The following is a 57,671-nucleotide window of genomic DNA, read 5'->3' as shown; positions in this document are numbered from 1 at the left end:
ACCCGCAGCGAGCTGTGCGATGGGCAGACTGTCTGCGATTTCCAGAACCGGCTGAACCGTCCGCCGAATGCCAGCGTCTGTCTGGAGGTGGACGCGCCCGCTTTTCTGGAGTGCTTCATCAATAGCCTGAACCAAGAGCCGAAGAAGGACGGGAGCCGTTAGTATGAACAAAAAAGCAATCTATCTCCTGCTGCCGGGACTGCTGTTCCTGGCGGTGTTCATGCTCATACCCATTACGCTGACCATTGCCTCCACGTTCGTGCAGGACGGGAAGCTGACGCTGGAAGGGTATTTGCATTTTTTCCGCGACGGATACTTTAACCGCATCCTGCTGACCACGCTCCGGGTAAGTGCCGTGACCACGCTGGTCTGCATGGTGCTCGGTTACCCTGCGGCTTATTATATCTCGCGCGCAAGCGCACGCAAGAAGAGCATTCTGCTGGCGCTGTCGATTTTTCCGCTGCTGACAAGTCCGGTTGTACGTTCCTTCAGCTGGATGATTATTCTCGGCAAAAAAGGGCTGATCAACTCCTTTCTGGTGAACACCGGGCTGATCGGGAAGCCGCTGGATATTCTCTATACGCCGACGGCGATGATGATCGGGCTTGTGCATCTGTTTCTGCCGCTGATTATCATCACGCTGCTGGGAGTCATGGAGAATCTGGACCATGAGCTGGTCCGGGCGGCGCGCAGTCTGGGAGCTTCCCCGTTTACGGCGTTCCGCCAAATCACCTTCCCGCTGACTGTCCCGGGACTGATCATCGGAGGGATTCTGGTGTTCGTGGGCAGTCTGACGGCGTATACCACACCGGCGCTGCTCGGGGGCAAGGAACGGGTGGTCTCCACCTTTTTGTATCAGAACGCCATGACGCTGAACGATTGGCAGGCAGCCTCGGTCATCGCCGTGATTATGATTGCTATTACTTTTGTGGTTGTGGGGCTGATGAATGCCTGGGCCAACCGCTTAAATCCGAAGGGGTGAGAATATGAAGGAAGGAAACCGCGCGCTGTCCTTGTACACGCTGGTGGTCTTTATTTTTTTGCTGGGCCCGCTCGTCATTATATCCGTTACTTCCTTTGAGCCGGGCACGGTCCTGAAATTCCCCCCGGAGGGCCTATCCTTGCGGTGGTACCGCAATATCTTCGAGGTCAGCGCGTTCATGGAGACCTTCAAGACCTCGATAATGATCTCGCTGCTCGGCAATCTGCTGGCGCTTATGCTGGGTGTGCCTGCGGCCTACGCGCTGAGCCGTTACCGCTTTCGCGGGCGGGACACGCTGAATGCGATTTTCCTGTCGCCGGTGCTGATTCCCGGGATTGTGCTGGGCTTCACGCTGCTGCGCTACCTGATTGTGGTGTACGGTCTGCCGATTGTGGCGGGACTGCTGATTGGACATACCGTGATCATGCTGCCTTTTATTATCCGGGTAATTGCCTCCAGTCTGGAGAATTTTGATTTTGCCGTGGAAGAGGCCGCGCAGAGCCTGGGAGCTACGAGAGTGTATACCTTCTTCAAAATAGTCCTGCCCAATATACGCTCCGGCATTCTGGCGGCGGTTCTGATCGCTTTTCTGGAATCCTTCAATAATGTGGACATTTCCGTGTTCATGACCGGTCCGGGAATCAGCACGCTGCCGATTCAAATGCTGACCTATGTGCAAAATTACTTCGATCCTACGATTGCCGCCATTTCGGTCATTCTGATGGTGCTGACGGCGGCGCTGATGTTCGTCATCGAGCGGCTGATGGGATTCGCCTATTTTACCAAGAGATAGATTATTTCACCAAAAGATACGGAGGCATAACGCAATGGCGCTCTTAAGTCTGGAACATGTATCGGTTGCTTATGACAACCGCCTGATCCTGGAAGATTTCAACCTGTCGCTGGCCAAAGGGCAGCTTCTCTCCCTGCTCGGACCGAGCGGCTGCGGCAAAACGACCACGCTGCGGCTGATCGCCGGATTCCTGAACGCGGAAGCGGGCAATTTCATGTTCTCGGGGAAGGACTACACCAGGGTTCCGGTGGAAAAGCGGAATTTCGGCTTTGTGTTTCAGAACTATGCGCTGTTCCCGCATCTGTCGGTGTACGACAATGTGGCGTTCGGCCTCAGGCTGCGCAAGCTGAAGGAGGCGGAGGTGCGCAAGCGGGTTACCCGGATGCTGGAAATTGTCAGTCTGGGCGGCTTTGAGAAAAGGCTTCCGGCCGCCTTATCCGGCGGACAACGCCAGCGGGTGGCGATTGCCCGGGCGCTGGTGATTGAGCCGGACCTGCTCCTGTTCGACGAGCCGCTCAGCAATCTGGATGCGAATCTGCGGGTGAATATGCGGGTGGAAATCCGCCGCATCCAGCAGGAGCTGGGCATTACGACCGTGTATGTCTCCCATGACCAGGAGGAATGCTTCTCCATCTCCGACCAGGTGGCCGTCATGAATAACGGCAAGATCGAGCAGCTTAACCAGCCACCGGCGATTTTCAAGTATCCGGCCAGTGAGTTTGTGGCCCGGTTCATCGGGTTCGGGAACTTTATCTCCTTTGACGGCAGGAATGATGAAGGCGCGGATATTGAGCTGAGCCGTGGGGCGCTGAAATTTCTGGGAGTCAAGCGTCCGGACGGCGAAGGCAACACCGGCCTCTTGGGGGCGATCCGCCCGGATGATCTGCAGCTGCTCAGCGGCCCGGCGGATTCCGGGAACACGTTGCCCGGCACAGTGCAGGTCAGCACGTATCTGGGCCGCAGCTATCAGTATCAGGTGGAGACGGAGCTTGGCGTATTTACCGTCAATCAGGAGATGGAGCAGCCCTTCAGCCAAGGGGAGCGGGTAACGGTTTATTTTCCAAAAGAGAAGCTGGTGCTGGTGCAGTAGCGCTCATAAGAGGAGCATACATGATGATTACTGATCAACTTATACTGAACGCTAAGGTGTACAACAGTTACTATAAACGGTTTGAGCACGCGAATGTGGCCGTGAAGGACGGGCGGTTTCTCTATATCGGTCCGCTTGGGGAGGAAACGTTCACCGCACAGGAAGTAATCCGGGCAGAGGGGCTGTATATGGTACCCGGCCTGATTGATATCCATCTGCATATCGAGAGCACGATGATTACCCCGGAGACCTTTTCTTATGGCATTCTGCGCCATGGGGTAACCACGATTGTTCCCGAGCCGCATGAGATGGCCAATGTATTCGGGGTTGAGGGCGTGCATAAGATGATCCGGGCCAGCCGGGATTGCCAGGTAGACATGTTCTACTCTATTCCCAGCTCGGTGCCGGCAACTCCGCTGGAGACGACGGGCGGTTCAATCGAAATCGAGGATATCGATGAGCTGATGGAGACGGAGCGGATGATCTGCCTGGGCGAAGTGATGAATTATGTGGATGTCATCCGTGACCCTGACGGAAAAAGCAACCGCATCCTCCAGCATGTCCGCAGCCGTTATCCGGGTCTTGTAATTGAGGGGCATACGCCTAAGCTGCTCGACCTTGATTTGCACCGCCTGATCTATGCGGGAATCGATTCGGATCATACCCACCAGAGCATTGAAGGCCTTAAGGCGCGGATTGCGGCGGGAATGTTCATCGAGATTCAGGAGAAGTCGATGACTCCGGAGGTGGTGGATTACCTGCTGCGCCATCCGGTCAGCGAGCATTTCTGCTTCGTGACCGATGATGTAATGACGGATTCACTGGTGAAGACGGGGCATCTTGACCATCTTGTGCGCAAAGCGGTAGCCATGGGCATGGCGCCGGAGGATGCGCTCTATGCGGCCACGTTCACCCCGGCCCGGCGGATGAAGCTGGATGACCGCGGAGTCATCGCGCCGAACAAAACCGCCGATTATCTGCTGCTGTCGGATCTTAGCAGCTTCGCGATTGAGGCGGTCTACAAGCGGGGGGGCCGGGTCTATGACCGCAAGCTGCCGCTTCCGCAGCCGGAGACGGGACCGCGCTTCCCGGCGCATTTCTACCGCAGCGTGCAGCTGACCCCTCTGTCCGCAGCTGATTTTGCGGTGCCTTCGGAGCTGCCGGACGGCCGCTGCGGTTCCCGGGTGATGATGGTCAACAGCATCTCCACATTTACCGAGGAAAAGCACGCGGAAGCCGTCGTTAAGGAGGGTCTTCTGGAGTGGCAGAAGAGCGGCTACGGCCTGATCGCCACCTTCGAGCGGTACGGCAAGAACGGCAACCGCGCCTATGGCCTGATCGGCGGCGATACGATTACGCGCGGCGCGATTGCTACAACGTATTCGCACGACAACCACAATCTGCTGGTCGTGGGCCATGACCCGGAGGACATGGCTGCAGCGGCCAATGCGGTGATTGCCGCGCAAGGCGGCTTCTGCGTTGTCGCGGGCGGCGAGGTGCTCGCCCTGCTTGCACTGCCTGTTGGCGGCATCCTGACCGAAGCGCCGCTTGAAGAGACTGCGGAGCGTGTGCAGGAGCTGCGGAAGGCCATGGAATCGCTGGGCTACAATCATTACAATCCGATTATGTCCATCAGCACTCATTCGCTGCCGGTCAGCCCGGCACTCAAAATCACGGACCACGGCCTGATCGATGTAGGCACCGGGCGGGTTGTACCGCTGCTGTTTCCGCTTGGGGAAGAGTGATGGTTGCTGTGCCGGCATTTGTCCGGGTGCATTACATTTTTCCGCTTTCGATGGCAACGGCGTAATCTTCACGTCCGTTTGATCTGGCCAGAGCGGCAGTTGTGAACCAATCATAAGATACTTTGATATGCTCTATGTTCCATCCCCCCTCGGAGTGGCTGAGAAGTGCGTATTTCGCATGAGGAGTGCCTGATTCCATCTGATGGGGGAAAGGGAAGGGATCGTCATATGCAGGAAGCCCCACGCTTCCTGCATTTACAATGATTTTCCCGTCAGGAAGGATTACGGTTCTCTCCATATGGCTGTGGCCGCAAATAACAATGTGCTCTTGATATGCGGACAGCTCTTCCTGCAGACTGGCCGGACTCTTGAGCCGCTTGTTGTGCGGGGTGATTTCTTCGAGAAGATATGTATGGTTAGAACCGGGAGTCCCATGGCAAAAAAGTAGATTTTCATAAGACCAGGTTGGGAGGAAACCGCTGATCCATTCCATTATCTCACCGGTTAAAAGCGGCTTTACAAATTTAAAGGTATCCTCATCAGAGTGCTCCTCCTGCAGAATTTCATCACAGTTCCCCATAATAGTTATGATCTTTTGATCAATTAACAGTGCTGCGGTTCCCAGCGGGTCGAGCGGACCATACAGAACATCGCCTAAGTTAACAATTTGATCAACCCTCCGATGCCTGATATCCTCTAAAACGGCCTCCAGAGCCAATCGGTTGCCATGCACATCAGAAATAACGGCGATCCGGATCATTTTATCCAAGATATAATCATTCCCTCCATTTTTTTGGAAATCCAGTGAAGAAAACATATATAGAATATACAACATAATTATACATAAAAATTGCATATAAACTAGAAATATGAATATATGAATATTTTCTAAAAGCAATTGATTTCATCCAATGGATCAGATAATATTATTTTACATAATAACCTAGTTAATTTAATATTTTTCCTTTTTCTGCTACTGGAGTTTTCTTGAGAAAGAGAGGATGATAATGTTCCATATCGATTCTTCAGAAATAACCCGATTTTTTTCAGCCCTTATACTGCTTTTATTATGTGCCAATACCTTGGGATTCATCGCAGAGCGTCTCTTTATTCCAAGGGTAATTGGTGAAGTGGCCGGAGGATTAATATTAGGGCCAACGTTTATAGGACAGATTTTTCCGGATTTTTATACATCTCTCTTTCTGGGGTTTGAAAGCGAAGGCCAGCTTTTTGGACTCATATACCAGTTGGGACTAATCCTCCTTATGTTTCATACCGGTCTGAAATTTCATACCCGATTAAAGAGGGAAGATGGCAAGATTGCGCTAAGCCTCATCATCGCTTCCACAACTCTCCCATTTCTAGCAGGTTGGTTATTCTCCTCCATGTTTAACATAAATCAATTCCTGGGCTCATCTAATAATCCCATTGCGCTGCAAATTGTTATTTCTATTTCGATTGCAGTTACTTCCATACCGGTTATTTCAAAAATTTTCCTGGATTTGGGCATCGCTCATTCCCGGTTTGCCAAAATCGTTATTTTTGTAGCCGGAATTCATGATGTGATCTTGTGGATTGCCCTGGCTATTGCTTCGGGGATGGTTTCCTCAGAGCAGACAGACAGTTCAGCCTCTCTATTTAATAGCCTGGGTGTGACTGTGGGGTTCATGCTGCTATGTCTTCTGGTTATTCCTTTTTTGCTGAGAGCCATAACCATGAAAAAAGCTAATTTCCTATACAGATCATCGTTTCTTGGATATTTCATCCTGATTCTTCTAATACTATCGGCGGCTTCCGGATATTTGGGCGTTGATATGATGTTTGGAGCTCTGCTCTCCGGAATTGCGATCAAAATGGCCTTTCCGGAGGAATTATGCGAGAAAATTGAAAGCAGTATAAAAGGAATATCCTTTTCTTTTTTCATTCCGCTGTATTTTTCCATAGTGGGTTTGGGTCTAAACCTGGTGAAGGATTTCGATATTTTGTTCTTCTTGATCTACCTGGTATTTACCTTACTGGTTCAAGGGATTGTGGTTTATGCAACCTGCAGGCTTATTCATTGTGACCGGCTTACCAGCATGAATTTTGCCGTAAGCATGAATGCAAGAGGAGGCCCGTGCATTGTCTTGGCCACTGTAACCTATTCGCAAGGCATTATTAATGAAGAATTTTTCTGTATCCTGATAATTTTAGCTCTGGTGACCTCCTGGTTTGCCGGATCATGGCTGAAATATGTTTTGAAGAATGGCTGGAAATTGATGCCCGGCGATGAAACAATCACGATATCGGAGGGGAAGGAACAAATATACTACCAGACGGTTCCACTGGAAAACAAGTAAGAGTCAGGGGGAATGCAAGCATGCGGAGGGGGTTCTTTTTTGAATGATAAAGCAAGCTTAGGCAGGTGGTCTATTTTTAGGTTTCGTCCATATCTGCTCTATTTCATAGGACATACCATTTCAATGCTGGGCACAGGCATGCAATTCATTGCCACCAGTTGGCTAGCTATGGAGCTGACCGGCAATAGCGGTGCGGTTGCATATGTTCTCATAGCGACATCGCTCCCGGGGATTTTGTTATCTCCGCTGATAGGAGTATATATTGACCGGTTTGACCGAAAATGGATTGCGGTGCTGATGGATGTTTTCCGGGCAGCGGTTCTAGTGGGCATACCTGTTCTTTGGTGGCAGGGACTGCTGGAGCCATGGCATTTATATACGGCTTCATTCCTTGTATCGCTGGGGGATGAGGTGTACACACCCGCTGCTATGTCGCTGATCCGTGAAGTGCTGCCACCCAAAGCGCTGCTGTACGCCAATTCCACCAATACGATAGCGATGCAGGCAGGGGCTTTGGTAGGCGCAGCATTGGGCGGGGTTATAATAAGTCTTTCTTCCTCTGTTACCGTAATGCTGATTAATGCGGGAAGCTTTCTTATTTCGGGAATCTTTATCGTTCGAATCCGGAAGGGCCTTGTTATTCCGTCGAAGGCAGGCAGTACGATTAAAGCGGGAGTAAAAACCTACTGGTCCGAGATTAGAGCGGGGCTGGCGTACATTCAAGGTCGCCATCGTCTGGTGATCTTCTATGCGATGATCTTCTTTATACGGATGTCGCTCTATACCATTAATGTGCTGCTTGCCCCGTTCGCTAAAGATGTTCTGGAGGTAGGCTCGATTGGCTTCGGGTATATAGATGCCTGCTTCGCCATTGGGGCCGTGGCAGGGAATTTAATTCTGCCGCAGATCACTCAGGCCAAAGGAACAAATTTTGTAATGGTTCTCGGAATGTCCGGCACAGCATTAGCAATCATGCTCTTTGGATTCAGCGTGAATCTGGGCATGGGAATGTTCATTTATTTCATTCTGGGAATGTTCTTCCAGGTTGGCGTGCTGTATCTGACACGCGCCCAGGAAGAGACGGAGCTTTCCTATCAGGGGCGGGTACATTCTACCTTCAACACGCTATTCTCTATTCTTTCTTTAGGGATCTATTTAGGGATGGCATTTCTAATGCAGCATTATTCTTTCCGGTTAATATATGTAGTTCAAGGCGTTGTAGTTGCCATTGCCGCTATCACCGCCTTTCGCGTACTTTACTCCAAACCAAAGGGGGTTCAGAATAATGTGTCCGGTTAGACGAATTTTAATTATCGGAGGGAGCAAGAAGCTGCTCCGTTCGGCTGTAAAAGCAAATGTTGAAGTGCTCTCAATCCAAAAAAACGAGCAGTTCAAAACAGATTTTTTTGAATACGCCTCTAAAACCTTTTTGGTAGATTATGAAGATATTGATGCTCTAATTCCTTTGGCCAAGGGAATCTATGAGGCTTATCCGTTTCAATATGTCTTGTCTATGACTGAGACGGGGCTGCTTCCGGCAGCTGCGATTAATGACAGCCTGGGTCTTCCGGGCAATTCCGTTGCATCGGTTAAGCTACTCAGGGACAAGGTAGCCATGCGGGAATTCCTCAAGAGGGAGGGGATTAGCCCGGTGGAATCGTCAGCAGGTGTGTCCAAGGAAGATATTTCCGAGTTTGGCGCCAAGGTAGGCTGGCCGATCATTGTCAAGCCTAGAGATGGTTCCGGCAGCTATGGCATTTTCAAGATTGATTCATTAACAAAACTGGATGATAGCTGGAGCTTGATCAGGCAGCTTGGCCTTGAGGCATTTATTATGGAAGAGTTTCTGGATGGCCCGGAGATCAGTGTGGAGGCCTTCAGTTTCAACGGCAGGCATGTTATCGCGGGAATGACTGATAAATGGACTCTCTCGAACTTTGTGGAGATAGGACATTCGGTTCCTTCACAGATAGAATGTACGAGCCGGGATGAGGTGGAAGCATTGGTGGAGCGTTTCCTGACGGCGGTAGGCATTCAAGAGGGCCCGACTCATACAGAGCTTCGCCTTACACAAAAAGGGCCAAGAATAATTGAATCCCACAACCGAGTTGGAGGGGACAAAATTCACGATTTGGTTGAATTGGCGTATGGCCTGGATATGGTTGAACTGGCCTGCAGCCAGCCCTTCGATCCGGTAGATCCTTCGGTAATCCCCGATAAGCCCTCTAGGGCTGCAGCCATCCGTTTTTTTACACCGGATGCAGGAGTTGTCACAGACATACTCGGACTGGAGGAGGCAAGGCAGCTGGAATATGTCGACGAAGTGGCCGTCACTGTCAAGGCCGGGGATGCTGTACCGGTCATTAAGCATTCTCTTGACCGGGTAGGGTATGTGGTCACAGTAGCGGAGGATGCTGCCGAAGCCGTAAGGTTGAGCCGTGAAGTGGAGAGGTCGGTGCAGATAATTACCGAGCTGAAGGCGGGTGAGCCGATGAAGTGAAACATATTGTGCTGCTCAATTCCGATAAGCCGGAGCCGATAGAGATTCTTGCAGCCAGGACTGATCTTCAGGTATCGGTGATTACAAAACCCAAGTATGCGCATTTATATACTTGGGCCGCAAGGGTGCTGGAGGTTAGCGACATTGCTAACGTTCAGGAAGCGGCGGAGGCGGCGCTGGCCGCAGCGCGCATACAACCCATTGATGCGGTCGTCTGTCCTTTTGAGAGAGCGTTGCTTCCAGGCGGCTTTATCCGTTCCAACCTGGCTCTGCCCGGCCTTTCTTATGATCAGAGCACAGGGTTTGCCAACAAGCTTACGATGAAGCAGAGACTGAGGGAGAAGGGCCTTCCGACAGCGGATTACCGGAGAGTGGATTGTGTAGAGGAGCTTTCCGGTTGTTCAGGCGAACTGGGATGGCCATTGATTATCAAACCGGCTATCGGGTCCGGCTCCTATAACACGACAGTAATTAAATCCGAGAGGGATTTCTTGCATAAGCTGGCTGCTGGAGACCTGATGGATTTGAGCAAATCCAATGTTCCGTTGATCGCAGAAAGTTATCTGTCGGTGCATGCGGAATACCATTGCGACGGAGTAATTTATGGTGGAAAGGTACAGTTTGCTGCTGTGTCCAAATATGTAGCTCCTGTATTGCCCAGTCTTGGACAGTTTATCGGTTCTTATATTCTTCCTCAATTGTCACAAGCTGCGATGGATATTGAGACGCTTCATATGCAGGCTGTACAAGCACTGGGTCTGGAGCAAGGAGTTACCCATCTGGAGGTCTATGCCACCGAGAAAGGATATATCATAGGCGAAATTACCTGCAGACCTGCCGGCGGGGGAATTCCCATGAATGTAGAGAAGCACACCGGTGTGTCAATCTGGAGAGCTTTTATACAGACCTCATTGGGGGAAATGCCTGAGCTGAACAGACATTATTGCTCAGGCATCAGCGGCTGGTTGGGACTTCCCGTATCCAATGGGCTGATATTGAACCTTAGCTCGGAGGAAGAGCTTGCGGGAATTCCGGGTGTGAGGGAGGTGCAGCTGGCTGCGGCCCCGGGCCAAATGATCAATGAGCGCCAGACTTCTGTTTTATATGCCGGTAAAGTATTTTTTCAATCCGGTGATGAACTGCAAGCCGAAGAAATCCTCAGCAAAATCAAGCTTGCTTATCATTACGAACAGGTTCCAAGAGGGGAAATCCTATAATGAAAAAAATAGTTGTGTATGGTCTGACAGGATCAGGCAAGTCTACGTCAGCGGCATTGATACAAGACTATTACAAGCTGCAGGGCAAAACAGTAGAAACCATTAAGCTTGCAAAGCCCCTTTATGATTTACAGCTGACGTTCTACCGCACCGCAGGCTTGGATATTCTCTATGATGATCAAGACCAGCATCTGCTGGAGGACATTGCCGTTCAGCTTCGAAGAATTTCTAAGACATGTCTTGCCGATGATTTCTGCCGCCGGTTAAAAGAGGCAAAATCGGATGTTGTCTTGAATGACGACTTAAGAGATCCGTATGTTGATTATCCTGCGCTGTTAAAAGAGAATTTTATATTTATCAGAGTAATATGCCCGGAAGAATTGCGGGTCCGGCATCTGGCATCCAGAGCGGATAAACGAACGATCCTTTACTCCAAAGCTACTCAGGATATAGATTTGATTAAACCTAATTATGTCATTATGAATGATTCAATGCATTTTGAGGATCTGCAAGCCAAGATTCTCGCATTAATGGAGGTTATCAATTAAGCAGGAGTGTGGAACGGATGATCCTTACAGGAACGGAGATTGGCAGTGAAGTCCTCAAGGGCAGAATTGAAATTAAACCATATAATGAAAAGTTTATTGAGCCAAACTCCTATGGATTTCATCTAGCTCCCACCATTATATGCTATGAAGACACAGTGCTTGATCCTGCGCGCAAGCCTGAAGAGCGAAGGCTTGAAATCCCTGAGGAAGGATTATGTCTGTTGCCGAGAGTATTCTACTTGGGCAGCACAATGGAAAAGATGGGCAGCAATTACTACGCCGCTACTTTGTATGCCAATCATTCAACAAGTACTATGGGCATGTGGATTCAGTTCAGTGCTCCTCTTGGGCATACAGGGGCTATTATCCCATGGACGCTTGAAATAAGAGTGAGCCATCCTACGATGGTGTATGCGGGGATGCTTATTGGGAAAATTGCTTTCTGGAGTACTCAGGGAAGCAGAATGATTTATGACGGTAAATATACCGGGTCGGAGGAAGTTGTATCATCCAGGTTGGAAATGGAAGAAAGAGGAGTGCGAGGGGGTGGGGTGGATGATTTTAACGGGTCCACAGATTATTGAAGAGTGTAGAAAAGGGAAAATAGTAATTGATCCCCTCTATCCGGAACAATGCAATCCCAATAGCTATAATTTTCGGCTGGATAAAACGTTCCGGGTATATGACCAGTTCCCGCTTGATCCTAAAGTACCCAACAAAATCCGGGAGTTTGAAATTCCTGAGGAAGGCTATGTACTGGAGCCGGGAAGGCTTTATCTGGGGAATACCATGGAAATATTGGGGGGGACCCATTTTGTTCCAACCTTTGCAGCCCGCTCATCCATTGCCAGACTCGGCCTTTTCATTAATCTTTCAGCCAATCTTGGAGATATTGGTTTCATTGGACAATGGACATTGCAGCTGTATGCCATTCATCCCCTTCGAGTCTATCCCGGAATGAAGATCGGGCAGATGATGTGGTGGAGAACAAAAGGAGAAATCTCTTTGTACGAAGGGAAATATCAAGGCTCCAAAGGTCCGCAATCAACGCTAATCTATAGAGATTATGAAACCAAAGCTGTGGAAGAGGTGATCCTGAAATGAGTTATATCTGTAGTCTGAATCCGTCCCTGGAGCCGGTCCAGACCGGGCATAAGTTTGCGAATCTTGGGCGAATCAGCGGATTAGTACAGGTTCCGGAGGCGATCTGCATCACCCAGGCAGCATTTCAGGATTCCATCAGCGAAGAGCTGACCGATTTCCTGGAGGTTTTCTTTGAAGAGCTGAAAGCAACCGTAGGTTGTTTTTTATTATCCACCTACCCGCAGCTGAAGGAGCGTATAGTAGGACTGGCTCTTGCCCCGTCTATTGAAACAGAACTGAACAGCGTCCTGGTCCAACATTTCGGATCTTTGGAGGGCCGAAAGTTTGCAGTCAGATCATCAGGAGCTACAGAGGATTCAGGCCAATTCAGCTTCGCAGGGGTGTATGAGACGCTGCTCAATGTGGAAGGATTGTCCGGAATTATACAAGCTATTGCAGCATGCTGGTCTTCCTATTACAGCTATGCAGCAGTAGCTGCCCGAATCAGGGCAAATCAATTCTCCGCAAAGCCCGATATGGCGCTAATTATTCAGGAAATGGTCCCTTCTGAGTACTCAGGAGTCGCGTTCACACAGCCTTCTAATGAACGGGTTGTGATTGAGTATGTGAAAGGCCTTGGAGATCAGATGGTATCAGGAACTGTAACGCCTTGGATATATTCGGAAGGTGAGGTTACTGCCGGCTCCAATCAGATGGCTGCAATTTTACAGGATGTGAAGGAGAGTGCCGGAAGGCTGGCCGGCTATTTGAACTACCCGGTTGATATTGAATGGGCATGGGCAAGCAATACGCTGTATATTTTACAGGTCAGACCTATTACTGCCAAGATGGATAACAGTGAACAATCACAGCCGCTGTGTATGGTCGCCGATTTGTACGGCAATGGTCCACTGCCGTTGGGAATGGAACTTGGAGACTGCAGAGAGGTGTATACCTCTTACGTAACCAAAAGAGCCTCATCTTATCGGCTGGCGATTTCCCACGGAGTTCAGGTTGCGGGAGCTTATGTAATGTATTTTAATGGCGCAGGCTTGTTGAAGAATACTGGAATTCTGAAGGACCTTCTCGGGAAGACACCGATTGGCCAGGTTGTGCTTGATATCAGCTCCAACATTCGTCAGGTAGTATTGGAGAAGGAGCAGGTATATGAATACCTGAAGGATACGTTTGCCCTGACCCAGGGCAGCTATCACACACACACCATTATCATTAGAGATTTCATTCAGGGAGAATTTGGGTTTATCTCCCGTAGGATAGGCGAGCAGAGTGAGGGTGTCCTGATTGAATATTCAAAAGACGGGCTTATGAACATCAACCGTGGCATAGCCGGCTGCGAACGGATTGTTGTCGGCAGCCTTGACGCAGTGAACGGTATTAATGACCTTATTTACAGCGGCGATGCGGATGAGGTGCGGCAGTTCTATACTACTCTGCCAATCATTTTAAGATTCACGAAGCTCGTAAATGACCAGCTTCCGGGAACGCAGCTGGAATGGGTGCTGGAGAAGGGGCTCCCATACTTTATTGACTACTCGAGGGAAATGGATGAGGTCATTTACAACGATTATTCAGGGAGTACTGTGATATCTGCCGGGACGGCCGAGGGTCCTCTCTATCCGCTGGTTGATGATCAAATGCTATACCGATTGAGCATTGGCCCTGCGGTAAGTGTGGATAAGACTGCCGATGTACTGGAGCATGCAGGCTTGCAAGCCCTGATACACAAGATTAGCTCGCTTCCCAGGAAGCCCATAATATATGCACAACGTCCTTACGCCATTCTTTCGACACTTTTTGAGCACGTGAGCGGCTTTATTTTTTCAGAAGGTTCTCTATTATGCCACTTGGCTATCTTGTTAAGAGAGAGCCGCATTCCTTCCGCCATTAATAGTGAGTTCAGCGCAGAAGAGGGTGCAGAAGTATTCATTGCGGATGGATTGATCCATCTGCCGCAGGAGGAAGGGATCTTAAGAAATCTATAGGAGCAGGAGTGAGTTCTTAATGAAGACGTATCTGGCCCTGAGTTTACCTGAGCAGCATTTTGCTCCGGATGCCGACAAGCATCTGGCTACAGAGGTAATTATAAGCGGGAGCTTTCAAGAGAAGACAAGAATAGGAAGAAGCTCGTTGCTGTTTTCATCCGAAGACTTCAGAGCAGAAGAGGTGTTTCTTAGAAGTGCAGCAGGGGAATGGAGATCGGCAGGAAGAGCGGCAGCAGGCGGGTTCACACTCAACTTCTTTACCGAGGAGGACCGGATTCTCCGAGACCGATCCTATCGCTGGCTTGCGGATAGTCTGGGACGTTCCCTGGAAGAGGCGGATAAGCTCTATCCATTCCTGGTAGTGACACAGAAACCCGGCGAGAGAATAGTTTACCATCACCTGGCTGCAGGCAAGAGGGGAAACCTCTTCTCGGCTTATCACTGGTCAGCAGGAGAAGAATTATGCAGCGCATCTTCTGTTGAAGAACTGATCAGAGCCTCATGGGATAAATGGGTTATTGCACGTCCGAACTATAATAACAATTGCTATTATACAAAGTGGCGCAGGGATGTGGAGATTGAAAGAAAGTATACGTTTGAACGACCGGTGGACACCTGGCTGCTGATACAGAAGCTTTATGCGTCTGTTGCAGCGGGCGGCCTTCCAGGATACATTTTAGAATTTAATGATGAATTTCAAGTCTGGGATTATGAAAACTACATGTTTGAAATTTTGGAGCCGGAGGAGCAGATTGGATATATTTCTTTTGTTCCCCAGGCCAATGGGCTTATGACTGTGAAGCAGAAGACCTTCAAGAAGGATGCTGAGATTCGCACTGAAACCATTAAGGCTAATGTTGCTGTCCATCCGAAGGAAGCAAGGGCATATGCGGAGCAGATCGGCACAGTCCGGGAACTTCCCCCCTACCGGCGGAAACGGTTCGATATCAATATTGAATCCCTCGAAACCGGAAATATATACGGAATTTTTATGGATCTTTGCCGTCCGCTCGGAGATGCTGAGCATGCATTGTACCAATGTGAGGTAGAGTATATCCGTTCCCGGGTCATGAATGAAATCAGCAATGTTATGGAGGATTATGCCGAAGTATGCGCATTCACCAAAGCCTTCCTGGAAGAAGAAGGAACTTCCTTTGAAGAAGGATATTATTCAAAACTAAGCTATCTTCGTGATTACCTTAATCACTTTGAACTTAAGGAGGTCTAAGGGATGGAGCTGAATTTTGTTGTCTATGGTTCATGGAAGATTCGTCACAATGAACCGATGCAGCTTGACGATAAGCAATTGGCACTCTTTCCGCTACGAATAATTCCCGAGGAGAGAGAGAGCATACTGTTGAAAACGGACAGTTCTGTTGATTTTCAATCAGGAATCGTATTTGATGGGCCGGGAGAAGAATCAGAGCATTCAGCCGATATGGATCCAGATTGGTTCCTGACCCATATTCCGCTTGCGGTTCTGGTTCGGCAGGAGAATGTGATTAGAGTTACTCATTTGACTCTGCGGGTAGAGGAAGGCTTTATTCAGCTTGTACGGAACCCGGGAAATGAGCGTGTACCGGACATGAAGTCTTTGGGAGAGCACATTTACAATCTCTATGAACAATCGCATCTTTATCTCTCTAACCATGAATGCTACTACATCAAGGCGAATGAAACGACTGAATTGGAGCAGAAATTTCATTTTGGCCGTCACCTCTCCTATTGGCGGGCACATCAGGAAATATTTGAAGCTTTTGATCGAGGAGAATTTCCGGGGTATACGTTGAAGCTTGGCGATGAATACCAGTCCTGGAGCTTTGATAATTACTTGTATGAGCTTAAGCCGGATGCTCAGGAGGATCGCGGTTATATTTCCGCTATTCATTATTGCAAGAGAAAGAACCAGTGGAATGATCCATTATATATGTTCAAAAAGAAAATTTACAGCGAGGATACGCTGGAGAGATGGGAAAAAAATTATGAGAACCAGTGGATCGATCAAGACGTTCAGATGCTTCTGGAAGATTACTTTGGGTATAGTACAGAGCCGCTTCCTCCATGGAGACGTACCCGGTCAGATATTGGTGTTGAGAGTGCGAACGGCAATATCTTTATGGTGAACATTGATGACTGCAGGGTTCTTGGCGAATCCGGCGCAACACCCTGGGCGAAGCTTCAGCAGTGTGAGATTGAATACATGTCAACCCGTGGTATCCCGGACGAAGAGAAGGTATATGCCGATTTCCACCGCTTGACGGCGCTGGTTGAGCAATTCTTTATTCTTAAAGGCTGGCAGCCTCAGAGCACCTATTATTCCAAGCTAACCTTTCTCAAGGATTATGTGAATCAATCCTCCAAAGGAGCGCCGGCATAGCAATGAATGATTCATACGGAGGTGTTGCCATGAGGGAGAGGAAGTTCACCAACGGGTTGGTTACCTTTAGTCTGATAGATGAAGAAGCGCTCCCGGAGCTGGCCGGGTCACTTGTCCAGTTTCTGGACCCTTATTTCAAGGAGACAGAGAACCGGGATTCGAATTTCAAAATCCACTTCAAGCCTTACTCCTTGCTTCCCGGCGAGTGGCTGAAGCATACGGCAGAGCAGATCGTCATACGCCACAGCACGGCGGCTGCCTTCAATCTGAAGGGGAGGAAATTTATATGGCGGGATGGTTCAACTGTAGTCATTGATGAGACTTACTGCACGGGCTATCATTTTAATCAGGATTCAGAAACAGTTGTTTTATACGGTTCAGAGCAATCCCATATACATTTATATGAATTTGTAAGATATACCTCGCTTTTGATTGAGGAAAGGGCAGGCTCAATGCTGCTCCATGCTTCAGGGGCAATAAAAGATGGTGCCTGCTATCTTGTACTGGGTCATAAAGGCGCGGGTAAGACAAGCACGCTGCTTAATTTAATTGATCACAATGGCTGCCAGTACTTTTCGGGAGACAAGGTTCTGATATCCCAAGGAAAGTCAGGTCTGCGTATTAGAGGCTGGCCAGATTATCCGCATGTCGGCATCGGTACGTTGAAGAATTATCCTGCATGGGTTTCGGAGCTTCGGCTTGATCTGCAGGATGAGAACGGAGAGCCTAAGCCGGATTCCGATAAGCTGCTAATCTCTCCCTCCTTGTTTCGTAAGGTAGTGCTGGGAGCGGCAGAACCGGAAACAGACAAGATCGGCGCATTGATTTTTCCCGAAATAACAGCGGAGGATACCTCTATTACTGATTTTGGACGAACAGCGGATCGAACGGGAATTCTTCGTGCCATGATTGAATATCCGCATGAATTTCTTACTGTGAAGTGGCATCCGTTAGCAGGAGGCAGCCGTCTTTCCGAAAGGTTGGATTACACAGATTTGCTTGAGGCTCTGGCAGAGACTAGGTGGATCTCGGTGAAGGGTAAGACATGTATTCCCCGGGACACGCTACGGCAGCATATTTAACTTTTGGAGGTGTGTGATGACAGTACCCCGCAATCCCGTTGTTTGGCTGATTTGGGATGGAGCGGCCGCTTGGGCAGCACGAAGGCTCAGACAAGAAGGCACTCTTCAAGCGCTTGAGGAACTGGCTTCAGGCGGGGTGGAAGGTGAAGCCAGGGTTCCCTCACCCAACTGCCAGACTCCGCCAAGCCTGGCAACATTATTTACGGGCTCATGGCCGCGAAGACACGGTATTCATGGTTTTCATGTTCCGGTGTCATGGCTGGAGAGCAGGCAAGGGTTTGACCCGGATATCCTGCTTGCCGAGCCTATTTGGAATTATGCTGGAGCACATGGGATAGATAGCGTTCTGGTGCATATTCCCTGGGTCTTGTCCGATGATAATCGTCAACTTCCTGATAGCATCCGTTATGCCATTGAAGGATACTCCAAGCGAATCTTCAGGGGCGGCGCTTGTGTGATTACTCCTGACCAGTTTGGCCAGGCTGTAAATTATACCGCAGGACCCTATGAACTATTGCTTCAGGCGAATGCTGATGATTCCGTAACTGTTTTAACTGACGGTAGTGCTCCGCTCGTTCTGTATCCCGCTTCACTGGAAGCTCCATTGCAGCAATATCTTACAATTGGAGCAGACCAATTGTATGTCGAGATATTTCGGCGTGCGGACGGGGCAGTTGTCTTCATCCACCCGGGGGTATGGCATCCCCGGACAGGTTTCCCTAAAGATGCAATGAACGATCCGGCAAGTACAGCGGAAGTGCAGATTCCATTCGTGGGCGAAGGCTTGGGCGGGGCTTACCGCCGCGGGTTGTTTGGAACGCGTCTGGCTGAAGGAGGGCAAGGAGAAGCCGAGCGGCTTCTTCTTCACAGTATCCGCTGGTCTGCCGAATATTTCAGCCAATCTGCATTAAGCGCAATTCATCAGGTTCAGGATGCGCAGCTGTACATATTATATCAGCCGTGCATTGACGATGTTGAGCATGAGCTAATGGGATGGTGTGATCCGCAGAGCAAAGCTTATCTGCCTGAAATAGCGGAAGAGGTGTGGGGGTTCGTAAGGCAGGTTTACGAATGGGCGGACGGAGAGCTTGCTGCGCTTCAAAACCAATTTGGAGACGGATGCAGTTACATTGTAAGCTCCGATCATGGGATGGCTGGGATGACACATACCATTCATGTTAATGAGATACTGGCCCAAGCCCGTTTGTTGAACTTTGACGCCGAGGGGCGGATCGATCCCAAACATACACTTATTGTGTATCATCAGGCCAATAATGGGTCCTTGTGGCTGAATCCGGAAATCGGGTTCAAAGCTGAACGGGATAAGATACTGGAGAAGGCCGTGGATGCGTTAAAGCTTGCTCGTCATCCCTCTGTTCAGGGACCGTTGTTTGAGTCTGTACATCCAGCGGATTCATTCCAAGGCGATTCTGGCTTCACCCCGGATATGGGGGATCTATTCGTCGCAGCCGCTGACGGATTGGAATTAAGCGCAGCACGTTCTGCCGGGGCGCAAATACTTGTCCCTACGCTTAAAAGCGCCAGTCACGCAACCAATCCCCATCGGCCTTCTCTCAATGGAATTTTTTATGCCAAGGGTCCGGGAATTCCGGCTGGCATCAAACTTGGGGATGTAGATAATCGATCTGTGTTTCCCCTGATTTGCAGACAACTTGGACTGGAAATTCCAGATACAATTGAAGGAGTGCTTCCATTCGGCTAATTATTCAAATAGCAGTTAGGAGTGATTCGGATGTCTGACAACATAGGTTTAATAATAAGAAGTTTGAGGAAAAGAGTTAATATTTCTCAATCAAAACTGGCCGAAGGCATCTGCAGTCAATCTGAAATCAGTAAGATTGAGAATGGTTTAATCAATCCGTATGTAAATACGCTGTATTTAATATCAAGAAAATTGGAAGTGAATTTTAACGATTTTTACGAGTACTTGGACAGTTCCGCCTATAAAGAAATAGAAAGCTTTCAATCCAGGATAAAAGAAGTCGTTGCAGCCGGGAATTTCTCCGATGCCATGCAGCTAATTGCGGAAGCCAAGGGTCTTCAGAGCTTTGAAGACGCTCAAATGAAGCAGTTTCTATTCTGGCAGGAGGCGGTTTGTTATTATCTGGCCAAGAATATAGAGCAGGCTTTTATCCTCTGTGAACAAGCGTTTCGGGCTGCCCGGAAAGCCGAGCTGAAGGAACAGGATATTGAAATATTAATCAGTATGGAACGGATGTACAACGGCTCCCTGCGGTCTGGAACACACATAACCCATCTATTGAATGCCTTAAACGTTGTCAGCGAAAAGCTTGGTGCTGCAAATTATAAATTAGCGGTTCAAGCTCTATATCATATGGCCAGAATTTATTATGGGATGCAGTCTTTGCACGAAGCGCTACACTGCTGCAAACGGGGGGTACATATATGCCGCGAGCATCAGACCATGATTAATCTGGGCGAGCTGATGCTCCTTCAGGGGGACTGCAGACAAGCTCTGGGGGATTTGGGTGCAGCGCTCAAGTTGTACCAGTATGCCACTTTATTTTTTGAAGCCACTGAATCAGCCTATGCGTTCAACCAGGCGAAAACAAGAATTGAATCACTTTCCTGATACCTCCGATATCAGAAGCATCAGCCCAGGCCTCCCTTGTATACGGAGGCCTATTGCCGTTGCCGCCCATGGCTTCCAGATGGAATTAGCATCCTTTGGATTGACTTGATTATAGTTCCCCCCTATGATAAATCTAATGCTTATCATCTATGCTTCGCCGGACAGCCAATCAGGGGCGGACAAGGGGAACACAGATAAAAAAGGAGTGCTATAAATGGGCTTAGAGATTGAACGTAAATTTTTGCTCCCGGAGTATCCGGCCCAACTGATACAGGAAGGGACATTGAGTGTTGCGAATGTGGAAATTATTGAACAGACCTATTTAGCCATAGACGATGGCGAAGAGTTACGGGTCCGTAAAATCAGGAATCCCGAAACGGGCGAGGTTCATTATACGCATACCTACAAAAACGGGAAGGGCATCAGCCGTGAGGAAATTGAATATAACATTTCACAAGGCCTATACGAACAACTGATTCAAGCCTTCGATCTGGTTCCACTCGTAAAAAAACGCATTACCGGAGTCTGGCAAGGAATTAACATCGAAATTGATGTGTACAGCCAGCTTGAGCTGTCTGTTGTGGAAGTGGAGTTCGACTCCTATGATGCAGCAATCAGCTTTAGCCCGCCGGGGTGGTTCGGCAAAGATGTCAGTGATGTGAAAGAGTACAGGAACAAGGTTGTTTGGTTAGAACTCCAGAAGAAAAAGACTTCAGGATAATTACGCTCCCATAGTGTCCGGTTGTATAGCTTTAACGCTTAAACGTGTTAATATAAATTAAAGAGGGGTTCAGGAGGATGAGACAGGTATGGAGTATATAAGCACAAGAGGCAATGTAAAAGCTAAGGGCTTTATTGATACGGTTCTGATGGGGCTGGCGGATGACGGCGGGCTGATGGTGCCTCTTCAGATTCCGGTGATCCTCCCAGAGAAGCTGGAGGAATGGAGAAGCCTGAGCTTCCAGGAGCTGTTTCTTGAAATTTTCTCTTACTATACCAACGATGAAATTCCCTATGAGGATCTCAAAGAAATGGTCTATACCAGCTACGGCAATTTCCGCGCGCCGGAAGTGACGCCGCTGCACAAAGTGAATGATTCCCTGCATGTGCTGGAGCTGTTCCATGGCCCTACCTTTGCCTTCAAGGATGTGGCGCTGCAGTTCATGGGCGAGCTGTATTCCTATATTGCCAGGGTGCGGGGAGAAATTATCCACATTCTCGGCGCCACCTCGGGCGATACGGGAGCGGCGGCGATTCAGGGCGTGCGCGGCAAGGAAGGCATCAAAATCTGCATCCTCCATCCGCACGGCAAGGTCAGCAAGGTGCAGGAGCTGCAGATGACAACAGTGGACGACAGCAATGTGCTGAATCTGTCTGTTGAGGGCAACTTCGATGACTGCCAGAAGGTAATCAAGGAGCTGTTCGCCGATCTGGACTTCAAGGGACGCTATCATCTGCGGGCCATTAACTCCATTAACTTCGTGCGCATTCTGGCGCAGACGGTCTATTATTTCTATGCATATCTGCAAATTGAAGGCAGCGCTGAGAAAAAAATCAGCATCAGTGTGCCTTCCGGCAACTTCGGCAATATTTTCTCCGGCTATCTGGCTAAGCGGATGGGACTGCCGATCCGCAAGCTGATCATCGCCACCAACGAAAACAACATTCTCGAACGTTTCGTGCTGACCGGGGAATACAAGCCGGGTGACTTCACAGGAACCTACAGCCCGTCGATGGATATTCAGGTGGCGAGCAATTTCGAGCGTTATCTGTATTATCTGGTCGATGAGGATGCGGTGAAGCTGTCCGCGTATATGGCGCAGCTGCAGACGGAGGGCAAGATCACTGTGGAGGGTGCAGCCTTTGCCCAGGTGCAGCAGGACTTCTCGGCGCTAGGAGTCAAGAACCAGCAATGTCTCGATACCATCGGCAAATACGAGCGGGAATACGGCTATCTGCTGGACCCGCATACGGCTTGCGGCATTGCGGCGTACGAGGCCTTCAGCAGCCCGGAGGAAACGAATATTACCTTCGCCACTGCGCATCCAGCCAAGTTCAATGAGGCGATTGCATTGACCGGCATCAGGCAGGAGTTCCCGGCTCCCATCTCCGCGCTGTTCTCCATGCCGCAGTTCATGACTGTGGTGGAGCATGACAAGGCTGAGATTGTGCGGCAGCTGGTGGAGTTTTACGGATAAACCAATAAGCGGCCTTGCCGGAGCATCCCCCTGCCGGCCGCCCTCATACAACTCATGGCAGACCGCCCTGTTCCTACCAAGGACAGGGTTTTCTCATGTGGTCCGGCGGTGCTTTTTTTCACAAATGCGAACTGGCGGAATTTGTCGTAAATTCCTTTCGAAAAGTAGACATACCTATTCCGGGATGAGAAAATAGCAGATAAAGATCAGTATGACCAGCCGAAACGGCTTGTATATTTAAAAAAAGGACGGGATCATTCATGACTATTCGATTCGGGGTCGTAGGCACCAACTGGATTACAGACCGCTTCATCCAGGCGGGTCTTGAGAACGAGGAATTTATCCTTACTGCCGTATACTCCCGTACAGAGGAGAAGGGGCGCGACTTTGCCGCCAAATACGCAGGCGCATCCATATATACTAACCTTGAAGAGATGGTGACCAGCGGTGAAGTGGATGCCGTATATATCGCCAGTCCCAATTCAATGCACGCTGGGCAGGCGCTAATATGCTTGAACCATGGGAAGCATGTCATCTGTGAAAAGCCTGCGGCCTCCAACAGCGCGGAGCTGCGGGCGATGCTTGAGGCGGCGCGGAAGAATGGCGTGCTGTTCATGGAAGCGATGAAATCGACCTTTATGCCCAATTTCGGCGTGATCAGGGACAACCTGTATAAGCTGGGCCAGGTGCGCCGTTATTTCGCCGGCTATTGTCAATACTCATCGAGATATGATGCCTACCGCCAGGGAACGGTGCTTAATGCTTTTAATCCGGCGTACTCCAATGGCTCGTTAATGGATCTTGGCATCTATTGTCTGTATCCGCTGGTGGCGCTGTTCGGCAAACCGGAAACCGTGCAGGCTGTGGGCGTGCTGCTCGCTTCAGGTGTGGACGGCGAAGGCAGCATCGTAATGCGGTATTCCGATATGGATGCCGTGGTGATGTATTCCAAGATAGCAGACTCATACCTGCCTGCCGAGATTCAGGGCGAGAACGGCACAATGGTCATCGACAAGATCAACCAGCCCTATCAGGTCAAAATTTATTACCGTGACGGCACGGTTGAGGAGCTTACATTGCCGCAGGTATTTGAGCCTATGTATTATGAGGTAGAAGAATTCATCAGCCTGATCCAAAGCGGACAACTTGAGAGCAGCGTCAACAGCCACGCCAATTCGCTTGCAGTCGCCGAGGTCATGGAGGAAGCCAGAGCGCAAATCGGCCTCCGCTATGCATCGGACCTGTAGCGGAAGTCCGCGGATGAACGTGGAAATGGGGGGGGCGGAACTTGAAAACATTTAAAAAGGTGTACATCGAGATTACAAGCGTCTGCAACCTGGCCTGCAGCTTCTGCCCGCCCACCGAACGGCAGAAAAATTTCATGAAGCTGGACACCTTCAATATAATCCTCGACGAGATCAAGCCGCACAGCAATCATATCTACCTCCATGTCAAAGGCGAGCCGCTGCTGCATCCGAAGCTCGGCGGGCTGCTGGATGCCGCCCACGCCAAGGGGTTCAAGGTGAACATTACGACCAATGGAACTCTCATTCACAAGGCGGGGCCGAAGCTGCTCGGCAAGCCGGCGCTGCGGCAGATGAACTTCTCGCTGCACAGCTTCGACGGCCATGCAGGCTCGGAGAACCGCGAGGGATATGTGTCGGAGATTATTTCTTTTGTGCGCGAGGTGTCTGCACAAGGGGTTATTGTTTCCTTCCGGCTGTGGAATCTGGCCGAGGACAACCGGACAAATCTGGAGAAGAGCCGCAACCGCGAGACGCTGGCTCTGCTGGAGGAAGCCTTCAATCTGGACTTCAGGATTGAAGAGAAGGTCGTGCCCGGCAGCGGTGTGAAGATTGCGCCGCGGGTGTATTTGAACCAGGACCACGAGTTCAAATGGCCTGCCCTGCACGAGCCGGAGGATGAGGGCAAAGGCTTCTGCCACGCGCTGCGCAGCCAGGCGGCGGTGCTTGTCGACGGCACGGTGGTGCCGTGCTGCCTCGATGGCGAAGGGGTGATCAACCTCGGCAATATTCATGAGAAGCCGTTCGCCGAGATTGTGGAGGGCGAGCGCGCGAACAATCTGTTCAATGGCTTCTCCCGCCGGGAAGCGGTGGAGGAGCTGTGCCGCAAATGCGGGTACAGGCAGCGGTTCGGAACGTAGATCGGATGTTATATTAGGAGGCAATAACGTATGCTGAAATCCCTGCAAGCCATTGAAGCCTGCCGTGAGACCGGGAAGCTGTCCGGCGGGCATTTTCCCTGGCTGGATTATATTGTTCAAGCGGAAGAAACCATAGTCAATCTGGAGCGCGTAGCCTCACTGCATGAGCTGGAGTACATAAATCCGGTGCTGGATTATGTGGAGCGGAGCCTGCGCCTGCTGGACAGTCTGCCGTTGTCCTACTGGGTCAAGGAGCTGGTGGAGGAAACGCTGGTGTGGTCAGAGACGGCAAAGGGCGGAACCCTGCGCCAGCGCCGGCAATGGCAGGCGGAGGGCATTAATATTTTTGCCCACAATATCGGCTCTGCCCAGCTTTATTTGCGCCATACAGGCGGAATAGGGGAGGAAGAGCATGATCCGGAGTCTGCTCCGGGGTTGAAAGCGGACGGGGCAGAGGCTGAGAAACGGGTGATTGTGCATCGGCTGATTGAAACACACGGTCTGATCGGCCAGCAGATTCGCGGCGAGGTGCCTCCATCCGTGAATCGTCCGCTGCCCCGGATGGTGGAGGAAGGGCTGCTTACCGCCGATGAGCTGGAGCGGCTGCTGTTCGCGCTGAACCACTGCATCATTTCCGCGGTATCCCCTGAGCTGTGGCAGGAGGTTCGCCCTCAGGTGATGAAGCTGATAGCCTTGATCTCTTCGGGAGATTTGCATGCTGAAGTGCCGATGAAGGAGCGCCTGCGGAGAATGCGGGCAGGAGCGATTGCCGGGGGCGAGGATTATGATACCGAGTGGGACGCCCTGTTGCAGGAAGGCTTCAATCCCGATGTTCTGGAGCCTATGCAGCCGGTTACGTTCTGGTATGTGGAGTCTGCGCTGCAGACCTTTTCGCTGGAGCAATTCCTGAAGGTCATGGCGCTTACAGCCTGCGGCAGCAAGCTGTCCAGCTTGAACCATATCAGCTACGAGGCAGTAATGAACAGCATCTATTACGACTACAAGGGCGCCAAGAAGATCAATGTGTACAAGAAGCGGATTATTGAGAAATATCTGTCCGGCCTGGCCTGGGAGGATATTCTGAATGGCAGCACTCCTCCTGGCAATCCGCATCTGATTCACCGGCTGCGGCGGGAGGAGCATTTGCCGGATACGCTGTTTTTCAATTTTGAGTTCTCCCCGGCGGCAGAGAAGCTGATTGAGTTCTGCATAGAGGCCGAAAAGTCGGCGCTGTATGAGCGGGCAGTGCTGCTGCTGTTCGATCTGTTCGAGCTGCGCCGGGATGCCTTTGACCGGTTCCATAATGAGGATACGTATTTAAGCCAAATGAATGGCACGGCAGACTATAAAGCGGTCATTCTGGAGTATGTGACCGGCCGGAAGGTGCTGGATATCGGCCCCGGAGGCGGTGTGCTGCTGGACCTGATTGAGGAACGGATGCCGGGCGTGATTCCGGTGGGCATTGATATTTCCAGCAATGTTGTGGAGGCGCTGCGCCAGAAGAAGCAGCGGGAGGGCCGGCGCTGGGAGGTGCTGCAGGGCGACGCGCTGAATCTGAAGGACTTTGTGGAGCCGGGCACGGTGGATACGGTGATCTTCTCTTCGATTCTGCATGAGCTGTATTCCTATGTTCCGCTTAACGGCAAAAAGTTCAATCATGCAACTGTGGCTGCGGCACTGGTGAGCAGCTTGGAGGTGCTGGCGGATGGCGGCGTAATCATTATCCGCGACGGAATTATGAGCGAACCGCCGGAGCAGCGGCGCCGTGTGCGCTTTCTGGAGACAGACGGGATGGCGGCGCTGGAGCGCTATGCCAAGGATTTTGCCGGACGGGACATTCAGGTTGAGCGGGTGAATGAGCACGAGGTGCTGCTGCCGGTGAACGATGCCATGGAGTTTCTGTATACCTATACGTGGGGAGAGGAAGCCTATATCCATGAGGTTCAGGAGCAGTTCGGCTACTTCACTCCTTCGCAGTACAAGTCTTTCATTGAGCAGACGCTGGGCGGGCAGGCGAGGATTGAGGTCTTCCGCCATTATTTGCAGGAAGGCTATACGGAGGCGCTTCAGGACCGGATCATCATCATGGATGAGGACGGCCGTGAGGTGCCGCTGCCGGACAGCACCTGTTTTATTGTGATCCGGAAGGAAGGATGATGAGGCAGGGGCAGCTTCCCTTCCAGTAGCCGGACAACTGCGCTGCACATGGATAAAACTTATCCTATCAATGGATGGCGGGGCGCCGGATTAGTGGGATTTTCTCCACTTAATGGTGCCCTGATGGAGCTGTGACAAGGCTTAGTGGGAATTTGTACACTTAATTCGGCTGCTTATGGCCTGAAAGGGCTGTTAGCGCGGAATTAGGTTTACTTTTTCCACTTCATTCTGGTAACAGAGCAAATAGTGCGAAATTAGTGATCCTTTTTCCACTTAGCTGAATGGGGCCGTTAATGTTAATGTGAAGGATGTGCAACCAGGGCGAAGTATCATCCAGTTGGCAGTGTATGCACTTAGTTGCACTTGTTAGTGGTTCACTTATCAGTAGTTGCACTTGTTAGTGGTTGGATTTATCAATATATAGATTGAACTTGTGATTGTTATAGTTCAGGTTCGGTCGTGACTCCAGAGAATGTTTGGACTTCCGGCCGCTGACCGTCTGCAGATTTCTTGTTCAATACCGCTGTCCGCGGTGGAAATCCGCAGACAAAGGCGGACGCTTCCACTACTGCAGTTCCCAATTTCCCTTCCGCCATTCTTCCTTTTTCTTGATGTTTTTAAGTTCAATTTATAGAGTTGCATTTATCAGTAGTTGAACTTGTTACTGTCAGTTGGTGTGCATGAGTTGACTGTGTAAACGTCTTGGCAAGCGGGGTGTTGCTTGCCGGGAAATGCTGCTTTTCAGAGTTGAAAGTAAGGGTTCGGGTGAATTAAGCCCGCACAGGATGGCCGCCACGGGCGGGCTTTGAGCTTAAGGATACAGCTGCCCCTGTGCGGATACCTGCCCCTGTCCCTTGCGGAATTCCGAAGGGGAGCATTTCATCGCCTTGCGGAACACTTTGATGAAATAGCTGACGTTGTCGAAGCCGACCTCCAGGGCGATGTCGGAGATTTTGCGTTCGGTCTGCTGCAGCAGGTCTGCGGCCTGGCGGATGCGGTAGGAGTTGATATAATCGACCGGTGTTTTGCGTGTCATTGCCTTGAAGAAGCGGCAGAACTGGCCTTCGCTCATCGGAATCAGCTCGGAGAGATCGCGGGTGCGGATCGGCTCCTGATAGTTGTCCTGGATATAGACAATGACCTTTTTGAGCCGGTTGATCTTGGTCGTATCGGCGCTCTCCGATTGGCTGTGGTTGACCGAGCGGCCCGGGGCGGCGATCTGCGAGAGCATGATGAGCAAAGTTCCCTTCATAAAGGATTCGAATCCGGGCATTTTATTATCATATGCTTCCATCATGCGCTCCAGATGGCGGAGCAGCTCCAGCTGCCAGGGGATATCCGGCGAGAGCAGGCGCGGAAAGCTCTGGCGTTTCTCCAGAAGGGGCAGAATCACCGTTTGCTGGATGGTGTCATACTGTGCGCTGGCCAGCAGATCGGGATGAAAGACCAGGGCGCAGAAGCGGCAGGGGCCTTCCTTCAGCACATAGGCGGCATGGATATCGCCGGATTCAATGAATACAGCTTCGCCTGCGCGAAGCGGGAAATAGTCGGTGTCCACCTGAAACAGGATTTCGCCTTCCAGCAGCAGGAAGAACTCGGCTTCGTCATGCCAGTGCGTATCCAGGACATGGGTTCCGGCCGGAAGCTCAATCCAGTAAGCGGCAAGCGGAAACATAACATCACCGTGTACACGGTCTTCCTTCAGCAGGCGCTGCGAGGTGCGGTCCATATTGGTCCTCCTTTTCGGAAAAACATCAGAATAGTGTTATAAATAAGCTATATTTTATTAGTTTTGTCTATTTGTTATCGTTATAATGCAACTATAAACACCAAATTGAAGGGTGGCAAGTGCACACATGAAATTTACAGACGGCCTCTGGCTGGTTCGCGACGGAATCAACATCAACGGTGCAGTTCAAAACTATGTGGTAGAAAAAACCTCCGAGGGTCTGACAGCCATTACGCAGACAACTCCGATTACCGGACGCGCAGCAACGCTGAACTCCACGCTGCTTACCGTAAAATTCCATTCCCCGCTTCCGGGTGTGGTAGGCGTCAAGATCATTCATAATGACGGTGTCATCGGCCGCGGTCCGGCCTTTGAATTGACCAAGGGAACCGGCGATCATGTACAGATTGAAGAAACCGAAGCACAAACCGTGCTGATCAGCGGCGGACTTCGTGTAGTCATCAACAAAGGCGCTCAATGGTCCGTAGACTTTTACCGGGGCGACGAGCGCATTACCGGCAGCGGTTTCAAATCGATGGCCTACATTACCGACCAGGACGGCAGCACGTTCATGCGTGAAGAGCTGGATATCGGCGTGGGCGAATTTGTCTATGGCCTCGGCGAACGCTTCACGGCTTTTGTGAAGAACGGACAAGTCGTTGATATCTGGAACAAGGACGGCGGCACCAGCTCCGAGCAGGCGTACAAGAACATTCCGTTCTATGTAACAAGCAGGGGCTACGGAGTATTTGTGAACCAGCCTGAGCTGGTTTCGTACGAAATCGCTTCGGAAAAAGTGAAAAAAGCCCAATTCAGCGTAGCCGGAGAGAGCCTTGAATATTTCGTTATAGAAGGACCTACGATTAAAGAGGTCATCAGCAAATATACTTCGCTTACCGGCAAGCCTGCACTTCCACCTGCATGGACCTTCGGTCTGTGGCTGACGACCTCGTTCACCACCGACTACGATGAAGCAACCGTGAATTCCTTCGTAGAAGGCATGGCTGAGCGCGATCTGCCGCTGCATGTATTCCACTTCGACTGCTTCTGGATGCGCGAGTACCAATGGACCGACTTCCAGTGGGATGAGCGCGTATTCCCGGACCCGGTTGGCATGCTGAAACGCCTGAAGGAAAAAGGCCTGAAAATCTGCGTCTGGATCAACTCTTATATCGGACAGCGTTCACCGCTGTTTGAAGAAGGGAAGAAGAACGGCTATCTGATCAAAAAACCGAGCGGCGACGTGTATCAAACCGACCTGTGGCAAGCGGGCATGGGACTCGTGGACTTCACGAACCCTGCGGCCTGCGAATGGTATGCCGGTTACCTCCGCAAGCTGGTGGATATGGGCGTAGACAGCTTCAAGACCGACTTCGGCGAAAGGATTCCAACCGATGTCGTGTACTTTGACGGCTCCGATCCGCAGAAAATGCACAACTACTACACTCAAATGTACAACAAAGTGGTCTTTGATGTCCTGGAAGAGAAGCTCGGCAAAAATGAAGCGGCGGTCTTCGCCCGTTCGGCTACGGCCGGAGGGCAGCAGTTCCCGGTACACTGGGGCGGCGACTGCTACGCTGACTATGAATCCATGGCAGAAAGCCTCCGCGGCGGCTTGTCCCTGGGCCTTTCGGGCTTTGGCTTCTGGAGCCATGACATCGGCGGCTTCGAAAATACCGCCCCGGCGCATGTCTTCAAACGCTGGCTGGCCTTCGGCCTCCTGTCCAGCCACAGCCGCCTGCACGGCAGCACCTCGTACCGTGTGCCCTGGGCATACGATGACGAAGCTGTGGATGTTACCCGCTTCTTCACCAAGCTCAAATGCAGCCTGATGCCTTACCTGTACGATGTGGCCGGACAGGCGCATGAGCAGGGCTGGGCTTCGATGCGTGCGATGGTCATGGAATTCCCGGAAGATCCGACCTGCGAAGTGCTCGACCGCCAATACATGCTTGGCGACAAGCTGCTGGTGGCTCCAATCTTCCAGGAGAATGGCGAAGTGAAGTACTACCTGCCGGCCGGCCGCTGGACACATCTGCTTAGCGGTGAAACCGTGCAGGGCGGATCATGGCGCAAGGAAACGCATGATTTCTTCAGCCTGCCGCTGTTCGTGCGCCAGAACTCGCTGCTGGCAACAGGCAGTGTAGATACCCGTCCGGATTATGATTTTGCCGATGGCGTGAAATTCAGTCTGTATTCGCTGGAAGACGGTGCGGCAACTGCGGCAACCGTCCGCGGCATTAAAGGTGCGCCTGAGCTGACTGTGAAGGCTGAACGTAGAGGCGGCACCATTTCCGTTGCCGCAGAAGGCAGCGGAAAGGCATTCACCCTGGCGGTGAAGGACCTGGGCACTGTAGCTTCCGTAGACGGAGCCGAGCAAGCCGATGATACAACAGTGAAGGTGAATGCCGGAGCCAAATCCGTATCGTTCACCATTACATTGAAATAAGATCAAGGAACGCTGCCCAATAATTAAATGAATGAATGAATGACAAAAACCTCCCTGTAAGGCCATGGCTGCGAAGGCTTCCATGCCGTCCGGGGAGGTTTTTGCCGGCCACTCTTTCTTGGAAGCACAGCCGGCATTGCTGCTGTTCACCCCTCCCCAAGATCAGAATTGTGTTATATGTCGGCTGATTCGTATTAGTTTTATGCCGGTAATGTCCGTATACTGTGATTGTTTACAGATTCGCATGAACGAAGGAGCTGCTTCACTATGCACAATCAAGAGAACCATGCCGGAGTGTACAGCCAGTCTGAGTACAGCCCGGCTACGGCGCTGTCCACAGCCGCCAATTATATCATGAACCGGCAGGAGCCGTTCATCCACACCTACCGGACGTATATCCGGCTGCGGGAGAATGGCAGCCTGACCCTGAAATTCTGGCACAGCAATGCGGTGGATTCGACTTGGGATCTGGGGCTTGAAGCGAGCGCGGGCGAGCCGGGAGGAGCATGGGGCATCGAGGCCGCCTATATTGCCGACGGAGGGCTGGAACCGGACGGCACTGTGACACCAGGCACGCAGGTGGCCGTGACCTTCTCAGGAGAAACAGGGAAGGAGGTGCTCCCGGGGGAGGCCTTCTGGACCGATGAAGCAGTGCTGGATTTGCCGGAGGGACACTATTTGGCTTTTACCTGGACGCTTAGAACGGCTTCTGCGGGGAAAACAATCCCGTACAATGTCGAGGGGATGCTTGTCTCTGCCTACGACGCACCGGGGAATCTCGCCGGGCAGGAAACGTCCCGTTCCTTCAGCGTATCGGACAAGCTCCTGGTGCTGCCCGGCTATATCGGCTATAAGAAAAAAGTGGATAAAAAGCTCGTGTTCCTGGGAGATTCAATCACCCAGGGGGTACGGACAGCAAAGGATGAATACTCCTACTGGGCTGCGCGTATTGCCGAGGGGCTTGGAACCGGATACGGGCTGTGGAATATCGGTTCAGGCTGGGCCCGCGCCTATGATGCGGCAACCGGCGGTTCCTGGCTGAACAAGGCCAAACAGGGCGATGAGGTGCTGATTGTGCTGGGTGTGAACGATCTCGATATCGGCAAGCGCTCCGCTGCTGAATTGCTTGAGGATATTGCGCGGATCATTTCCTTGATCAGAGAAGCTAACCCGGAGGTGAAGATTATCCTCGGCACCGTGCCGCCGTTTAATTTCGCGGGCGAGCGGGAGGATGCCTGGCGGAGTGTGAATGCGGCGATTCTCGCAGCTCCCCCGGCCGGGGTCAGCCGCGTATTTGATATCGCGGCCGTATTGGCAATGCCTGCTCCGGCGGACCATAGAGTCCGTCCGGAATATATGAGCAACAGCGATGATCCCCATCCCAACGGCACCGCCGGCAAGGCGGTGGCGGAGGCTTTTCTGAAATGGTATTAATCAGGGGTTAATCCGGGTCCGGTAATCCTTGGGAGAGCTGCCCACCTGCTTCTTGAACACCTTGCTGAAATATTTGACATCATGAAAGCCGACCATCTCCGAGATTTGCGACAGCTTCAGGTTGGGATTCTGCAGCAGCAGCTTGGCCTTGTCGATTCGGACAACACCGATGTAATCGGAGAAATTGATGCCGTATTCCTGCTTGAATTTGCGTGAAATGTACTCGCGGCTGACATAGAATTTGCCGGCCACTTCCTGCAGCGACAGGTCGGACTGGTAGTTCTGTTCAATATATTTAACAATATCCGTGAGCGGGTTGCGCTCCTTCGCCTGCCTGGCTGCAAGCTCCTGTGACAGGCGCCGCATCATGTCCAGCGACCAGTCGCGCCAGGCAAATAAAGAAAAGGAATAGCCGCCCGGCAGCGGAGCCGGGTTCAGTGCGTCCGTCCGCTCCAGCTCCGCCAGAGCGCTGTCCGCCTGTCCGCCCAAGGCCTCCCTTGCCAGCCGGGAACGGAACAGCAGGGCGTCGGCTTTCCAGGAGTTCAGCATCTCGGGTGTGACGGCGCCCCGGCGGCTAAGCTCTCCTGTCCAATGCTGCGCCGCGGCCGACAGCGCCTCCGGATTGCCGCTGATCACGGCCATTCTCCATTCCTCCTGCACGTCGGCAAAGATCATCGGCGGCCCGCTTCCGGTATCCGCAGCTTCAGCAGATGAAGCGAAATGGCAATAATCCTCATGTCTTAACAGATTCCGCCGGAGCAGGGCTTCGGCGGCTTCTGTGCGTTCAGCGGGCAGCCCGCCGGGCAGAGGGCCAGCAGAGCTGATGCCAAAATGCATCCGGAACTGCAGCGTAAGGTATATTCCCTGGTTAATCCGGTTGATCAGCCCGACTATGGATTCCTGGACATCCCACAGGATAATCGCGATTTCCGGCGGTCCGCCCCAATACCGGAAGGCAATTCCCTTGCTCTGCTGCTGCAGAAATTCATTGCAGATGTTGACGATGGCGTAATACAGCAGCTCGCTGTCTCCGCCGAACCGTTTGATCAGCGGGTTATTGCCGGGATCGGTCTGCACCAGAATCAGCCGCGAGACTTCGGCGCTGCGCGGGATGATCCCGTCATCCCAAAGCCTGCGCAGCGAAGCTTCGGCATTGATCGGATCATCGATCAGCGCAGACAGCAGCTTTTCCCCATAAATGGGTTTGATTTCGTTCAGCCGGATGCTTTGCCTCTGCCGGTGGCTGCGCTCTTCTTCCTCAGACCGCCAGGCGGCAACCGCTTTGGACACTGCATTATTAATCATCTCCGGCTCAATCGGCTTAAGAATATAGTCAATGCCGCCGTGGCGGACGGTTTGGCGGACAAAATCAAAATCATTATGGCCGCTGACCACAATGAATTTGGTATTTCCGGCAAATTCGTTAACCCAGGTCATCAGCTCAAGCCCGTTGCCTGATTCCATCATCATATCCATGATGACCAGGGCCGGCTTCTCCCTGCGGATTAGCCGGATGGCTTCGTTGCCGTTCCCGGCCTCCAGAATTTCCCCGATTTGATGGGCGTCCCAGTCGACCAGCAGCCTAACCGCCTTGCGTACTCTTGCCTCGTCGTCTACAATCAGCGCCTTCATATGGCTTCACTCTCCACTACAATTTCAAAGTCCAACCTGACTGCCACTCCGCCTTCCTTCTGATTATCCACGGTCAGCACAGCGCTGTCCCCGCAGACGAGCCTGAGCCGGGCGAGCACATTGGGCAAGCCGATCCGGGCGCCCGGAGCATCCCGCTTGCTGTCTTTGCTGTCCATGCTCTTCATGGAGTCAATATCCAGCCGGCCGGGATGCTGAAGCTCCTGCTGCAGGGCCTCCAGCCGCGCCGCAGGAATGGAGCTGCCATTGTTCCGGATGATGATTTCCATCCGCCCGGAAGCCAGCCGTGCCGCCGTGATTTCAATCAGGCCGTCCGCACGGGCGAGATTGAAGCCATGCTTGAAGTAATTTTCCACGATCGGCTGCAGGATCATTTTGGGCATCAGCGCGTTCAGCAGCGATTCTTCCATATCGTAGCGGAAAGTGAACTTATTTTCAAAACGTTCTTTTTGCAGCTCGATATAGGCCCGGACGTGATCCAGCTCATTTTGTACCGTCACAATCTTCTCATCATTGTACATGCTGTAGCGCATCATCTTGGCGAGTGCCGAGAGCAGGGCATAGATTTGCGGCACCTTCAGCTCCAGAGCGAGTGTACCGATAATCTGCAGCGTGTTGTTCAGGAAATGGGGATTAATCTGCGACTGCAGCGCCCTTAGCTCATTGGTCTTATTCGACAGCTCCAGCCGGTATTCCCGCAGAATCAGGTTGTTGATCGTATCCATCATGCTGCGGAAGCGTTCGGTCACAAGGCCGATCTCATCCTTGCCGGCGGGCCTGATGTCGATCTCCAGGTTACCGGTCTGCACCTGATTCATATACCTGGTCAGCTGCTTGATGGGCGCTGTGATCCGGAAGGAGATCAGAACCGTCAGCGCAATGATCATAATCATCAGCAGCACCAGGAGCAGGATATTGATTCCGGCGGCTTCTTTGGCTTCACGGAACAGGTAGGAGACGGGGATTTGCTTCACCAGCGTCCATTTTAGCCCAGGGCTCTCAATCCTCTGATAGATAAACACGGCCCCTTCCTCTTCAAAATAACCCTGCGTCAGCCCGCTGGCCGCGATTTGCCTGTCATACCAGGAAGCGTTCAGCGGTTTGCCCAAATCCGCCTCGTCATGACTGTATACCAGGGTGCCGCTGTCATCCACAAGATAGATGTTCTCCTTATCCCGCTCGTACAGCTGGTTCATGATATCCGTAAAGGCGGTGAGCTTCACATCAATGGAGAGATAGCCCAGCGCCTCGGTGGAAGGGATTTGTTCAATCCTTCTGTGCAGGGTGAAGACCGGCTCCGAGGTCAGCTGCGGGATCGGCGAATTCAGCCCGTAGCTGTTGCTGATATGCGTGCTCTGGACAGATACGGGATAGGTTTCCGCGATCCGGGAGTCCATGTAGGGCGGAATGCCCTGCCAGCGCTTTGGCGTGGTGTTTTGGGTGACAAGTGTGGCTTTGCTGTCCTTGACCCCGTACAAATAGACCTGAGAGATATCAGGCATAGAGGTCAATATATAATTCAGCGAGGAGTAGATTTGGATATTGGCCGACATATCATCGTATCCGGCTTCAAGCAGCCGGTAAAAGTCCGAGTCCGAGTAGACCACCAGGGACAGCCGGTTCACCTCCTGAATGAGACTGTCTATATTTTTGTAGCCCTGGTACAGCAGATTCTTATTCTCATCCACAGCCCGCGTTCTCAGAGACTGCGTCGTATAGGAATAACTGATAAACATCGTAGCCATAATACAAATCAGGGTTGGAAGGAGTAAAAATACAATCAGCTTGGTGCGGATACTGTTCCATTTCATCGATTCTTGTCACATCCGATCAATATTTTACACCTGAAAGATCACCTGAGTAGGTGTGAGCGGTCCTTCAAAAAACAGATAATATGTTTAGATCATAAACAAGTGAGTGAGTAAAAGAAAGGGGGACGGGTGAATGCGCGGTTCGAAGTTGTCCCAATTTGGTCAACAGACTTTTTTCGTTGGTCCGGCATTATTGTTTTTTTCCCTGATTACGATCATTCCATTTCTAATGGGGATGTATTATTCCTTCACCGACTGGAACGGCGTTTCGGGGAATGTAAGCTGGGTTGGCATTGATAACTTTAGAGCGATATTTACAAATGATCCGGATTTCTGGTCATCCTTCTGGTTCACCGTAAGATTTACGGTGCTGGGGGTTGTTTTGACCAATGTAGTGGGCTTTTTTCTGGCCTACCTGCTGACGAAACCTTTGAAAACACGCAACATGCTCCGTACCATTTTCTTCATGCCGAATGTTATCGGGGGATTGCTGCTGGGGTTTATTTGGCAGTTCATCTTCATCAAGGGTTTCGCCACGATGGGCGATCTCACCGGCTGGTCCTTTTTTAATCTTCCGTGGCTCGGGGACGCAACCACCGGCTTCTGGGCGATTGTGATGGTTTTTGTCTGGCAGTCTTCAGGTTATCTGATGGTTATCTACATCGCTTCGCTCAGCAATGTATCCAAAGAGGTGCTGGAAGCGGCAGAGATTGACGGGGCATCCCGGATGCAGGTGCTCCGCAACATTATCGTTCCTTTGATTATGCCTGCGGTTACGATTGGTTTGTTCCTGGCGATTTCCTGGTCCTTCAAAATGTTCGACCTGAACCTCTCCCTGACCAAAGGCGGACCGTTCAAATCTACGGAATCCGTAGCCATGAACATTTACAATGAAGCCTTCCTGAACAACCGTTACGGTCTGGGTACGGCCAAGGCGCTGCTGTTCTTCCTGATTGTAGCCATTATCACCGTCATTCAGGTCCGTGTTACGAAGAGCAAGGAGGTGGAAGCTTAATGAACGCAAAGTCAAAAGGCAGATGGAACATCGGTATAGAAGTGCTCATGATTCTGCTGGCCCTGCTGTTCCTTTCTCCTTTCTATTTCCTGCTGGCGAACTCGGTGAAATCCTTCGGTGAAATTCTAAGCAACGCGGCGAGCTGGCCGCAGGAATTCATGTGGTCGAACTATTCCAATGCGTGGAAATTGGCCCGCTTCTCCGAAGCTTTCCGCAATTCGCTGATTGTCACCATAATCTCTGTGGTCCTGATCTCGCTGTTCAGCGCCATGGCTGCTTACCGCATGGTCCGCGCCAATACGCGGTTCAATCAGGTGCTGCTGCTGCTGTTCGTGGCGGCGATGGTGGTTCCGTTTCAGACCATTATGATTCCGATCCTGAAGGTCGTTAATATATTGGGGGTCAATAACTCCTTTGCCGGTCTGATCATCTCCAATCTGGGGCTGAGCATTCCGATGGCGATCTTCCTGTTCCACGGCTTCATCAAGTCGGTGCCTCTGGAGATTGAAGAGGCGGCAACGGTTGACGGCTGCAATCCGATTTCGGCATTCTTCCGGATTGTGCTTCCTCTGCTGAAGCCGATGCTTATGACGATTATCGTCCTTAATGCACTGGGCATTTGGAATGACTACCTGCTGCCGTCGCTGATTCTTCAGGCGCCCGGGCTGCGTACCATTCCGCTGGCTACCTTCTCGTTCTTCGGGCAATATACGAAGCAATGGGATATGGCGCTTCCGGCGCTGACACTCGGGGTTGCTCCAATCGTTATTTTCTATCTGTTCATGCAGCGTTACATTGTTGAGGGAATAGCGGCCGGCTCGGTGAAGGGTTAACCACCGGGCCCCCGTTCCAAATATAACAGCAGTTAAATTATCCAAGGGGGAAATTAGAATGATGAAGAAGCGTTCTGCACTGATGCTGTCATCCGTAATGCTAATGACAGTCGTGCTTGCGGCATGTGGCGGGAATTCCAATAATACCGCATCAAATAATGCATCAAATGGAAGCGCTGGCAACACTTCCGGCGAAGTGAAAACGGTTAAAATTTTTCAGTTCAAAACCGAAATCGTTGAAGGCCTGAATGAACTGAAGGTTGAATTCGAAAAAGAATATCCTAACATCAAGCTGGATATTCAAACCGTTGGCGGCGGTGCAGACTATGGTGCAGCGCTGAAAACCAAATTTGCCTCCGGCGATGCGCCTGATATTTTCTCCAATGGCGGATATGCCGAAATGGAACTGTGGGCAGACAAGCTGGAAGACCTGTCCGATCAGCCTTGGGTTAAGGATCTGATTCCTATGGCGGCAGAACCCATGACCAAAGACGGCAAAACCTACGGCATGCCAATGAACCTTGAAGGCATCGGTTATGTATATAACAAAGACCTCTTCGCCAAAGCCGGTATTACAGAAACTCCAAAAACCATCACCGAGCTTGAAGAAGCGGCCAAAAAGCTGCAGGCAATTGACGTTACACCTTTCGGCAACGCTTATCAGGAATGGTGGCTGCTGGGCAATCAGGGCATCAGCGTAGCTTTTGCGCAGCAGGATAATGTTGATGAGTTCATCAGCGGCCTCAACGCGGGCACTTCTACTATCGTAGGCAATCCTGTGTTCAAGGACTGGAGCAACCTGCTTCAATTGACCGTGGACTACGGCCAGAAAAATCCATTGACTACGGATGCCAACACTCACCTGGCATTGTTCGCCAATGGTGAAACGGCTATGATGCAGGAAGGCAACTGGGCACAAACGCTTGTGGACAACATTACTCCCGGCATGAACATCGGTATGTTCCCTATGCCGATCAATGATGATGCAGAGAAGAACGATAAACTGACGGTCGGTATTCCTGCCAATCTGGTGGTAAACAAAGATTCCGCTTCCAAAGAAGAAGCGAAAACCTTCTTGAACTGGCTGGTCACCTCCGATATGGGCAAAGAATACATTGTTAAAGAGTGGAAGTTTATTCCTGCCTTATCGACGATTGAAGCTACTCCTGAAGATATCGGAGCACTGGGAGCGGATGTGTGGAATTACGTGCAGGAGGGCAAAGTATACGGCCTGCAATCCTCCAAGTTCCCTGATGGGGTGACTCAAGAATTCGCAAGCGTGATCCAGGAGCTGATCGCCGGTAAAACCGACGAAGCCGGCTGGGAAAAAAATATGCAGGCAGCCTGGGACAAGCTGAAGAAATAAGCGGATAACCTTCAACGCTATACGCTATATAGAGAGTCCAATAAGGACCATGCTTTTTTTTGGAAAAGCGGATTTGCGAAAAGGACGCCTGTCTTCTCATCATTGATGGGAGACAGGGCGTCCTTTTTTGAAATATAAGGCCTGTGATATGCTGTGGGAGCCGGATGTAAAGCTGATGCAGAAAAGCGGCGTCAAAGTAGTGCGGGTGGCGGAGTTTGCCAGGAGCCGGCTGGAGCCCTCGGAAGGGGATTATCAATTCGGCTGGCTGGACAAGGCTATGGACCTGTTCCATTAATATGGCCTGCAGGTTGTCATCGGGACGCCTACAGCTACGCCGCCGCGCTGGCTGACCAAGGCTTGCCCTGTTCCCGGGCCTGCCGGACGGCGTGCAGGCGTTCACCCGCTCGGGAGAGGCGGGGGAGCTGCTGTTTCTGCTGAATCTCAGCCGGACCGCCCGGACCATAGAGCTGGACAAGCACTGCCGCAGCGCTCTTACCGGCAGCTTGCACTCCGGTCTGCTTGAGCTTGAACCGTGCGGCGTAGAGGTTCTGGAGATTGTAAGCTGAAGCTTGCCGGAACCTGGACTCAGGCGGAAGGATGGCGTCTTTTTGCCGGCATGCGGGAGGCAAAGGGAAGCAGCACGGCCTTTGTCCGGGTCGTCACTGCTGCAGTCTGTTTCTTCTTCCGGGATTGAAGCCCGTCATTCCGAAGGATATCCAGCAGGTCATAGACGCTTCTGATTTCGTTCGGGTCGACAACCACTTCTTTACCGTCCGTCTCTCCGGGCGCCTTGAAGCTCCAACGTTTGTTTTCCATTGCTCTCACTCCTTAAAGGTTTGGATAGCATTGTCTTCCTTGAATCCACTTCCCGCAGCTAACTTCGGAAAGCATAGTCTTTCTTTTGTGTTTTCATCATAATCCGTGAAGCGGATCATGTATAATGAAGAGAAATGATGGACGACATCACTGCGGCTGATGGCTGGTCCGGGGGGAGAGAGGCGGATTATGGATATTGGTCTTCTTAAAGTGTTTCGGGCGGTTGCTGAAGAAGGAAGCATCTCCAAAGCGGCCCAAAGCCTGAACTATGTGCAGTCCAATGTGACGGCGAGAATTCAGCAATTGGAGCAGGAGCTGAAGACTCCTCTCTTTTACCGGCATAGCCGGGGCATCACCTTGACTTCAGCCGGACAGACGCTTATGGAATACACGGTCAAAATACTGAATTTGCTGGAGGAGGCGGAGCATGCGGTTCTGGATTCGCCGGTTCCGAAGGGCTCGATTACGGTCGGCTCCGACACGACGTCTGCCGTCCGGCTGCCCGCAATCCTGTCCGCCTACCGCGGCTGTTATCCCGATGTTGAGGTTCATTTGCAGATCGGAAGAACGGGTGAACTGATCGATTCCGTGCTGCAATATTGCGTGAATGGAGCTTTTGTCGACGGACCGGTAGAGCATCCGGAAATTGTCCAGGAGCTGGTCATAAACGAGCGGCTGGGACTGGTAATCCCGGATACAATAGATTATCAGGGCATCCGGTCGGTCCATGACAAGACGCTGCTGATCCTGAATGCGGATTGCATGTATCGGACCAGGCTGGAGGAGTGGCTCGGGGATGAAGGCTGCCGGCTGGGAAAGGTAATGGAGTTCGGGACGATGGAAGGACTGCTGGGCTGCGTGAAGGCGGGGATAGGGTTTGCGGTCCTGCCTGTATCTTATTTCAAGCGGATGAATGTAACGGAGGGTATCCGCTGCTATCCGTTTCCGGAGAGATATGCAGAGGTCCCGACTGTGTTCATCCGGCGGCGTGACCTGTATATGACAAGCGCCTTCCGGGAGTTCATAGAGGAGCTGAAGGTGCGGCTGCCGGAAGCTGTATGCATGGCTGATATTACAGCGGCAGAGACAGGCGGAGCTGCGAAGTAACCGGGAAGGAGACAGCTGATCGATGTATTCCGGGAGCATCAGCCGGGGTGTCGTATGGAGGAAATAACGGATATACTGTTAAATAAGGAGATGATTTCCATGCCTGACTTTTTTAATCCGGGTCCAATCGCACCCCCTCCGGACCCCGACGCCCATAAAGCCAAGCACGATGCCGCTGCCCGCAAATATCAAAAAGGCCTGCCGGGCTTTTGGAGTCAGATTGCCGATTTGCTGATAGCGGTGGCCGTACTGGCAGTCATTGTGGGGCTGTTCATCTGGATCCTCTAATGTGTCTGCCCTCATGGTCATTTGCAGGATTTGCCCGTATATACAATCATACAGCGGCACCCCGGCTGGCTCAGCCGCGGGTGCCGCTGTATGTGTTCAGGGTGTCCCGCTGTGACCAGGCGGATTAATGCAGCCGCCGGAACTGATCCGGTGTCGTGCCGGACTGCTTGCGGAAGGTAGCCACGAAATGGCTGACATCGCGGAAGCCGACCCGCTGTGAGATGGCTTTTACCGTAAGCCCGGACTGGCTGACCAGCAGCTCCTTGCTCTTGCGGATGCGCAGGCGGACGAAATAGGCGTAAGGGGAGAGGCCGAAGGTCTGCAGGAACAGGCTGTTGAGATAGCGCCCGGACACATCAAGCTGCAGGGCCAGATCATGCAGGCCGATATCCGGATCGCCATAATGGCTGTCCATCCATTTAAGCAGCGGCTGCACCTTGTCCACATTGCGGGAAATGGAGGTGTTGTTGTGCAGCTGCCCGTATTTGCTGAGCGTAATAAGGAACCGGTAGGCATCCGTTGAAGCGCCGAGGCTGAACATATCCTCCGCGGCATCGTGCCGGTCGAGCATTTCCTTCAGCATCAGCGGCAGCGGAGCCTCCTTCTCCCAGCGGTAGAAGGAGTTGGCGTTCATGCCAATCGTATCCAGAATCTGCCTGGCTGAGCTTCCTCCGAAGGTCAGATAATAGGTACACCAGGGTTCAGCGGTGAGCGCTTCGTAGCGGTGGGGGGTGCCGGGAAGCAGGAACACGCCGCTGCCTTCGGCGAGCGTAAGCTTTTTGTTCTCGAAATGGATGATTCCTTCGCCCTGTGCGGTCTGGAGCCAATGATAGGCATGATAGCCCTCCGGACGGGTTACCTTTTCCTGGTCAGGGTTGTAGCCCATACTGTCCAGGTTAATCGGCAGGTGATATCCGCCTTCCTGGGCAAACACGATTCTGCGGGAAGCTGTCACGAGCAAGTCTGTCATCTCCTGTGGGTTCCATTTTATTATATGTGGCTTCGGTAATTTTATATTTAAAGGGATGCGGATAACGTATACAATGAGAATATACTTATACTATAAAGGATGTGCAGTGTGTGATCAACGAGAAATTGCCGAAGATTTGGTATGGTGGAGATTACAATCCCGAGCAATGGGACGCCCCGGTATGGGCAGAGGATGAACGGATGTTCAAGCTGGCGGGCATTGATGTTGCTACGATTAATGTATTTTCATGGGCGTTGATTCAGCCTTCGGAGGATACCTATGATTTCTCCGGACTTGATGAATTGATGGACCGTTTATATAACAACGGAACCTATGTCTGCCTGGCTACGGGGACAGGGGCGCATCCGGCCTGGATGGCCCGCCGCTACCCTGAAGTCACCCGTGTGGATGTGCAGGGCAGAAAACGCAAATTCGGCGGACGCCACAACTCCAATCCGAACAGCCCGGTCTACCGCAAATTCGCCGCCAGGCTTGCAGGCAGGCTGGCTGAGCGTTACAAGGACCATCCAGCGCTGGTAGCCTGGCATATCTCCAATGAATACGGCGGCTACGATTACTCCGAGCAATCCGAAGCGGCGTTCAGAGTCTGGCTGAAGAACCGTTACGGTTCTTTGGATGCTCTTAACAAAGCCTGGAATACCCGTTTCTGGGGGCATACCTTCTATGATTGGGAAGAAATTGTTGTGCCAAGCGAGCTGAGTGAGGAATGGAACGGGAACCGGACCAACTTTCAGGGGATATCGCTTGACTACCGCAGATTTATGTCCCATAGCTTGCTGGAATGCTACAGGCTGGAGAACGACGCAATCAAAGAGCACAGCAGGAATATCCCGGTTACGACCAACCTGATGGGCTTCTATCCGGAGCTGGATTATTTTGAGTGGGCCAAGCATATGGATGTAATCTCCTGGGACAACTATCCGTCGCTGGATACACCGGTCAGCCATACGGCAATGACGCATGACCTGATGCGCGGCCTCAAGCACGGCCAGCCGTTCATGCTGATGGAGCAAACGCCGAGCCAGCAGAACTGGCAGCCGTACAATTCGCTGAAGCGTCCGGGCGTGATGCGCCTGTGGAGCTATCAGGCGGTAGCGCGCGGCGCGGACACCGTGCTCTTCTTCCAGCTCCGCCGTTCCATCGGCGCCTGCGAGAAGTACCACGGCGCGGTTATCGAGCATGCAGGGCATGAGCACACCCGGGTATTCCGCGAATGTGCCGAGCTTGGCAAAGAGCTGGAGCAGCTGGGGGATCAGCTCCTGGATGCGCGCAGCGAAGCGCAGATCGGCATTATTTACGACTGGGAAAACCGCTGGGCAATTGATCTGTCAAGCGGGCCTTCCGTAGCGCTGGATTATGTGAATGAAGTGCATAAATATTACGATGCGCTGTATCAGCAGAATATCGAAGCCGATATGATCGGTGTGGAAGAGGACCTGTCCAGATACAAGATTGTCATCGCACCGGTGATGTACATGGTCAAGCCGGGCTTTGCCGGGAAGGTGGAAGCCTTCGTGAAGGCAGGCGGCACGTTCGTTACCACTTTTTTCAGCGGCATTGTGAATGAGAATGATCTGGTTACCGTCGGGGGCTACCCTGGCGAACTGCGCAAGGTGCTTGGCATCTGGGCTGAGGAAATCGACGCGCTGCTGCCGGGAATGGGCAATGAAATCGTGATGGGCAAAGAGTGGGGAGCGCTGAACCGCTCGTACCCGTGCGATCTGTTGTGCGATCTGATTCATGCTGAAGGCGCAGAAGTGCTCGCCGAATATGGCACTGACTTCTACAAGGGCATGCCGGCTCTGACGGTGAACCGCTTTGGCGAAGGCAAGGCTTATTATGTGGCGACCAGCCCGGATGCCTTGTTCCTGCAAGGGCTCCTGTCGAACCTGTGTGCAGAGAAGGAGATTCAGCCGCTGGTCAGCGCACCGGAAGGCATCGAATCCGTACAACGCGTCAAGGACGGTGCGGCCTACCTGTTCCTGCTGAACCACAAGGAAGGCGAGCTCAGCGCGGAGATCGGGTCCGCCGAGCGCACCGATGTGCTGACCGGCAAGACCTTCAGCGGCACCGCCGTTGTTCCGGGGCGTGGAGTTCTGATTTTGTCAGACAAGAATTAAGATCCGGCTTGAAGGGTTCTACGGCAGCAACCCGGCGCTGTGATTAAAAAGGACGATTCCCGCGGCTTATGGGCCTGGCGAATCGTCCTTTTTCCTAAAGCGTTAACTGTATTAAATATAACTGCGTTGATTGAATTTAAAATCCGCACCCTTTATGCCGGAAAACAAATGAGGCTGTGTTGCTTGACTGTGCTACGTGCAATAGACATCCATGCCGCTGCACGGCACCCTAGAGGATGCAAATATAAGCAGAGAAATGAATTTGCAGGATAGAATCGTTCGATTATGCTTCTGCCACCCCGTATTTACCGCGCTGCCGGAGTGCCAGCCGAACCACTTCAGCTGCCGCTTGTGTCTGTTCCCTGCGCGCCGCCTGATGGTGATCCGGCCCCGCCGCCTTCGCCTCTGCCGCCGAAGTTTCCGGTGCTGAGCGTGATTTTCTCCGCTTCGGCGGTATCTGTCTTGAGCGTGTACTGGATGATGTCGTCGGCTTTCAGGTCGGACAGACTCAGCGCAGTTTCCTGCTGGCTGCCGTTATCGAAGGTGACGGATACGATCTGGGTATCGCTGCCGACGGTAATATCCGTAGTCTCCTCGGAGAAGTTCTGCATCATGCCGCCGCCGCGCATTCCACCGCCACTGCCTTGTGCTCCGCCTTGCCCGCCGCCTTCCGGAGCTCCCGAGGGCGGAGTGCCCTGCCCTTCCGGTGCCTGGCCGCCTCTGCCACCGTCTCCCGGAGCGGCGCTGCTGTCCGGCGCTTCTCCTTCACCCGCATTTTGCATGCGGCCGGCAGGCATTTCCGCCGTATAGAGCGTGATCGTGCTGCCGCTGATGCTTTTGATTTTGCCGAAGCTCATGTTCGCCCTGTTCATGCCGTTCTGCCCCATGGCAGCTTGCCCGCCTTGGTCCGTCGGGGATTGTGCGGCCTGGGAGTCTGCTCCCGTGGCGGCGGTGGTCTCTGTATTGGAGCTGCATCCGCCAAGCATAAGCGCAGCTATCAGGCCTCCAGCCATCATATAAGGGACATATTTCTTCATTGCCATTCTCCTCCTTGATTGGTCAAGCTCTGTCTACTGGATAATATAGCAAACCGTCATGAAAGAGAGCTTAAAGTTAGCTGAATGTTTGCCCAAAGAAACACGGGACGGAAATGTTATATAATTAATGCAGGATAGCGTGAAATTCGAAGATTAAAGGTTCAGGAGAGAGGCAGCACATGACAACCTTACTGGTAACAGGCTACCGTGCGCATGAGCTCGGGATTTTTGACAGCAAGCATCAGGGGATTCCCTATATCAAAAAAGCGCTGATGAACAGATTGGTCCCTCTGGTGGAGGAAGGCGTGGATTGGATTATCACCCCCGGACAATACGGCGTGGATCTGTGGGCATGCGAGGTTGTGCTTGCGCTGAAGCGGCAGTATTCCGGGCTGAAGCTGGGCATTATTACAGCGCATGCCGCACCGGAGGAGAAGTGGAAGGAAGAGAAGCAGAACGAATACCGGCGGATTGTGGCCGGAGCCGATTACTATGCGGCGGTCAGCAATGCTCCTTATGACGGAAGCTGGCAGTTCCGGGCCAGAGATGACCTGCTGCTGCGCAAGAGCGACGGGATTCTGCTGTTCTATGATGAGGATGCCGCCGGGGGAAGTCCGAAGTTCTTCAAGGATCGGGCGTTGAAGCTTCACGCAGAAGGGGACTATGGCCTCTATCTGATGCTTGCCGAGGAAATTCAGAATATTGCCGATGAGGAGAGCCGGCGCGGTTATGAGTGAGGAGAGCAAATATATGGATTCCCGTGAAGAACCCTGGGCGGACCGCCGGGCCTGATCCTTCCATTCCATACGGGAATCCGCAGCAGCAATAGGTGCACCCGGAGTTTGCCCGAACGGGGCAAGTCCCGGGCGCATGGGACTTGCCGGAGAATAATGGGTTCCTTATATAAAGCTCTGCAGGGAAGGGGCTTTGCGGACCTTATAGTTCTGCTCATAGGCATAGGCCAGCCGGATCAGCACCGGCTCCTGGTAAGCCTGCGACGAGAAGGTTACGCCAAAGGGTGCGCCGGCGGAGGTGTAGCCGGAAGGCACAACGATGGACGGGTAGCCTGCCCGAGAGGTGATCCGCGCGCCGAAATCAGCAGGGAACAGCAGCGCGTCCAGATGATGCTCCTTCATCGTGGCGTCGATGCCCTGTTCCTTGCAGAGCCGGAGATCGGTTGCCCGGTCGCGCAGATACTGCGGCTCGGTGAAGGTGCCGGAGGTGGTGTATTCGGCATCCAGCAGCGTAGCTTGCCCGTATTTCAGGGTCTCTACCGGATGCGCATGATTGAAGTCGATAATATCCTTCAGCGTGCGCACCTTGGCTCCCGGGCCGAGGGCGGCCAGATAGGCATTGAGCGAGGTTTTGAATTCATTCAGGACCACGGAGGAATAGCTGATCTCGCGCGCAGTCCGAATCTCTGCCGGATCAATGATGGTGGCGCCAAGCTCGCGCATCCGGTCCACCGAGGCATTGAAAAGCGCCAGCTGCTCATCCGTCAGCTCCTCAAAATAATAATCCCGCGGAATTCCGATCCGGGCGCCCTGCAGCCCGTTCGGGTCAAGGAAGACTGTATAGTCCTCATGCAGCCTGCCTGTGCTTGTCCCCATGGCGGGGTCGCTGCCGTCCTTGCCCAGCATCGCGTTCAGCAGCAGCACGGCGTCGCGGACCGTGCGGGCCATGGGACCGGCGGTATCCTGGGTATTGGAGAGCGGCAAAATGCCGGAACGGCTGATCATGCCCACGGTCGGCTTGATCCCGATGATTGAACCGAGATTGCCGGGATTAAGAATCGAGCCGGAGGTCTCCGTGCCTATGGACACGGTGCAGAAACTGCAGGCCGCGGCTACCGCAGAGCCGGCGCTGGAGCCGCCCGTCGGCGTGGATATATTGTAGGGATTAAGCACTTGTCCGCCGCGTGAGCTGTATCCGGACGGCATGCCGTTCGTCATGAAATTGGCGAATTCCGTCATATTGGCCTTGCCCAGGATGATTGCCCCGGCTTCGCGCAGTCTGGTGACAATATAGGCGTCTTCCCCGGCAAAAGAATCCGCCAGGGCCAGCGAGCCGGCGCTGGTATGCATTTTATCGCCAGTATTGATGTTGTCCTTCACCAAGACCGGTATGCCGTGCAGCGGCCCCCTCGGGCCTTGCAGGGAGCGTTCCACATCCAGAGATTCGGCAATGAACAGGGCATCGGGGTTAATCTCCAGAACGGAGTTGATGGTCAGCCCGTTTTTGTCATGCTCGGCGATGCGTTCAAGATACATGAGAACTAACTGCCTGGACGTAATTTCGCCGGCTTCAAGCGCAGCCTGAATCCCCGGAATGGTAGCCTCTACGATTTCAAAACTCATGCGGTTCACGCTTCTTTCCCTGTGGGTTATAGCCTTCTTGTCCATCTAACCACAATTTGCCGCGCGTTGATAGTGCTTCCTCTTTAAAAAAGCTATGTTAGAACCCCTGTCTGATTGCCATCTCCAAGGATACGAACGTCACCGAGGAAGGAGATGATTATCTGCTGACGGCCGGGGTATCCGGGAATAGCGTGAAGGAGCTGGTGAAAAGCTGTCCCGAACAGAGCAGCGGCGCCGACAGCCATATGACCGCGCTGATGGAGCAGATGGATATCAAGAGCATGAAGCTTGCATATGCCGTGGACAAAAAAACTTATCTGCCGACCCGTACGGATGTCGATATGGCGGTGGATATGACGGCCGAAGGCCAGAGCAACAGCATGGACATGAAGATGAAGAACACGGTCAATCCGTATAATGAGATCAGTGATATCCAGGTGCCGGAAGAAGTGCTGAGTGCGCAGGAAGTACAGCTGCCTGCAACGCAGTAACGCGGAATGGCCCCGGAAGGCAGTAAACTTCAGGTTAACGGGTTAAAATGATCACATAAGCGTCCTCCGTTATTACAAAAAGCCTGTATTCCGCATTGGTGCTGCGGTGTACAGGCTTTTTGGCCAATTGGGGGTTCTAGCTCTGTACCGGGGCAAAGCCTTCTTCCGCCAGATATTCCTCAGCTTCTTCAAGCGTCTCGAAGGCCATCTCCAGCTGAAGCCCGGCATAGAGATACCACAGGTCATCCTCCGGCTTCAGGCTCAGCTTCTGCCCCTCCTCATTGATCCACACCGTATCGGCTCCGGCCGCCGTTTTTTTCTTTCTTTTGCCGGGTGCCGGAGCCTCCGGAACAAACATGGACAGTGAGGTCACGGAAGCATCCACCAGCTCCCGCAGCTCGGCCTCCCCGTAGCCGCGGATGTTCACCATTCCTTTGTCATCGGTTTCATAACCGCGGAGTAGTCCCGCATACACATAGCCGTTGCCATTCGGATGCAGATGAAAGGCTACCGTTTTTTTCTCATGGCGGCTTTGCTCAAAGTGGTAATTCACCCGGCCCAGCGATACATTCTTTCGCTCAAGCTGGGGGTAGGAATCAAGAATAGCCAATTTCTGTTCAAAAGTAAGCATATACAGCCTCCGGTTTACGGTTTCAATTTCATTGTCTGATTATACCATGCGGCTCCTTCGAAGGACTACAGCCGCAGAGCATCTTCTAAAGGCTTTATCGCCATAGAGGCAGGGTGAATACAAATGTGCAGCCCTGCTCCGGCTTGGCGACAAGGCGGAGGCTTCCGCCCATCGCTTCGGAGAGCAGGCGGCTGAAGGTAAGCCCGAGCCCCAGGCCCCTGAGTGTGCTCTGCTTGCCGCTGCTGCGGAAGAAGGCCTCGAAGATCCGCTCGCTGTTCTCCCCGGGAATGCCGATTCCATTATCGGTAACGGTGATCTCCGCATTGCCCTGCGGATTCTCCGCAAGTCGCAGGTTCAGCTGGAGCATCTGCCCCGGCTGCCTGGCCTGCACGCTGTTGTTAAGCAGGTTGACGATGATCTGCTGGATGCGCAGCGGGTCGCCCCGCAGGAAGACGGGCTGCGCCGGAAGCTGCAGCTCCGGCTCGCGGACATCTTCGCTCTGAGTAAGCTTCCACTGATAGACGATCTCCTCCAGCAGCGGAGCGGCGTCCAGCCGGTCATGCCTGACGGAGACGATGCCTGCGGCCAAAGCGTTGTAGTCCAGCAGATCGGCGACCATACGCTGGAGGCGCCCCGCCTCCAGCAGGGCAATGTCGAGAAATTCTACCGCTTCTTCGCCTTCAGCTATGCCTTCGCGTACCGCATGCACCAGTCCCTTGATCGAGGTGACCGGGGTTTTCAGCTCATGGGAGACGCCGGCCAGCATGACCGCCCGGGATTGCTCGAACTGCCGCAGCTTGCCGGCCATCTCCTGAAAGGAGAGCAGCAGCTCGTGAATTTCCCGCTCCTTGGCTTCCGTCTCCAGCCTGATATCATATTTGCCGCCGCTGATCTGGGAGGCCGCGGCGGCTACCCGCTGAATCGGCTTGGCCAGCTTGATGGACAAGAGATAAATGGTCAGCCAGCTCAAGATAATCAGGAAGAGGATGAGGATGGAGAAGAAGATGATTTCCTCCCGCGGGATATGCCGGAGCGAGCGCTTGGACTGCAGTACAACCACCTGTCCCAGCGCTTCTCCGTTTCCCTGAATCTGCGCGGCCGCAGCCTTGAATTCCGGACTGCGTGCCGCATCCAGGCTGTCATTCAGCTTGTGGCGCATTTCGTCCTCCGTCAGCTGCGGCTGTGAGAACAGCAGCTCGCCCCCCGGTCCGGTAATAATTACACACATTTCGAGCGTCAATTTGAAGAACCGCTTGCGGTCCTCAATCAGCTGATCCAGGCCCGGAGGGATATTCAGGCTGCCGTCCGCGCTGACGCTGCGGTCGGCAATCTCCTGCGCAAGCAGACCGGTCGTCTGCATGCGGTTGTTCATCGCCTCCTGCTGAATCCACCAGAAGGTCACGAGCGCGGTGAGCAGCAGACCCGTGCCGATGATCAGCAGGTAGCGGACCGTCCAGTAAGAGAGGATGGAGGTATGTTTTTTTCGTCTTAAGTGGTCCATAGCTGATACCCCGTTCCTCTAAGCGTGCGGATTTCGCCTTCTTCGGCGGGCCAGTGCGAAAGAGCCTGGCGCAGCCTCTTGATTGACAGATCCACCGCCCGGTCGCTTCCCTCATAATCCATTTCCCACACATGCTCAAGCAGCTGGTCCCGGGTACAAATCTGATGCGGGCGCTCCGCGAGGAACAGCAGCACCGACATATCGCGCGGGCTTAAGGAAACCTCGGCTCCGTTCAAGAACACACTGCGGGCGCCAAAATCAATAAACAGACTGCCGTAATGCCGTTTGCGGCTGCCGTCTGACCACTGGGAGGGGCGGCGCAGCACCGCATTTACGCGGGCCACCACCTCTTCCGGGATAAAGGGCTTGGACATGTAATCGTCGGCCCCTCCGTCCAGTCCGGCCAGCCGGTCGCCGATGGCATCCCTGGCCGTAAGCATGATCACGGGACAGCTGCTTTTCTCACGGATAATGCCCAGCAGCTCAAAGCCGTCCATGTTCGGCAAATTAATATCAAGCAGAATCAGGGAAGGCGGTGCAGCCTCGAAGGCTTCCAGAGCGGTGCGTCCGTCTGCGGCCCGGGTGACCTGGTAGCCCGCTTTTTTGAGATAGGCTCCAAGCACGCGGGCAATCGCTTCCTCATCTTCGACAATCAGTATGGATTTCATCATATCCGGCCAGTCTCCTTAACAGCGGCTCAAGGGTCAGTTAAAATTACAACAATTTTACCACAGGTGCGGGCTGCCGTGCTTTGACTTATTCCCGACATATTGCTTTGTTAGAATGGGGACCAAGCCATAGAGGGCACAAGAAAAATTTGGATGGAGGAAAAACAGGATGAACAAAAAAACAATCGCCATAGTCGCCGCAGGAGTCGTTATCGCTCTAGCCATCACAGCTTTTACCCTGCTTAATAACAGCTTGGGCAATAATGTTGAAATCGAGTCCGTGATTCCGACACAAGACACAGCTTCAAATGGCACAAACACAGCGAATACAGAAGCAGCACCGGCGGGAACAGCCGTCACCGCGGAGCAATTAAATGGTGCATGGAGCATAGCGGACACTTCCAAAGTGTACTGGTCGGTAACGACCTCACAGGAAACCGTTAATTTCGTTGACCCGTCAGTTACGGGAACCTGGAACGTAAATCTGGACGACGCGAGCGCAATGACCGGTGAAGGTACGGTGGAGATGAGCGCGCTTGATTCCGGCAACGGCCAGAGAGATGAGCATGTTAAGGGAGAGGACTTCCTGTCTGCAGCCGAATTCCCTCAGTCCACCTTTGAGGTGGAATCCTTCTCGGAGCTGCCGGCGGAATGGACCGAAGGCACTGCGGTTCCGGTCCAGCTGACAGGCACAATGACTGTAAAAGGCATAGAGAAGGAGGTTACCTTTGATTCCCAGGCCGTATACAGCGGCGGGCAGCTTATGCTGTCGGGCACAACAACCGTAACCTTTGCGGATTTCGGCCTGACCAACCCGCATTCGATTGTACTGGATACTGAAAATGAGCTTGAGGTGCGCCTGGAGCTTGTACTGTCCAAATAACAGGCCTGAACCCATAAGATATTTCCAAGAAAGCTCTTCCCGTTGGCTGCTCCTTTGCGGCTTCGGGCGGAGTTTTTTTGGAAAGATAAGAATTTATCCTGAATTTCGAAAGTGAATTGAACAAATCCGGATAGGACAAGGGATAGCCCCGCTTTTCACCCATTGGGTGCAAGCTGTTTTTCACAAAAAATCCCTCCGTGTAGAGCCTTTTAGATGATTTGTGGATACTTACTTTCGAAATTCAGGTTTATATGTTTTGGGGGAAGCGAAGCTTATCCTTTAATTCACGGCTGCGCTGTAAATGAAAGAATGGACCGGAACTTCGGCCAGGCAAACTGCGCGAATGCGTTGTCCGCAGCGGGCAGGCAGAGGGAATCAAAGGCAGAAGTACCTTTGAATTCGCCCGAAGCCGGCTGGACGGTGGAATCAAAGGCAGAAGTACCTTTGAATTCGCCCGAAGCCGGCTGGACGAGGAAATCAAAGGCAGAAGTACCTTTGAATTCGCCCGAAGCCGGCTGGACGGTGGAATCAAAGGCAGAAGTGCCTTTGAATTCGCCCGAAGCCGGCTGGACGGTGGAATCAAAGGCAGAAGTACCTTTGATTTCGCCCGAAGCCGGCTGGACGAGGGAATCAAAGGCAGAAGTACCTTTGAATTCGCCCGAAGCCGGCTGGAGGAGGGAATCAAAGGCAGAAGTACCTTTGATTTCGCCTGAAGCCGGCTGGACGAGGGAATCAAAGGCAGAAGTACCTTTGATTTCGCCTGAAGCCGGCTGGACGAGGAAATCAAAGGCAGAAGTGCCTTTGAATTCGCCTGAAACCGGCTGGACGGTGGAATCAGAGGCAGAAGTACCTTTGATTTCGCCTGAAGCCGGCTGGACGAGGGAATCAGAGGCAGAAGTACCTTTGAATTCGCCCGAAGCTGGCTGGACGAGGGAATCAAAGGCAGAAGTGCCTTTGATTCTCCTAGAAGTCGGCTGGACGGTGGAATCAGAGGCAGAAGTACCTTTGATTCTCCTAGAAGCCAGCTGGACGGTGGAATCAGCGCGAAATGATTCTTCTCCTCCCTACTGAAATGGCAGCATTCTTAATATAGGACGCCGATAGGCGTCTTTCTTGAAAGATAAGAATTTATATGTTTTGGGGGAAGCGAAGCTTACCCTTTATTTTTTTATGCTGGATATCCGTCTGGCTCAGAGGTATATTTTAAAAATAAACGGCCCTGTGGAAATGCCAAGGCTGCAAGCTGGAGGAAGGCGGGGATGCGCGGGCGGATTACAGGAAGGGCTGTTCCTGCTTCGGGCAGAAGAGGGCAGCCGGCTGCGCGCCCGGTGATTTATACATAGGAGGCTGACCAATGATGTTCAAAAGCAGACTGACGATGACCTTAAGCAGTGCTGCGGCCCTAGTTCCCATTATACTGTATTTCTATCTTTACCCGCGGCTGCCTGTTTTCGTGCCGATCCACTACGACGGGGCCACCGCTGACCGGTTTGTGAATAAATGGAGTGTGGATGTGGCTCTGCTCTGTATGCTCGGCTGGTTTGGCTTCGGCTTCATGCGGCTGCTCCAATTCTTATTGCGAAAAATATTTCTGAGCAGCTATATCCACAATATAGCAATCATTCACCAGATCTGGAATGCGGCGACGCTGCTTGTTACGGCTGGATTCGCCGCGATCAGCGTTTGCGCTCTGCTTGCTATGGTATAGCGGTCAGAGACGGCGCTGCCTGTACTCACAGGGGATAGTTTGATAGAATCAAAAGGACCCGAGCTTACTAATAAGGAGGATTCATCAATGACACTCGATAACGCTTACAAGGTAAAATGGGGAATTCTCAGCACCGGCTGGATCGCCCATCAGTTCGTAACCGATCTGGCCCATACCAGCAACGGGATTGCCTATGCGGTAGGTTCGCGGAATCAGGAAAGCGCCGACGAGTTTGCCAAAAATCACGGCATTTCCGTTGCCCATGCCACGTATGAGGATTTGGTAAATGATCCGGAGGTGGATGCTGTCTATATCGGGACGCCGCATCCTTTTCATAAAGACAACGCGCTGCTCGCGCTGCGTGCCGGCAAGGCGGTGCTCTGCGAGAAGCCGTTCACGGTGAACAGCGCTGAGCTGGAGGAAATCGTGGCGTATGCCCGTGAGCATAAGCTGTTCCTGATGGAAGCCATGTGGAGCCGCTATATTCCGGCCAATGCCAAGGTCAGGGAATGGATCGCCGCAGGGCGGATCGGCGACGTCCGGCTGGTCAAGGCGGATATGGGCTTCCGTGCCGACTGGAATCCCGAGGGCCGTCTGCTGAACCCGGCGCTGGGCGGAGGGGCACTGCTGGACGTCGGGATTTATCCGATTTCTTTTGCCTCCATGATCCTTGGGCCGCATCCGGAGAGCATAGCCAGCACTGTGCATATAGGTGAAACGGGTGTGGACGAGCACTTCTCATTGCTGCTGTCCTATGGAGACGGCAAAGCGGCTTCCTTGAACGGCGGGGTGCGCCTGAATATGCTGCAGGAAGCACATGTGTTCGGAACGGAAGGATATATTGCCGTTAAGGGCTCCTTTGTGAACCCGAAGTCCGCCGAGCTGTATGCCGGCAGCGAGCTTGTGGAGACCTTCGAGGATGACCGCGCTTCCATCGGCTATGCCTTTGAAGCCGAGGAAGTCGGCCGCTGCCTGCAGGCGGGACTGACGGAGAGCCCGGAGCTGACACTGGATGAATCGGTGGCCATTCTGAAGCTGCTGGATCAGGTCCGTGCCGGGTGGGGGCTCACCTATCCGGGTGAATAAACGTCGGATACATCCATTAACGCTTAGGCTGCCCATACACACAGGGCTTTACCTGTTGCTGTTTCTGCTCTCCATCTATTTGCTGCTGCTTGGCGGCAAGGGAGCGGTGTTCTATGCCGTCATGTATACGGTCATTGCCCTGGCCGGCAGCGGGCTCCCGGCCATGTTCAGAAGAAGAAGTGCAGGAGGTGCGAAATGACACTGGACAGCGGCCGGTACCAAGGCTGCCTGCAAGGGCTGGCAGCGGGCGATGCGCTGGGGACCACTGCCGAATTCAAGGCTCCGGGGACCTTTGCGCCGCTGGAGGACATTGTCGGCGGCGGGGTGTTCGGGCTGCAGCCGGGGCAATGGACCGATGATACCTCTATGGCGCTGTGCCTGGCGGACAGCCTGCTGGCGGCTTCGGGCTTTGATCCCGCCGATCAGCTGCGGCGGTATGTAAGGTGGTTCCGCGAGGGCTATCTCAGCAGCACGGGGGAATGCTTTGACATCGGGAATGCCACGCGCTCCGCGCTGCTGCATTTCGAGGACAGCGGCGAAGCCTGCAGCGGCTCGGCTGATCCTCGTGCCGCCGGGAACGGCTCGATCATGCGTCTGGCTCCCGTAGTCATGTACTACGCGGAGGACCCGGAAGCTGCGATAGAGTACGCTGCGCGAAGCTCGCGTACGACACATGCAGCCGCAGAGTGTGTGGATGCCTGCCGCCTGCTGGCGGCTTACCTCCTCGCCGGGCTGCACGGCTGGAGCAAGCAGGAGATGCTGGCTCCGGAAGCCTTCGGCGGCTGGCTTCATGAGGACGCGCTGTCCCGCAGCATTCTGGACATTAAGCATGGTTCCTACAAGCTTAAGGAACCGCCGGAGATTCAGGGCTCCGGCTATGTGGTGCAATCGCTGGAAGCGGCCCTGTGGGCGTTTCACCGGTCCTCCAGCTTTGCCGAGGGCGCACTGCTGGCCGTCAATCTCGGCGATGATGCCGATACGACCGGAGCAGTCTACGGCCAGATTGCCGGAGCCTATTACGGCCTGAGCGGCATTCCTGCGGAGTGGTCGGACAAGCTGGCTCTGCGCGGGCTGATCAGCGGCTACGCCGGGCGGCTGTTCACGGAGCGGGCGCTATAGATTATCCTTGTACTTCTCGCTGAAACGGTACCATCCATTACAAGGATGGTGCCGTTTCTTCCTGTACAAGGCATTTTGAAACATGAGCAAGCGGACCTGCCTGACCCGAGTCTCCCATCTATCCAGATGCCGCCGGGCAAAACAAACGTTCACTTTGGCGCAGCTGCCAAGTGGAATTAGTACCGCTGATTCGCCGCCGGCTTCCCGCCCGGGCTAGTACAACGTCCCGTAAGTTTTTTCCACTGTTAGAGTCTCTAAAGGAAAAAAGGCGGTATATTACAAATTATGGAATTTTCATAGATGACCGCCAGGTTAAGGCTTGCCAAATCCGCAACTTAAAGAGCCAAAGCGAGAATCGTTCCCCGGAGTTGAGTTACGGAAGCCCCGCCGCAGCCTTCGTAACCAGAACTGCCAAGTGGATTTTGTACCACTAAATTCTCCGGGATTCGTGCCACAACGGGATTAGTGGGATTTTGTACACCTAATTTGGGGAATTTCGGCGGCTGATCGCTAATTTGATCGAATTAGTGTTACTTTTTCCACTTCATGCTGCCAAGGGGGCCGAAAAGCTTCGATTAGTGTTACTTTTTCCACTTAAAGCCTGGAGCGGCTCCCCGCCAGCACTGAACCCTGACAACCATCAAGTTTTACCTTGTCTTCCTCTGCCTCATGATCTTCAGGGCGGCCAATTTTACGCAGTTGACTTCTATAACGGGTGTAAGTACCCGTTAGCATTAAGAATGCCGGACGAAACCTATCATGCATAAAAGCAGCTGTTACATTATATTACATAATTCATTCATTTTCTTGCTTGTGTTATTTAATGTGACATTATTTTATTGACAACTCTATCAATTTATCTATAATGATGTATAAGCGGCGGGTGATGATACATTTTCCTTTGTGCTTGTGACCTAATGTGACATTATCTTGGCTATGAAGGTGTGACCGCGATGATCGCTTCCGCCGGACAATGGAAACAGGATATTTTACGGATTTACAACGAGATCAACAAGAAGCTGTTCAACGCCGGCGTCAAGCAGCAGAAGGTCGATTTTGTGGGAAACAAGATTATTATCTTATCCATTAACAGCCGCGCTCCCGTGCTGAAGGTGCTGGATACGCATGATGCTTCGGCCGGCCGGAGAATTAACCTGGTGCTGCATGAAGTGTTCAAGAGCGAGATCAAGCAGGCTTTTATGGATGAATTTCAATTGGATATCAAAGCCGTTCTTAAAGATTATGATGTGGAGACCGAGTATTCCGGTACGATCATAATTTTGGAGAAGGACTTGGAGCATTACCTGAACGTTACGTTGGAACTCTGAATGAAGAGAGCCGACCTGCCGTCAGTTTTCGGATATGGCCTTTATGGCTGTGCCCTGAAGCTGGCGGCTTTTTTGTTATCAATTTGAAATCGGGAGGCTGATTCTATGAAAACGAAGATTGAAATTGCCGGAGTAAGCAAATGGTTCCGCCGCGACGGCCAGGAAGTGCCCGCCATGCAGGAAACGAATCTATCCATTGAAGAAGGGAGATTCGTCAGCATTATCGGTCCCAGCGGCTGCGGCAAATCCACGCTGTTCAACATCATCGCCGGTCTGATGCCGCCTTCCACGGGGCGTGTGCTGGCCGACGGGCAGGATATTATCGGCAAAACCGGACATGTGGGCTACATGCTGCAGAAGG

General features: G+C 52.5%; 54 protein-coding genes (2 of these 54 cut by a window edge). 43 read left to right on the top strand and 11 right to left on the bottom strand.

Annotated features, from left to right (window positions below; all coding sequences use genetic code 11):
- The 5 genes in view from HYD27_RS13665 to HYD27_RS13645 are tightly spaced (at most 34 nt apart) and all read left to right on the top strand, a layout consistent with a single transcriptional unit that may run on beyond the window.
- Positions 1–162 carry the final stretch of a nucleoside hydrolase gene (locus HYD27_RS13665; RefSeq protein ID WP_219215982.1) on the top strand. Its footprint begins 801 nt before the window's first position, so only the last 162 of its 963 coding nucleotides appear in the window; its start codon lies beyond the left edge, outside the window; it ends in the stop codon at positions 160–162.
- A gap of 1 nt (position 163) precedes the next feature.
- A complete protein-coding gene (locus HYD27_RS13660) occupies positions 164–982 on the top strand; it encodes an ABC transporter permease (RefSeq protein ID WP_219215980.1) in 819 nt (272 codons plus the stop codon).
- A 4-nt stretch (positions 983–986) separates the two neighbouring features.
- Positions 987–1,775 (top strand): ABC transporter permease, encoded by a 789-nt coding sequence (locus HYD27_RS13655; RefSeq protein ID WP_219215979.1) that lies wholly within the window; start codon positions 987–989, stop codon positions 1,773–1,775.
- Positions 1,776–1,809: 34 nt separating this feature from the next.
- Positions 1,810–2,865, top strand: coding sequence for an ABC transporter ATP-binding protein (locus HYD27_RS13650; protein ID WP_219215977.1), 1,056 nt, complete (start codon positions 1,810–1,812; stop codon positions 2,863–2,865).
- A gap of 23 nt (positions 2,866–2,888) precedes the next feature.
- Positions 2,889–4,610 (top strand): adenine deaminase C-terminal domain-containing protein, encoded by a 1,722-nt coding sequence (locus tag HYD27_RS13645; protein ID WP_219215976.1) that lies wholly within the window; start codon positions 2,889–2,891, stop codon positions 4,608–4,610.
- A gap of 31 nt (positions 4,611–4,641) precedes the next feature.
- On the opposite strand, the gene HYD27_RS13640 is transcribed toward HYD27_RS13645, so the two are convergent.
- Positions 4,642–5,370, bottom strand: a complete 729-nt coding sequence (locus tag HYD27_RS13640; RefSeq protein WP_219216055.1) for a metallophosphoesterase family protein — start codon at positions 5,368–5,370, stop codon at positions 4,642–4,644.
- A 247-nt stretch (positions 5,371–5,617) separates the two neighbouring features.
- Here HYD27_RS13640 and HYD27_RS13635 point away from each other — a divergent pair, with 247 nt between their 5' ends.
- The 18 genes from HYD27_RS13635 (at position 5,618) to HYD27_RS13550 (ending at position 26,892) form a co-directional block, all read left to right on the top strand.
- A complete protein-coding gene (locus tag HYD27_RS13635; protein WP_219215974.1) occupies positions 5,618–6,949 on the top strand; it encodes a cation:proton antiporter in 1,332 nt (443 codons plus the stop codon).
- Between the two features lie 39 nt (positions 6,950–6,988).
- The gene (locus HYD27_RS13630; protein ID WP_219215972.1) at positions 6,989–8,248 is read left to right on the top strand and encodes an MFS transporter; all 1,260 of its coding nucleotides are present in this window, start codon (positions 6,989–6,991) and stop codon (positions 8,246–8,248) included.
- A complete protein-coding gene (locus HYD27_RS13625) occupies positions 8,235–9,449 on the top strand; it encodes an ATP-grasp domain-containing protein (protein ID WP_219215970.1) in 1,215 nt (404 codons plus the stop codon). Before HYD27_RS13630 ends, HYD27_RS13625 begins: the two co-directional genes overlap by 14 nt.
- Complete coding sequence (locus HYD27_RS13620; RefSeq protein WP_219215968.1) at positions 9,446–10,666, top strand: hypothetical protein; 1,221 nt, start codon at positions 9,446–9,448, stop codon at positions 10,664–10,666. Before HYD27_RS13625 ends, HYD27_RS13620 begins: the two co-directional genes overlap by 4 nt.
- Entirely contained in the window at positions 10,666–11,214 is a 549-nt protein-coding gene (locus HYD27_RS13615; RefSeq protein ID WP_219215966.1) for a P-loop NTPase family protein, read from the top strand. The genes HYD27_RS13620 and HYD27_RS13615 overlap by 1 nt, the downstream gene beginning before the upstream one ends.
- Positions 11,215–11,231: 17 nt before the next feature.
- Positions 11,232–11,798 (top strand): dCTP deaminase, encoded by a 567-nt coding sequence (locus HYD27_RS13610; protein WP_219215964.1) that lies wholly within the window; start codon positions 11,232–11,234, stop codon positions 11,796–11,798.
- Positions 11,686–12,318 (top strand): dCTP deaminase, encoded by a 633-nt coding sequence (locus tag HYD27_RS13605; RefSeq protein ID WP_219215962.1) that lies wholly within the window; start codon positions 11,686–11,688, stop codon positions 12,316–12,318. The genes HYD27_RS13610 and HYD27_RS13605 overlap by 113 nt, the downstream gene beginning before the upstream one ends.
- The gene (locus HYD27_RS13600; protein ID WP_219215960.1) at positions 12,315–14,300 is read left to right on the top strand and encodes a PEP/pyruvate-binding domain-containing protein; all 1,986 of its coding nucleotides are present in this window, start codon (positions 12,315–12,317) and stop codon (positions 14,298–14,300) included. Before HYD27_RS13605 ends, HYD27_RS13600 begins: the two co-directional genes overlap by 4 nt.
- A gap of 19 nt (positions 14,301–14,319) precedes the next feature.
- Positions 14,320–15,528: a hypothetical protein gene (locus tag HYD27_RS13595; protein ID WP_219215958.1), complete on the top strand. Its 1,209-nt coding sequence runs from the start codon at positions 14,320–14,322 to the stop codon at positions 15,526–15,528.
- A gap of 3 nt (positions 15,529–15,531) precedes the next feature.
- Positions 15,532–16,677, top strand: a complete 1,146-nt coding sequence (locus tag HYD27_RS13590) for a hypothetical protein (RefSeq protein ID WP_219215956.1) — start codon at positions 15,532–15,534, stop codon at positions 16,675–16,677.
- Positions 16,678–16,706: 29 nt separating this feature from the next.
- A complete protein-coding gene (locus tag HYD27_RS13585) occupies positions 16,707–17,759 on the top strand; it encodes a hypothetical protein (RefSeq protein ID WP_219215954.1) in 1,053 nt (350 codons plus the stop codon).
- Positions 17,760–17,775: 16 nt separating this feature from the next.
- On the top strand, positions 17,776–19,482 hold the full coding sequence (locus tag HYD27_RS13580) for an alkaline phosphatase family protein (protein WP_219215952.1): 1,707 nt from the start codon (positions 17,776–17,778) through the stop codon (positions 19,480–19,482).
- Positions 19,483–19,512: 30 nt separating this feature from the next.
- Positions 19,513–20,373 (top strand): helix-turn-helix domain-containing protein, encoded by an 861-nt coding sequence (locus HYD27_RS13575; protein WP_219215950.1) that lies wholly within the window; start codon positions 19,513–19,515, stop codon positions 20,371–20,373.
- A gap of 214 nt (positions 20,374–20,587) precedes the next feature.
- Positions 20,588–21,094: a CYTH domain-containing protein gene (locus tag HYD27_RS13570; RefSeq protein WP_219215948.1), complete on the top strand. Its 507-nt coding sequence runs from the start codon at positions 20,588–20,590 to the stop codon at positions 21,092–21,094.
- An 88-nt stretch (positions 21,095–21,182) separates the two neighbouring features.
- Positions 21,183–22,571, top strand: coding sequence for a threonine synthase (gene thrC / locus HYD27_RS13565; RefSeq protein ID WP_219215946.1), 1,389 nt, complete (start codon positions 21,183–21,185; stop codon positions 22,569–22,571).
- 260 nt (positions 22,572–22,831) lie between these two features.
- Complete coding sequence (locus HYD27_RS13560; RefSeq protein ID WP_219215944.1) at positions 22,832–23,818, top strand: Gfo/Idh/MocA family protein; 987 nt, start codon at positions 22,832–22,834, stop codon at positions 23,816–23,818.
- A 41-nt stretch (positions 23,819–23,859) separates the two neighbouring features.
- Positions 23,860–24,735, top strand: coding sequence for a radical SAM/SPASM domain-containing protein (locus HYD27_RS13555; protein ID WP_219215942.1), 876 nt, complete (start codon positions 23,860–23,862; stop codon positions 24,733–24,735).
- Between the two features lie 30 nt (positions 24,736–24,765).
- Positions 24,766–26,892: a class I SAM-dependent methyltransferase gene (locus HYD27_RS13550; protein WP_219215940.1), complete on the top strand. Its 2,127-nt coding sequence runs from the start codon at positions 24,766–24,768 to the stop codon at positions 26,890–26,892.
- 811 nt (positions 26,893–27,703) lie between these two features.
- Here the strand turns inward: HYD27_RS13550 and HYD27_RS13545 are convergent.
- Positions 27,704–28,621: an AraC family transcriptional regulator gene (locus HYD27_RS13545; RefSeq protein WP_219215938.1), complete on the bottom strand. Its 918-nt coding sequence runs from the start codon at positions 28,619–28,621 to the stop codon at positions 27,704–27,706.
- A gap of 127 nt (positions 28,622–28,748) precedes the next feature.
- On the opposite strand from HYD27_RS13545, the gene yicI reads away from it, so the two are divergent.
- Positions 28,749–31,070, top strand: coding sequence for an alpha-xylosidase (gene yicI / locus HYD27_RS13540; RefSeq protein ID WP_219215936.1), 2,322 nt, complete (start codon positions 28,749–28,751; stop codon positions 31,068–31,070).
- 267 nt (positions 31,071–31,337) lie between these two features.
- Entirely contained in the window at positions 31,338–32,504 is a 1,167-nt protein-coding gene (locus HYD27_RS13535; protein ID WP_219215935.1) for an SGNH/GDSL hydrolase family protein, read from the top strand.
- Here the strand turns inward: HYD27_RS13535 and HYD27_RS13530 are convergent, their stop codons facing one another.
- Both HYD27_RS13530 and HYD27_RS13525 read right to left on the bottom strand, forming a co-directional pair.
- On the bottom strand, positions 32,505–34,136 hold the full coding sequence (locus tag HYD27_RS13530; protein WP_219215933.1) for a response regulator: 1,632 nt from the start codon (positions 34,134–34,136) through the stop codon (positions 32,505–32,507).
- Positions 34,133–35,965 (bottom strand): sensor histidine kinase, encoded by a 1,833-nt coding sequence (locus HYD27_RS13525; RefSeq protein WP_219215930.1) that lies wholly within the window; start codon positions 35,963–35,965, stop codon positions 34,133–34,135. Before HYD27_RS13525 ends, HYD27_RS13530 begins: the two co-directional genes overlap by 4 nt.
- A 133-nt stretch (positions 35,966–36,098) precedes the next feature.
- Here HYD27_RS13525 and HYD27_RS13520 point away from each other — a divergent pair, with 133 nt between their 5' ends.
- The 5 genes from HYD27_RS13520 to HYD27_RS13500 all read left to right on the top strand — a co-directional run bounded on the left by HYD27_RS13520 (position 36,099) and on the right by HYD27_RS13500 (position 39,745).
- On the top strand, positions 36,099–36,980 hold the full coding sequence (locus tag HYD27_RS13520; protein ID WP_219215929.1) for a carbohydrate ABC transporter permease: 882 nt from the start codon (positions 36,099–36,101) through the stop codon (positions 36,978–36,980).
- Entirely contained in the window at positions 36,980–37,813 is an 834-nt protein-coding gene (locus HYD27_RS13515; RefSeq protein ID WP_219215927.1) for a carbohydrate ABC transporter permease, read from the top strand. The genes HYD27_RS13520 and HYD27_RS13515 overlap by 1 nt, the downstream gene beginning before the upstream one ends.
- A gap of 58 nt (positions 37,814–37,871) precedes the next feature.
- Complete coding sequence (locus HYD27_RS13510) at positions 37,872–39,179, top strand: ABC transporter substrate-binding protein (protein ID WP_219215925.1); 1,308 nt, start codon at positions 37,872–37,874, stop codon at positions 39,177–39,179.
- 127 nt (positions 39,180–39,306) lie between these two features.
- Positions 39,307–39,474 carry a beta-galactosidase gene (locus tag HYD27_RS13505; RefSeq protein ID WP_228745117.1) on the top strand — a complete coding sequence of 56 codons (168 nt, stop codon included), beginning with the start codon at positions 39,307–39,309 and terminating at the stop codon, positions 39,472–39,474.
- 91 nt (positions 39,475–39,565) lie between these two features.
- On the top strand, positions 39,566–39,745 hold the full coding sequence (locus tag HYD27_RS13500; RefSeq protein ID WP_219215923.1) for a Beta-galactosidase C-terminal domain: 180 nt from the start codon (positions 39,566–39,568) through the stop codon (positions 39,743–39,745).
- A 19-nt stretch (positions 39,746–39,764) separates the two neighbouring features.
- On the opposite strand, the gene HYD27_RS13495 is transcribed toward HYD27_RS13500, so the two are convergent.
- Positions 39,765–39,995: a hypothetical protein gene (locus HYD27_RS13495; protein ID WP_219215922.1), complete on the bottom strand. Its 231-nt coding sequence runs from the start codon at positions 39,993–39,995 to the stop codon at positions 39,765–39,767.
- A 189-nt stretch (positions 39,996–40,184) separates the two neighbouring features.
- Between HYD27_RS13495 and HYD27_RS13490 the strand changes: the two genes are divergently transcribed.
- Together HYD27_RS13490 and HYD27_RS13485 are read left to right on the top strand one after the other, a co-directional pair.
- Positions 40,185–41,102 carry a LysR family transcriptional regulator gene (locus tag HYD27_RS13490; RefSeq protein ID WP_219215920.1) on the top strand — a complete coding sequence of 306 codons (918 nt, stop codon included), beginning with the start codon at positions 40,185–40,187 and terminating at the stop codon, positions 41,100–41,102.
- A 99-nt stretch (positions 41,103–41,201) separates the two neighbouring features.
- Positions 41,202–41,390: a hypothetical protein gene (locus tag HYD27_RS13485; RefSeq protein WP_219215918.1), complete on the top strand. Its 189-nt coding sequence runs from the start codon at positions 41,202–41,204 to the stop codon at positions 41,388–41,390.
- Between the two features lie 124 nt (positions 41,391–41,514).
- Here the strand turns inward: HYD27_RS13485 and HYD27_RS13480 are convergent, their stop codons facing one another.
- Positions 41,515–42,360 carry an AraC family transcriptional regulator gene (locus HYD27_RS13480; RefSeq protein ID WP_228745116.1) on the bottom strand — a complete coding sequence of 282 codons (846 nt, stop codon included), beginning with the start codon at positions 42,358–42,360 and terminating at the stop codon, positions 41,515–41,517.
- 110 nt (positions 42,361–42,470) lie between these two features.
- Here HYD27_RS13480 and HYD27_RS13475 point away from each other — a divergent pair, with 110 nt between their 5' ends.
- Positions 42,471–44,501 (top strand): beta-galactosidase, encoded by a 2,031-nt coding sequence (locus HYD27_RS13475; protein ID WP_219215914.1) that lies wholly within the window; start codon positions 42,471–42,473, stop codon positions 44,499–44,501.
- Positions 44,502–44,839: 338 nt separating this feature from the next.
- Here the strand turns inward: HYD27_RS13475 and HYD27_RS13470 are convergent, their stop codons facing one another.
- A complete protein-coding gene (locus tag HYD27_RS13470) occupies positions 44,840–45,538 on the bottom strand; it encodes a hypothetical protein (RefSeq protein ID WP_219215912.1) in 699 nt (232 codons plus the stop codon).
- Between the two features lie 179 nt (positions 45,539–45,717).
- On the opposite strand from HYD27_RS13470, the gene HYD27_RS13465 reads away from it, so the two are divergent.
- Complete coding sequence (locus HYD27_RS13465) at positions 45,718–46,275, top strand: SLOG family protein (RefSeq protein WP_219215910.1); 558 nt, start codon at positions 45,718–45,720, stop codon at positions 46,273–46,275.
- Between the two features lie 162 nt (positions 46,276–46,437).
- Here the strand turns inward: HYD27_RS13465 and HYD27_RS13460 are convergent, their stop codons facing one another.
- A complete protein-coding gene (locus HYD27_RS13460) occupies positions 46,438–47,895 on the bottom strand; it encodes an amidase family protein (protein ID WP_219215909.1) in 1,458 nt (485 codons plus the stop codon).
- A gap of 110 nt (positions 47,896–48,005) precedes the next feature.
- Here HYD27_RS13460 and HYD27_RS13455 point away from each other — a divergent pair, with 110 nt between their 5' ends.
- Positions 48,006–48,386 carry a DUF6612 family protein gene (locus HYD27_RS13455; protein WP_309242061.1) on the top strand — a complete coding sequence of 127 codons (381 nt, stop codon included), beginning with the start codon at positions 48,006–48,008 and terminating at the stop codon, positions 48,384–48,386.
- Between the two features lie 136 nt (positions 48,387–48,522).
- Here HYD27_RS13455 and HYD27_RS13450 read toward each other — a convergent pair whose 3' ends face one another.
- The 3 genes from HYD27_RS13450 to HYD27_RS13440 form a co-directional block, all read right to left on the bottom strand.
- Positions 48,523–49,017: a hypothetical protein gene (locus tag HYD27_RS13450; RefSeq protein WP_219215907.1), complete on the bottom strand. Its 495-nt coding sequence runs from the start codon at positions 49,015–49,017 to the stop codon at positions 48,523–48,525.
- Positions 49,018–49,111: 94 nt separating this feature from the next.
- The gene (locus HYD27_RS13445) at positions 49,112–50,518 is read right to left on the bottom strand and encodes a HAMP domain-containing sensor histidine kinase (protein WP_219215906.1); all 1,407 of its coding nucleotides are present in this window, start codon (positions 50,516–50,518) and stop codon (positions 49,112–49,114) included.
- Positions 50,506–51,186 (bottom strand): response regulator transcription factor, encoded by a 681-nt coding sequence (locus HYD27_RS13440; protein WP_219216053.1) that lies wholly within the window; start codon positions 51,184–51,186, stop codon positions 50,506–50,508. Before HYD27_RS13440 ends, HYD27_RS13445 begins: the two co-directional genes overlap by 13 nt.
- A gap of 169 nt (positions 51,187–51,355) precedes the next feature.
- Here HYD27_RS13440 and HYD27_RS13435 point away from each other — a divergent pair, with 169 nt between their 5' ends.
- From HYD27_RS13435 to HYD27_RS13400, 8 genes are all read left to right on the top strand, one after another.
- Complete coding sequence (locus tag HYD27_RS13435) at positions 51,356–52,069, top strand: YceI family protein (protein ID WP_219215904.1); 714 nt, start codon at positions 51,356–51,358, stop codon at positions 52,067–52,069.
- Between the two features lie 393 nt (positions 52,070–52,462).
- A complete protein-coding gene (locus HYD27_RS13430) occupies positions 52,463–53,140 on the top strand; it encodes a hypothetical protein (RefSeq protein ID WP_219215902.1) in 678 nt (225 codons plus the stop codon).
- 283 nt (positions 53,141–53,423) lie between these two features.
- Positions 53,424–53,777 carry a DUF1648 domain-containing protein gene (locus HYD27_RS13425; protein WP_219215900.1) on the top strand — a complete coding sequence of 118 codons (354 nt, stop codon included), beginning with the start codon at positions 53,424–53,426 and terminating at the stop codon, positions 53,775–53,777.
- An 87-nt stretch (positions 53,778–53,864) separates the two neighbouring features.
- The gene (locus HYD27_RS13420) at positions 53,865–54,863 is read left to right on the top strand and encodes a Gfo/Idh/MocA family protein (protein ID WP_219215898.1); all 999 of its coding nucleotides are present in this window, start codon (positions 53,865–53,867) and stop codon (positions 54,861–54,863) included.
- Positions 54,856–55,062, top strand: coding sequence for a hypothetical protein (locus HYD27_RS13415; RefSeq protein ID WP_219215897.1), 207 nt, complete (start codon positions 54,856–54,858; stop codon positions 55,060–55,062). The genes HYD27_RS13420 and HYD27_RS13415 overlap by 8 nt, the downstream gene beginning before the upstream one ends.
- Positions 55,059–55,982, top strand: coding sequence for an ADP-ribosylglycohydrolase family protein (locus HYD27_RS13410; protein WP_219215895.1), 924 nt, complete (start codon positions 55,059–55,061; stop codon positions 55,980–55,982). Before HYD27_RS13415 ends, HYD27_RS13410 begins: the two co-directional genes overlap by 4 nt.
- 953 nt (positions 55,983–56,935) lie before the next feature.
- Positions 56,936–57,310 carry a Na-translocating system protein MpsC family protein gene (locus tag HYD27_RS13405; RefSeq protein ID WP_219215892.1) on the top strand — a complete coding sequence of 125 codons (375 nt, stop codon included), beginning with the start codon at positions 56,936–56,938 and terminating at the stop codon, positions 57,308–57,310.
- A 105-nt stretch (positions 57,311–57,415) separates the two neighbouring features.
- Positions 57,416–57,671, top strand: the beginning of a protein-coding gene (locus tag HYD27_RS13400) for an ABC transporter ATP-binding protein (protein ID WP_219215890.1). It continues 527 nt past the right edge of the window; only the first 256 of its 783 coding nucleotides appear in the window; the start codon lies at positions 57,416–57,418; its stop codon lies beyond the right edge, outside the window.

This window comes from Paenibacillus sp. S150, from assembly GCF_019352175.1.
Classification (GTDB): domain Bacteria; phylum Bacillota; class Bacilli; order Paenibacillales; family Paenibacillaceae; genus Paenibacillus_AQ.
This window is presented reverse-complemented; position numbering and strand designations above follow the sequence as displayed.

Coding starts and splice junctions, on each gene's coding strand:
- HYD27_RS13660 (WP_219215980.1), top strand. CDS start 164: ATGAACAAAAAAGCAATCTATCTCCTGCTGCCGGGACTGCTGTTCCTG.
- HYD27_RS13655 (WP_219215979.1), top strand. CDS start 987: ATGAAGGAAGGAAACCGCGCGCTGTCCTTGTACACGCTGGTGGTCTTT.
- HYD27_RS13650 (WP_219215977.1), top strand. CDS start 1,810: ATGGCGCTCTTAAGTCTGGAACATGTATCGGTTGCTTATGACAACCGC.
- HYD27_RS13645 (WP_219215976.1), top strand. CDS start 2,889: ATGATTACTGATCAACTTATACTGAACGCTAAGGTGTACAACAGTTAC.
- HYD27_RS13640 (WP_219216055.1), bottom strand. CDS start 5,370: ATGATCCGGATCGCCGTTATTTCTGATGTGCATGGCAACCGATTGGCT.
- HYD27_RS13635 (WP_219215974.1), top strand. CDS start 5,618: ATGTTCCATATCGATTCTTCAGAAATAACCCGATTTTTTTCAGCCCTT.
- HYD27_RS13625 (WP_219215970.1), top strand. CDS start 8,235: ATGTGTCCGGTTAGACGAATTTTAATTATCGGAGGGAGCAAGAAGCTG.
- HYD27_RS13615 (WP_219215966.1), top strand. CDS start 10,666: ATGAAAAAAATAGTTGTGTATGGTCTGACAGGATCAGGCAAGTCTACG.
- HYD27_RS13610 (WP_219215964.1), top strand. CDS start 11,232: ATGATCCTTACAGGAACGGAGATTGGCAGTGAAGTCCTCAAGGGCAGA.
- HYD27_RS13605 (WP_219215962.1), top strand. CDS start 11,686: ATGACGGTAAATATACCGGGTCGGAGGAAGTTGTATCATCCAGGTTGG.
- HYD27_RS13600 (WP_219215960.1), top strand. CDS start 12,315: ATGAGTTATATCTGTAGTCTGAATCCGTCCCTGGAGCCGGTCCAGACC.
- HYD27_RS13595 (WP_219215958.1), top strand. CDS start 14,320: ATGAAGACGTATCTGGCCCTGAGTTTACCTGAGCAGCATTTTGCTCCG.
- HYD27_RS13590 (WP_219215956.1), top strand. CDS start 15,532: ATGGAGCTGAATTTTGTTGTCTATGGTTCATGGAAGATTCGTCACAAT.
- HYD27_RS13585 (WP_219215954.1), top strand. CDS start 16,707: ATGAGGGAGAGGAAGTTCACCAACGGGTTGGTTACCTTTAGTCTGATA.
- HYD27_RS13580 (WP_219215952.1), top strand. CDS start 17,776: ATGACAGTACCCCGCAATCCCGTTGTTTGGCTGATTTGGGATGGAGCG.
- HYD27_RS13575 (WP_219215950.1), top strand. CDS start 19,513: ATGTCTGACAACATAGGTTTAATAATAAGAAGTTTGAGGAAAAGAGTT.
- HYD27_RS13570 (WP_219215948.1), top strand. CDS start 20,588: ATGGGCTTAGAGATTGAACGTAAATTTTTGCTCCCGGAGTATCCGGCC.
- thrC (WP_219215946.1), top strand. CDS start 21,183: ATGGAGTATATAAGCACAAGAGGCAATGTAAAAGCTAAGGGCTTTATT.
- HYD27_RS13560 (WP_219215944.1), top strand. CDS start 22,832: ATGACTATTCGATTCGGGGTCGTAGGCACCAACTGGATTACAGACCGC.
- HYD27_RS13550 (WP_219215940.1), top strand. CDS start 24,766: ATGCTGAAATCCCTGCAAGCCATTGAAGCCTGCCGTGAGACCGGGAAG.
- HYD27_RS13545 (WP_219215938.1), bottom strand. CDS start 28,621: ATGGACCGCACCTCGCAGCGCCTGCTGAAGGAAGACCGTGTACACGGT.
- yicI (WP_219215936.1), top strand. CDS start 28,749: ATGAAATTTACAGACGGCCTCTGGCTGGTTCGCGACGGAATCAACATC.
- HYD27_RS13535 (WP_219215935.1), top strand. CDS start 31,338: ATGCACAATCAAGAGAACCATGCCGGAGTGTACAGCCAGTCTGAGTAC.
- HYD27_RS13530 (WP_219215933.1), bottom strand. CDS start 34,136: ATGAAGGCGCTGATTGTAGACGACGAGGCAAGAGTACGCAAGGCGGTT.
- HYD27_RS13525 (WP_219215930.1), bottom strand. CDS start 35,965: ATGAAATGGAACAGTATCCGCACCAAGCTGATTGTATTTTTACTCCTT.
- HYD27_RS13520 (WP_219215929.1), top strand. CDS start 36,099: ATGCGCGGTTCGAAGTTGTCCCAATTTGGTCAACAGACTTTTTTCGTT.
- HYD27_RS13515 (WP_219215927.1), top strand. CDS start 36,980: ATGAACGCAAAGTCAAAAGGCAGATGGAACATCGGTATAGAAGTGCTC.
- HYD27_RS13510 (WP_219215925.1), top strand. CDS start 37,872: ATGATGAAGAAGCGTTCTGCACTGATGCTGTCATCCGTAATGCTAATG.
- HYD27_RS13495 (WP_219215922.1), bottom strand. CDS start 39,995: ATGGAAAACAAACGTTGGAGCTTCAAGGCGCCCGGAGAGACGGACGGT.
- HYD27_RS13490 (WP_219215920.1), top strand. CDS start 40,185: ATGGATATTGGTCTTCTTAAAGTGTTTCGGGCGGTTGCTGAAGAAGGA.
- HYD27_RS13485 (WP_219215918.1), top strand. CDS start 41,202: ATGCCTGACTTTTTTAATCCGGGTCCAATCGCACCCCCTCCGGACCCC.
- HYD27_RS13480 (WP_228745116.1), bottom strand. CDS start 42,360: ATGACAGACTTGCTCGTGACAGCTTCCCGCAGAATCGTGTTTGCCCAG.
- HYD27_RS13470 (WP_219215912.1), bottom strand. CDS start 45,538: ATGAAGAAATATGTCCCTTATATGATGGCTGGAGGCCTGATAGCTGCG.
- HYD27_RS13465 (WP_219215910.1), top strand. CDS start 45,718: ATGACAACCTTACTGGTAACAGGCTACCGTGCGCATGAGCTCGGGATT.
- HYD27_RS13460 (WP_219215909.1), bottom strand. CDS start 47,895: ATGAGTTTTGAAATCGTAGAGGCTACCATTCCGGGGATTCAGGCTGCG.
- HYD27_RS13450 (WP_219215907.1), bottom strand. CDS start 49,017: ATGCTTACTTTTGAACAGAAATTGGCTATTCTTGATTCCTACCCCCAG.
- HYD27_RS13445 (WP_219215906.1), bottom strand. CDS start 50,518: ATGGACCACTTAAGACGAAAAAAACATACCTCCATCCTCTCTTACTGG.
- HYD27_RS13440 (WP_219216053.1), bottom strand. CDS start 51,186: ATGAAATCCATACTGATTGTCGAAGATGAGGAAGCGATTGCCCGCGTG.
- HYD27_RS13435 (WP_219215904.1), top strand. CDS start 51,356: ATGAACAAAAAAACAATCGCCATAGTCGCCGCAGGAGTCGTTATCGCT.
- HYD27_RS13425 (WP_219215900.1), top strand. CDS start 53,424: ATGATGTTCAAAAGCAGACTGACGATGACCTTAAGCAGTGCTGCGGCC.
- HYD27_RS13420 (WP_219215898.1), top strand. CDS start 53,865: ATGACACTCGATAACGCTTACAAGGTAAAATGGGGAATTCTCAGCACC.
- HYD27_RS13410 (WP_219215895.1), top strand. CDS start 55,059: ATGACACTGGACAGCGGCCGGTACCAAGGCTGCCTGCAAGGGCTGGCA.
- HYD27_RS13405 (WP_219215892.1), top strand. CDS start 56,936: ATGATCGCTTCCGCCGGACAATGGAAACAGGATATTTTACGGATTTAC.